Annotated in this window: 51 protein-coding genes (1 of these 51 only partly in view); 25 read left to right on the forward strand and 26 right to left on the reverse strand. The window is 74.0% G+C overall.

The genetic code is table 11. The features are described 5' to 3' along the window. The 3 genes from IF23_RS0104890 to IF23_RS0104900 all read right to left on the reverse strand — a co-directional run. A protein-coding gene (locus tag IF23_RS0104890) for a DUF6056 family protein (protein WP_030280175.1) crosses the window boundary here: on the reverse strand, positions 1–1,242 show its 5' portion. Its footprint begins 258 nt before the window's first position; only the first 1,242 of its 1,500 coding nucleotides appear in the window; its start codon is at positions 1,240–1,242; its stop codon lies off the left edge, out of view. Positions 1,243–1,297: 55 nt separating this feature from the next. After that, a complete protein-coding gene (locus IF23_RS0104895) occupies positions 1,298–2,749 on the reverse strand; it encodes a glycosyltransferase (protein ID WP_030280176.1) in 1,452 nt (483 codons plus the stop codon). Between the two features lie 338 nt (positions 2,750–3,087). Further along, positions 3,088–3,690 (reverse strand): TetR/AcrR family transcriptional regulator, encoded by a 603-nt coding sequence (locus IF23_RS0104900; protein ID WP_245654890.1) that lies wholly within the window; start codon positions 3,688–3,690, stop codon positions 3,088–3,090. Positions 3,691–3,738: 48 nt separating this feature from the next. Between IF23_RS0104900 and IF23_RS0104905 the strand changes: the two genes are divergently transcribed. Beyond that, positions 3,739–4,749: a hypothetical protein gene (locus IF23_RS0104905; RefSeq protein ID WP_051739230.1), complete on the forward strand. Its 1,011-nt coding sequence runs from the start codon at positions 3,739–3,741 to the stop codon at positions 4,747–4,749. 7 nt (positions 4,750–4,756) lie between these two features. Here IF23_RS0104905 and IF23_RS0104910 read toward each other — a convergent pair whose 3' ends face one another. Further along, positions 4,757–5,596, reverse strand: a complete 840-nt coding sequence (locus IF23_RS0104910; RefSeq protein ID WP_030280182.1) for a (2Fe-2S)-binding protein — start codon at positions 5,594–5,596, stop codon at positions 4,757–4,759. Positions 5,597–5,722: 126 nt separating this feature from the next. Here IF23_RS0104910 and IF23_RS0104915 point away from each other — a divergent pair, with 126 nt between their 5' ends. Then, positions 5,723–6,538 (forward strand): GntR family transcriptional regulator, encoded by an 816-nt coding sequence (locus IF23_RS0104915; RefSeq protein WP_030280184.1) that lies wholly within the window; start codon positions 5,723–5,725, stop codon positions 6,536–6,538. 45 nt (positions 6,539–6,583) lie between these two features. On the opposite strand, the gene IF23_RS0104920 is transcribed toward IF23_RS0104915, so the two are convergent. The 3 genes from IF23_RS0104920 to IF23_RS0104930 form a co-directional block, all read right to left on the reverse strand. Continuing rightward, on the reverse strand, positions 6,584–7,450 hold the full coding sequence (locus IF23_RS0104920) for a hypothetical protein (RefSeq protein ID WP_030280186.1): 867 nt from the start codon (positions 7,448–7,450) through the stop codon (positions 6,584–6,586). A 315-nt stretch (positions 7,451–7,765) separates the two neighbouring features. Then, a complete protein-coding gene (locus IF23_RS0104925; RefSeq protein ID WP_425423800.1) occupies positions 7,766–8,689 on the reverse strand; it encodes a hypothetical protein in 924 nt (307 codons plus the stop codon). A gap of 404 nt (positions 8,690–9,093) precedes the next feature. Continuing rightward, positions 9,094–10,746: a PucR family transcriptional regulator gene (locus tag IF23_RS0104930; RefSeq protein ID WP_030280190.1), complete on the reverse strand. Its 1,653-nt coding sequence runs from the start codon at positions 10,744–10,746 to the stop codon at positions 9,094–9,096. A 293-nt stretch (positions 10,747–11,039) separates the two neighbouring features. Here IF23_RS0104930 and IF23_RS0104935 point away from each other — a divergent pair, with 293 nt between their 5' ends. The 5 genes from IF23_RS0104935 (at position 11,040) to IF23_RS0104955 (ending at position 17,724) form a co-directional block, all read left to right on the forward strand. Continuing rightward, positions 11,040–11,927, forward strand: coding sequence for an FAD binding domain-containing protein (locus tag IF23_RS0104935; protein ID WP_030280192.1), 888 nt, complete (start codon positions 11,040–11,042; stop codon positions 11,925–11,927). Beyond that, positions 11,918–12,514, forward strand: coding sequence for a (2Fe-2S)-binding protein (locus IF23_RS0104940; RefSeq protein WP_030280194.1), 597 nt, complete (start codon positions 11,918–11,920; stop codon positions 12,512–12,514). Before IF23_RS0104935 ends, IF23_RS0104940 begins: the two co-directional genes overlap by 10 nt. Before the next feature lie 2 nt (positions 12,515–12,516). After that, the gene (locus tag IF23_RS0104945; RefSeq protein WP_030280195.1) at positions 12,517–14,901 is read left to right on the forward strand and encodes a xanthine dehydrogenase family protein molybdopterin-binding subunit; all 2,385 of its coding nucleotides are present in this window, start codon (positions 12,517–12,519) and stop codon (positions 14,899–14,901) included. Positions 14,902–15,064: 163 nt separating this feature from the next. Next, on the forward strand, positions 15,065–16,522 hold the full coding sequence (locus tag IF23_RS0104950; protein ID WP_030280197.1) for an NCS2 family permease: 1,458 nt from the start codon (positions 15,065–15,067) through the stop codon (positions 16,520–16,522). A gap of 32 nt (positions 16,523–16,554) precedes the next feature. Beyond that, a complete protein-coding gene (locus IF23_RS0104955) occupies positions 16,555–17,724 on the forward strand; it encodes an XdhC family protein (RefSeq protein WP_030280199.1) in 1,170 nt (389 codons plus the stop codon). A 39-nt stretch (positions 17,725–17,763) separates the two neighbouring features. Here IF23_RS0104955 and IF23_RS0104960 read toward each other — a convergent pair whose 3' ends face one another. Next, positions 17,764–18,345, reverse strand: coding sequence for a GNAT family N-acetyltransferase (locus IF23_RS0104960; protein ID WP_030280201.1), 582 nt, complete (start codon positions 18,343–18,345; stop codon positions 17,764–17,766). A 98-nt stretch (positions 18,346–18,443) separates the two neighbouring features. Next, complete coding sequence (locus IF23_RS0104965) at positions 18,444–19,277, reverse strand: LuxR C-terminal-related transcriptional regulator (protein WP_030280203.1); 834 nt, start codon at positions 19,275–19,277, stop codon at positions 18,444–18,446. 128 nt (positions 19,278–19,405) lie between these two features. Between IF23_RS0104965 and IF23_RS0104970 the strand changes: the two genes are divergently transcribed. From IF23_RS0104970 to IF23_RS0104980, 3 genes are all read left to right on the forward strand, one after another. Then, positions 19,406–21,109 carry an AMP-binding protein gene (locus IF23_RS0104970; protein ID WP_051739232.1) on the forward strand — a complete coding sequence of 568 codons (1,704 nt, stop codon included), beginning with the start codon at positions 19,406–19,408 and terminating at the stop codon, positions 21,107–21,109. Continuing rightward, the gene (locus tag IF23_RS0104975) at positions 21,106–22,773 is read left to right on the forward strand and encodes an AMP-binding protein (protein WP_051739234.1); all 1,668 of its coding nucleotides are present in this window, start codon (positions 21,106–21,108) and stop codon (positions 22,771–22,773) included. Before IF23_RS0104970 ends, IF23_RS0104975 begins: the two co-directional genes overlap by 4 nt. A 123-nt stretch (positions 22,774–22,896) precedes the next feature. Then, positions 22,897–23,538 (forward strand): class I SAM-dependent methyltransferase, encoded by a 642-nt coding sequence (locus tag IF23_RS0104980; protein WP_030280209.1) that lies wholly within the window; start codon positions 22,897–22,899, stop codon positions 23,536–23,538. 56 nt (positions 23,539–23,594) lie between these two features. On the opposite strand, the gene IF23_RS0104985 is transcribed toward IF23_RS0104980, so the two are convergent. The 7 genes from IF23_RS0104985 to IF23_RS0105015 all read right to left on the reverse strand — a co-directional run bounded on the left by IF23_RS0104985 (position 23,595) and on the right by IF23_RS0105015 (position 30,483). After that, positions 23,595–23,975 (reverse strand): MmcQ/YjbR family DNA-binding protein, encoded by a 381-nt coding sequence (locus tag IF23_RS0104985; RefSeq protein WP_030280211.1) that lies wholly within the window; start codon positions 23,973–23,975, stop codon positions 23,595–23,597. An 83-nt stretch (positions 23,976–24,058) separates the two neighbouring features. Then, positions 24,059–24,571, reverse strand: coding sequence for a GNAT family N-acetyltransferase (locus IF23_RS0104990; protein ID WP_030280213.1), 513 nt, complete (start codon positions 24,569–24,571; stop codon positions 24,059–24,061). An 80-nt stretch (positions 24,572–24,651) separates the two neighbouring features. Further along, positions 24,652–25,377, reverse strand: a complete 726-nt coding sequence (locus tag IF23_RS0104995) for a hypothetical protein (RefSeq protein ID WP_030280215.1) — start codon at positions 25,375–25,377, stop codon at positions 24,652–24,654. A 514-nt stretch (positions 25,378–25,891) separates the two neighbouring features. Next, positions 25,892–27,364, reverse strand: a complete 1,473-nt coding sequence (locus IF23_RS0105000) for a catalase (RefSeq protein ID WP_030280217.1) — start codon at positions 27,362–27,364, stop codon at positions 25,892–25,894. Positions 27,365–27,569: 205 nt separating this feature from the next. Then, complete coding sequence (locus IF23_RS0105005) at positions 27,570–28,709, reverse strand: thiamine pyrophosphate-binding protein (protein ID WP_051739236.1); 1,140 nt, start codon at positions 28,707–28,709, stop codon at positions 27,570–27,572. Further along, complete coding sequence (locus tag IF23_RS0105010) at positions 28,709–29,605, reverse strand: 2-hydroxy-3-oxopropionate reductase (protein ID WP_030280222.1); 897 nt, start codon at positions 29,603–29,605, stop codon at positions 28,709–28,711. Before IF23_RS0105010 ends, IF23_RS0105005 begins: the two co-directional genes overlap by 1 nt. A 41-nt stretch (positions 29,606–29,646) precedes the next feature. Beyond that, positions 29,647–30,483, reverse strand: coding sequence for a TIM barrel protein (locus IF23_RS0105015; RefSeq protein WP_030280229.1), 837 nt, complete (start codon positions 30,481–30,483; stop codon positions 29,647–29,649). Between the two features lie 190 nt (positions 30,484–30,673). Here IF23_RS0105015 and IF23_RS0105020 point away from each other — a divergent pair, with 190 nt between their 5' ends. The 8 genes from IF23_RS0105020 to IF23_RS0105055 all read left to right on the forward strand — a co-directional run bounded on the left by IF23_RS0105020 (position 30,674) and on the right by IF23_RS0105055 (position 38,184). Beyond that, entirely contained in the window at positions 30,674–30,928 is a 255-nt protein-coding gene (locus tag IF23_RS0105020) for a YkoF family thiamine-binding protein (RefSeq protein WP_030280231.1), read from the forward strand. Next, on the forward strand, positions 30,925–31,305 hold the full coding sequence (locus IF23_RS0105025; RefSeq protein ID WP_030280233.1) for a helix-turn-helix domain-containing protein: 381 nt from the start codon (positions 30,925–30,927) through the stop codon (positions 31,303–31,305). Before IF23_RS0105020 ends, IF23_RS0105025 begins: the two co-directional genes overlap by 4 nt. Before the next feature lie 171 nt (positions 31,306–31,476). Next, positions 31,477–31,998: a 2-oxo-4-hydroxy-4-carboxy-5-ureidoimidazoline decarboxylase gene (gene uraD, locus IF23_RS0105030; RefSeq protein WP_030280235.1), complete on the forward strand. Its 522-nt coding sequence runs from the start codon at positions 31,477–31,479 to the stop codon at positions 31,996–31,998. Continuing rightward, complete coding sequence (gene uraH, locus IF23_RS0105035; RefSeq protein WP_030280237.1) at positions 31,995–32,399, forward strand: hydroxyisourate hydrolase; 405 nt, start codon at positions 31,995–31,997, stop codon at positions 32,397–32,399. The genes uraD and uraH overlap by 4 nt, the downstream gene beginning before the upstream one ends. Positions 32,400–32,406: 7 nt before the next feature. Continuing rightward, entirely contained in the window at positions 32,407–33,366 is a 960-nt protein-coding gene (pucL, locus tag IF23_RS0105040; protein ID WP_051739238.1) for a factor-independent urate hydroxylase, read from the forward strand. Between the two features lie 81 nt (positions 33,367–33,447). Continuing rightward, positions 33,448–34,851 carry a nucleobase:cation symporter-2 family protein gene (locus tag IF23_RS0105045; RefSeq protein WP_051739239.1) on the forward strand — a complete coding sequence of 468 codons (1,404 nt, stop codon included), beginning with the start codon at positions 33,448–33,450 and terminating at the stop codon, positions 34,849–34,851. A 42-nt stretch (positions 34,852–34,893) separates the two neighbouring features. Continuing rightward, positions 34,894–36,303, forward strand: a complete 1,410-nt coding sequence (locus tag IF23_RS0105050; protein ID WP_051739240.1) for an 8-oxoguanine deaminase — start codon at positions 34,894–34,896, stop codon at positions 36,301–36,303. 378 nt (positions 36,304–36,681) lie between these two features. Continuing rightward, positions 36,682–38,184 carry a nucleobase:cation symporter-2 family protein gene (locus tag IF23_RS0105055; protein ID WP_245654893.1) on the forward strand — a complete coding sequence of 501 codons (1,503 nt, stop codon included), beginning with the start codon at positions 36,682–36,684 and terminating at the stop codon, positions 38,182–38,184. Positions 38,185–38,299: 115 nt separating this feature from the next. On the opposite strand, the gene IF23_RS0105060 is transcribed toward IF23_RS0105055, so the two are convergent. Continuing rightward, a complete protein-coding gene (locus tag IF23_RS0105060; protein WP_030280247.1) occupies positions 38,300–39,169 on the reverse strand; it encodes a chitosanase in 870 nt (289 codons plus the stop codon). Between the two features lie 290 nt (positions 39,170–39,459). Here IF23_RS0105060 and IF23_RS0105065 point away from each other — a divergent pair, with 290 nt between their 5' ends. The 3 genes from IF23_RS0105065 to IF23_RS0105075 all read left to right on the forward strand — a co-directional run bounded on the left by IF23_RS0105065 (position 39,460) and on the right by IF23_RS0105075 (position 43,825). Then, complete coding sequence (locus IF23_RS0105065) at positions 39,460–41,595, forward strand: tetratricopeptide repeat protein (RefSeq protein WP_078653789.1); 2,136 nt, start codon at positions 39,460–39,462, stop codon at positions 41,593–41,595. A 200-nt stretch (positions 41,596–41,795) separates the two neighbouring features. Continuing rightward, positions 41,796–42,275 carry a hypothetical protein gene (locus IF23_RS0105070; protein WP_030280250.1) on the forward strand — a complete coding sequence of 160 codons (480 nt, stop codon included), beginning with the start codon at positions 41,796–41,798 and terminating at the stop codon, positions 42,273–42,275. Continuing rightward, on the forward strand, positions 42,272–43,825 hold the full coding sequence (locus IF23_RS0105075; protein WP_030280252.1) for a WXG100-like domain-containing protein: 1,554 nt from the start codon (positions 42,272–42,274) through the stop codon (positions 43,823–43,825). The genes IF23_RS0105070 and IF23_RS0105075 overlap by 4 nt, the downstream gene beginning before the upstream one ends. Before the next feature lie 443 nt (positions 43,826–44,268). Here IF23_RS0105075 and IF23_RS0105080 read toward each other — a convergent pair whose 3' ends face one another. The 4 genes from IF23_RS0105080 to IF23_RS0105095 all read right to left on the reverse strand — a co-directional run bounded on the left by IF23_RS0105080 (position 44,269) and on the right by IF23_RS0105095 (position 49,335). After that, the gene (locus IF23_RS0105080) at positions 44,269–46,026 is read right to left on the reverse strand and encodes a translation initiation factor 2 (protein WP_245654894.1); all 1,758 of its coding nucleotides are present in this window, start codon (positions 46,024–46,026) and stop codon (positions 44,269–44,271) included. 124 nt (positions 46,027–46,150) lie between these two features. Next, complete coding sequence (gene aceB / locus IF23_RS0105085) at positions 46,151–47,794, reverse strand: malate synthase A (protein ID WP_030280255.1); 1,644 nt, start codon at positions 47,792–47,794, stop codon at positions 46,151–46,153. A 412-nt stretch (positions 47,795–48,206) separates the two neighbouring features. After that, complete coding sequence (locus IF23_RS0105090) at positions 48,207–48,785, reverse strand: nucleotidyltransferase family protein (RefSeq protein ID WP_030280257.1); 579 nt, start codon at positions 48,783–48,785, stop codon at positions 48,207–48,209. 295 nt (positions 48,786–49,080) lie between these two features. After that, positions 49,081–49,335, reverse strand: coding sequence for a hypothetical protein (locus IF23_RS0105095; protein WP_030280259.1), 255 nt, complete (start codon positions 49,333–49,335; stop codon positions 49,081–49,083). A gap of 419 nt (positions 49,336–49,754) precedes the next feature. On the opposite strand from IF23_RS0105095, the gene IF23_RS0105100 reads away from it, so the two are divergent. Beyond that, a complete protein-coding gene (locus IF23_RS0105100; RefSeq protein ID WP_030280261.1) occupies positions 49,755–50,039 on the forward strand; it encodes a DUF5955 family protein in 285 nt (94 codons plus the stop codon). A gap of 115 nt (positions 50,040–50,154) precedes the next feature. Here the strand turns inward: IF23_RS0105100 and IF23_RS0105105 are convergent, their stop codons facing one another. After that, a complete protein-coding gene (locus tag IF23_RS0105105; protein ID WP_030280263.1) occupies positions 50,155–50,958 on the reverse strand; it encodes an IclR family transcriptional regulator in 804 nt (267 codons plus the stop codon). 491 nt (positions 50,959–51,449) lie between these two features. Between IF23_RS0105105 and allB the strand changes: the two genes are divergently transcribed. Continuing rightward, positions 51,450–52,793 (forward strand): allantoinase AllB, encoded by a 1,344-nt coding sequence (allB, locus tag IF23_RS0105110; protein WP_030280265.1) that lies wholly within the window; start codon positions 51,450–51,452, stop codon positions 52,791–52,793. A 39-nt stretch (positions 52,794–52,832) separates the two neighbouring features. Here the strand turns inward: allB and IF23_RS0105115 are convergent, their stop codons facing one another. From IF23_RS0105115 to IF23_RS0105125, 3 genes are all read right to left on the reverse strand, one after another. Next, entirely contained in the window at positions 52,833–53,513 is a 681-nt protein-coding gene (locus IF23_RS0105115; protein ID WP_030280267.1) for a thiaminase II/PqqC family protein, read from the reverse strand. A 175-nt stretch (positions 53,514–53,688) separates the two neighbouring features. Further along, positions 53,689–53,889 carry a DUF6126 family protein gene (locus IF23_RS0105120; RefSeq protein ID WP_030280269.1) on the reverse strand — a complete coding sequence of 67 codons (201 nt, stop codon included), beginning with the start codon at positions 53,887–53,889 and terminating at the stop codon, positions 53,689–53,691. 71 nt (positions 53,890–53,960) lie between these two features. Continuing rightward, positions 53,961–54,584, reverse strand: coding sequence for a helix-turn-helix domain-containing protein (locus tag IF23_RS0105125; RefSeq protein ID WP_030280271.1), 624 nt, complete (start codon positions 54,582–54,584; stop codon positions 53,961–53,963). Positions 54,585–55,051: 467 nt separating this feature from the next. Here IF23_RS0105125 and IF23_RS0105130 point away from each other — a divergent pair, with 467 nt between their 5' ends. Both IF23_RS0105130 and IF23_RS0105135 read left to right on the forward strand, forming a co-directional pair. Then, positions 55,052–55,483 carry a ribonuclease gene (locus tag IF23_RS0105130; protein ID WP_030280273.1) on the forward strand — a complete coding sequence of 144 codons (432 nt, stop codon included), beginning with the start codon at positions 55,052–55,054 and terminating at the stop codon, positions 55,481–55,483. A 445-nt stretch (positions 55,484–55,928) separates the two neighbouring features. Then, the gene (locus tag IF23_RS0105135; protein WP_030280275.1) at positions 55,929–56,597 is read left to right on the forward strand and encodes a bifunctional 4-hydroxy-2-oxoglutarate aldolase/2-dehydro-3-deoxy-phosphogluconate aldolase; all 669 of its coding nucleotides are present in this window, start codon (positions 55,929–55,931) and stop codon (positions 56,595–56,597) included. On the opposite strand, the gene IF23_RS30945 is transcribed toward IF23_RS0105135, so the two are convergent. Continuing rightward, positions 56,585–57,046 (reverse strand): ribonuclease FAU-1 family protein, encoded by a 462-nt coding sequence (locus IF23_RS30945; RefSeq protein WP_245654895.1) that lies wholly within the window; start codon positions 57,044–57,046, stop codon positions 56,585–56,587. The two genes, IF23_RS0105135 and IF23_RS30945, sit on opposite strands and share 13 nt — an antisense overlap. Positions 57,047–57,112: the final 66 nt, after the last annotated feature.

The following is a 57,112-nucleotide window of genomic DNA, read 5'->3' on the forward strand; positions in this document are numbered from 1 at the left end:
CGCACAGACCGCCGCGGCGGCCACCAGCGGCGGGCCGGTCCGCCGCACCCGCCGCCGTACCGCCCGGCCCAGCAGCACGCCCGCGCCGACCAGCAGCACCAGGTAGAGGAAGAGGAAGTCGTTCCAGATACGGGTCGAGGACGTCACATGGCCGCCGAAGACCGGATACGCCAGCAGCGTGCACAGATAGCCGGAGAGCAGGAAGACCACGGCACCGGCGGCGGCGAGCGGGGCGGCGCCGCGCGGGGGGCGGGGCGGGGCGTCGCCGGTGGGCCGGGTGAGCAGGGCGAGCAGCACGCCGACGGCGACGGCGGCGAGGTAGGGCCAGTGCGTCAGCAGCATCCCGAGGATGCGGGCGAACCCCTCCAGGGCGCCGAGCAGCGAGTCGGGGGCGAAGAGCTGCGAGGTCGCCGCGTCGTGCCGCTCGCGGCGGATCCGCAGCCCCGGCGAGGTGTAGAGCAGCACCCCGCCGAGCAGCGCGCCCGCCAGGCCCGCCGCGCACCAGCGCCGCAGGAACGGCCGCATCCGCGCCCCGGCGATCCGCCCGGCGAGCAGCCAGGCGGCGGCGAGCACCAGCACCGCGACGACGGTGGTCTCCTCCGACAGCGTCGCCATCAGCGCGCCCGCGACGCCCACCGTGGCCACCGCGAGCCGCCGCCCGCTGCGCGTCCGGGCCCGCAGCAGCGGCAGCGCCGCCGCGCAGGCCAGCACCGGCGGCAGGGTGTGCGACACCGACGCGGCGGGCCAGAAGAACGTCTTGTACGTGTTCCGGGAGGCGAAGAGGAAGAGCACGGCGGTGACGGCGGCGACCAGCGGCGCGGTCCCGGCGGGCGCCGTGACGGCCGCCCGGCGCAGCGCCGCCGCCGTCACCGCCCACAGGATCCCCAGCATCAGGAAGCCGCTGAGCAGCGGGAACCACTGGTGGCCCGCCACGTCGAACCGCGCGTACGCGCCGACCAGCAGGGCGTTGACGACGCGCCCGTTGTCCTTGGCGTAGAAGGTGTCGACCAGCGCGGCGACGCCGCCGTCGCGGACCACCGGCAGGAAGCACCACTCGTCGCCGCTCGGCCGCACCCAGCGGCCCGACCACGACGCGACGGCGAGGAGCGTCAGCGGCGCCAGGGCGAGCAGCGCCACCCGGCGACCGCCGGGCCGGGCGGCGGGCTCCGGCGCGCCGGGCGCCCGCACCGGCTGCGGCGCCGGGCCCGGTTCGTGGGGGACGGTGGTGGCGCGGTCGGCCATGGCGGTACTGCCTTTCGACGTCGCCGCCCGCGCGGGCGGCCGGTCCGTGAGGTGGTCAGCCCGCTTCGGGCCGGTCGGCCGGTCGCCCGAGCGGTGCGGCCGTCCGGCGCGGGGGAGCGGACGCCGCGCCGCCGGAGGTGATGGCCCACCGGGCGAGCAGGAAGGTGACGGGGGTGACGAGGACCCCGGCGCCGAGCGCGGCGAGGTTCCGGTCCATCCCGAACCGGCTGACCGCGAGGTAGAGCAGCGCACCGGACGCCACCAGGTTGAAGACGCTCGACAGCGGATAGCGCACGAGCCCCCGCCAGGTGGGCCGGGTGCGGCAGGTGAACCGCGAGTTGAGCAGGAATGACCCGACCGTGCTGACCGCGTAGCCCAGGACGTGCGCGGCGAGATAGGGGACGGTGCGGTTGAGCGCGGCGTAGACGGCGAGGTAGACGGCGGTGTTGGCGAAGCCGATCAGCACGAAGACGGCGAGCTGCCGGGGGAGGCGCGGGAGCTGCCGGGCGGGGCGCGGCGCGGGCTCCGGACCGGTCGCCGCCGTCACCGGTACGGGCCCGGGCACCGGATCGGTCGCCGGTGCGGCGTCGGTCTCCCGGACGACGTACGGCGGTCGGCGTTTCGCCTCGTGGTAGATGCGGCCCACGTATTCGCCGATGACGCCGAGTGTGACGAGCTGAATTCCGCTCAGCGCCACGATGGCGGTCAGCAGCGTCGCATAGCCCGGGACGTTCGCACCGTTCAGCGCGACATTGGCGACGACCCACAGGGCGTAGGCGAGGGCGGAGAGGAAGACCCAGAGTCCGCCGTAGATCGCGAGGCGCAGTGGGCGGTTGTTGAAGGAGAGGAGGCCGTCGATGCCGTAATTCAGCAGTCGTCTGCTACCCCATTTCGAACATCCGGCGGCGCGTTCGGCATTGCGGTAGCGGAAGGTGACCGTCTCGAATCCGATCCAGGAGAAGATGCCTTTCGAGAAGCGGTTGTTCTCCGGCAGGGAGAGCACGGTGTCCACCGCGCGCCGTGACAGCAGCCGGAAATCCCCGGCGCCGTCCACGAGTTCCACGTCCATGAAGCGGCGTACCAGCGCGTAGTAGGTGCGGCTGAGCGCGGTGCGCGCCAGCGCGTCCCCGGCGCGGTCCCGCCGCGGGACGACCTGGTCGTAGCCGTGCCGCTGGAGGGCGACCATCCGCGGGATCAGCTCCGGCGGGTGCTGGAGGTCGGCGTCCATCAGCACCACCGCCCGCCCGCGGGACATCCGCAGCCCCGCGAGCATGGCCGCCTCCTTGCCGAAGTTCCGGCTGAAGAAGGTGTAGCGGACGCGGGGATCGGCGGCGGCGAGGGCGCGCAGCAGCGCTCCGGTGCCGTCGGCGCTGCCGTCGTCGACGTAGCAGATCTCGAAGGGCTCCCCGGTGTGGCCGAGGGTGGTGACGAGCGCCGTGTGGAAGGTCTCGATGACGGCTGCCTCGTTGAAGCACGGCACCACAACCGAGATCTGAAGGGTGGTCACCTTGCTCTCCTCGCATCGGTACGGATGATTTCCGTACCGGATCGGGGCGTGTGCCGCGGCGGAACGGGCGGGTGCCGGAGCCCGGTACGCCGTTCCGGAATTCGGGTGATGCCCCCTGCGTTCCTCCGAACGGCACGGGCGGCCCGGCTCCCCTTCACACCCCACGGCCGCATCTCATCACAGAACGCGCCCCACGCATTCGCCACACGCCCTCGGGTGCCGGGCTGACCCGAACGGCCCAATCCCCGCCCTTTCCCGGCGGGAACGGGAAAAGGCGGGGGCAATGCATTACGCGGCGGTAATGCCGAGGCGCGTGCGGTGAGTTGACCGCGGGGGATTCACGGGGATTCCCCCGGAGGCATTTCCCGGCGGCCCGTCAACCACGACAGGATCAGCCGGAGTTCGGCGGTGGTGATGTCGCGCTCCGCGGCGTCGGCGGTGAGATGGGCGGCGTCGATGAGGTTGCGGATCCAGCGGGCGGCGGACGGCGCGGGCAGCGGCAGGGTGCGCCCGGGGCGCTCCGCCAACCGCGCCAGCAGGGTCGTCAACGCCTCCTGGAGCTGTGCGTCGAGGGCGGTGAGCAGCCGGGCGAACTCCGGGTCGCGGTTGGCCTGGAGGAGCGCGGCGGAGGCGAGTCCGGGCGCCAGCGGATCGGTGAGTTCGTCGATGAGATGGCCGGTGAGCAGGTCGAGCCCGGTGTCCGGGTCGGGTGCGGCCAGCGCCTCGGCGCAGCGCCGGGCGGTGCGCGGCAGATCGTCGGCGAAGACCGCGTGGAACAGCTCCCGTTTGGTGGCGAAGTAGTGGAAGAGGGTGCCGGAGCCGATACCGGCCCGGCGGCAGACCGCCGCGGTGCTGGTGCCGTCGACGCCGTGGGTGGCGAATTCGGCGGCCGCCGCCTCGACGATCGCGGCGCGGCGGCGGGCATGGACTTCGGGGTTCACGGTACGCACCCTTGAATAATAGAGTGGCTGCTCTGTTAATGTGCCGGGGTGTCCTCAGAGTCCGCTGTCCTCGCCCCGTCCGTCCGGCGCCCGTGGTGGCGCCGGGCCGCACCGGTCGCCGGTCTGCTCCTGCTGTCGCCCTACTGCGCCGAGTACCTGGTCGGCTACCAGGGCGTGCTCACCAGCCCCGTCGATCTGCTGGCCGCCGTGGTGTTCGTACTGCCGATCTACGGCGCGCCCGCGGTGCTGATCCGCGACCTCACCCGGCGCACCGGCCGCGGTTGGCCGACCCTGCTGCTGCTCGCCACGGCGGTGGGGCTGATCCAGGCGGGCTGGATCGACCAATCGCTCTTCAACCACCGGGACTTCGCCGACGGCCCGCTGCCCACCCTGCTGCCCGGGCTCGACGTCGACGCCAGCCAGCTGCTGACCTTCCTCGTCGGCCATGTGATCTGGAGCTTCGGCGCGCCCGTCGCCGTGATCGAGTCCTGCGTACCGGAGCGCGCCGGACGCCCCTGGCTGGGGTGGAAGGGCACGGCGGTGCTCGCCGTGGTCTATGTCGCCGGGGCGGTCTTCTTCACCTACCAACTGGTCGTCGTGCCGGGCTTCCACGCCCGGCCCGGGCAGCTCGTCGCCGTCGGGGTGGCGGTGGCGGCGGCCGTCGGCGCCGCCTTCGCGCTGCCGCGGCGCACCGCACGGACGACCGGCACCGTCCCGCCGCCGTGGGGCGTCGGCCTCGTCGCGCTGGCGCTGCTCGCCGCGTTCGTCACCCTCAACGACCAGTGGGCCTGGCGCGGTGTGGCCGTCGCGCTGGCCGCGCTGACGCTCCTCGGGGTGCTGCTCGTGCGCTGGTCGCGGCGGTCGGGCTGGGGCCGCCGCCACCGGCTGGCCGTCGCCGCCGCCGCGCTGCTGCTCTACGCGGGCCTCGCCTTCGCCGTGAACCCGCAGCACACCCCGCAGCCGGTGCTGTACGCCTCACGCGGCGCGGCGCTGCTGGGCGTGGTGGTGTTGCTGTACGTCGCGGCGCGCCGCACCGTACGGGCCCGGCCGGCCGGTTGAAACGGGCTCAGCCGGTGGCGGTCAGCCGGGCGACCCGGTCGGCGTCGCAGGTGCGGGGGCAGGTGACGCAGGTGTCCTCGGGGCGCAGCGTGTAGAACATGCAGCAACTGGCGCGGTCCCGGGTCGGCAGCGCCGCACCGTCCGGCCCGGTCAGCTCGCGGAACGCGGCGGAGCCGACGTACGGGGCGGTGGCGCCGGGCAGCAGCCGCTCCAGTTCGGCGACGGCGCGCCGCTCCTCGCCCAGCAGGTGCCCGAGGTACCACAGCCCCTCGACGATCTCGTCGGACGCCATGCCCCACAGGGCGCGTGGTCCGCGCCGCATCCGGCCGCGGAAGCCGTCCAGCACCGGCCCCAGATGCTCGGCCACCGCCTCGCGCACCGCACCGCGCAGCGCCTCCTCGTCGGGGACCACCCGCGCCCCGGGCAGCTCCGCCGCCGGGTCGTCGGGAAGACAGGCGAACGAGCTAACGCGTACCGCCATCCGGCCCTCCTCGCGGTGGAAGGCGACATCGGCGGCGGGCAGCGACGGCACCCGACGGTGCAGGAACCACGGCACGGTGATCAGCAGACAGGCGGGCCAGCCGTAGCGGTGCAGTGCGAAGGAGGCCACGACGTCCGGGCGGCCGCGGGTGCCGTAGTCCCGCTGGATCTGTGCATCGTCCCAGGTCAGAAAGGATTCCAGGGCCTCGCCGCCGGCCGCCAGGGCGGCGGCGGTCACCCAGCCGTCGCCCTCCGGCAGTGCGGCGTCCGCCTCGGTGACCCGCAGCGCGGGGAAGACCTCGGTCAGCCGCGCGTAGGCGCCGGAGAGCGGGGAGGTGCGGGCGGACGTGGCGAGGGCAGAGGGCATGCGAGACCACCGAATCGCGATCGTTGGCAGGTAAGGCTTACCTTAGCGGATGCCTACCCGTGGGGCGCGAGCTGGGAACCTTCGCCCTCGGCGCCTACAGTTCGGGGGATGTCAGGAGGCGCCCCCATGGAACAGGCCACAGCGGACCACGGACCGGCGGCCCGTCCCCGGGTGCCCGCCCAGGCCGGTCCCGTCGCGGACCGGAGCGGACCCACGGCGGAGCGGACCGCTCCCGGCACGGACCGGGAGGAGCGTGCCGCCCCCGGGACGGCCGCCGCCGGGCCCCGCCCGGAGGCCGTGCCGCCCGTCGTCCGGCCGCAGCGTCACTCCGTCCGCGCGCAGATCCTCGCGGCGCTGCGGCAGTCGCTGCTCGCCGGGGACCTGACGCCGGGCGAGGTCTACTCCGCGCCCGCGCTCGCCGGGCGGTACGGCGTCTCGGCGACCCCGGTCCGGGAGGCGATGCAGCAGCTCGCGGGCGAGGGCGCGGTCGAGGTGGTGCCCAACCGCGGCTTCCGGGTCGCCGAGCACAGCATCCGCGACCTCACCGAGGTGGCGGAGGTCCGGGCGATGCTGGAGGTCCCGGCGGTGGTCCGGCTGGCGGGCGCGGTGCTCGGCCCGGAGCGCTGGGAGGGGCTGCGGACGCTGGCCGCCGACGGGGTCGCCGCCGCGGCGTGCGGCGACCGCCCCGGGTACGCCGAGGCGGACCGCGCCTTCCACCACGCCCTGATGTCCCTCACCGGCAACCGGCGGCTGGCCGCGGTCGTCGACGACCTGCTCCGCCGGGCCCGCCGCCCGGCCGGTGGCCCCCGCCCGCGCCCGGCGGACCTCCAGGCGGACGCCGCCCAGCATGTGGCGCTGGTGGACGCGCTGGCCGCCGGTGAGGTGGCCCGTGCCGAGCGCCTCGCCCGCGACCATCTCTCGCTCGCCCGGCACCGGTCCTGAGCCGCCCGGCCGGTGGTCCGGCCGGGCGGCTCGTACGGTGTGCGGTCAGTCCGTCACCAGCTTCTCCAGCGGGAGCGCCGCGACATCGGCGGCGGGCCGGGAGAGGTGGAGATCGGCGTGGTAGAAGCCGTCCGCCTCCTTGCCGTCGGTCGGCAGGGCGTGCGCGGCCAGCGCCGTGAAGGCCGCCCGCCGCTCGCCGTCGTCCGCGAACCGGCGCTGACGAAACGTTCGGGCGGGCAGCTTCTCCGTCACCAGCCCGGCGCGCGCCAGCAGATCGGCCACCGGGCCGTACGAGACGGTGCGCAGCACGAACGCGGCGATCCACGGCGGCGCGGTCACCGCGTCGAGGAGATGCCCGAACGTGCGGGCCGTGATGTAGCCGACGCCGCCGGTGACGGTGATCAGATCGGTCCCGGCGAGCGCGGCGCGCAGCGCGGGGGTGGGCGGCGCGGTCTCCAGGTTCTCCGCGAAGCCCGCGTCCAGCAGCCCGGCCTCGCGCCCGTAGCGCACGGCCCGGTCCGCCGCGTCGATGCCGGTGAGATGGACCGCGTCGTCCCGGCGCCGGGTGGCGAAGTACGCGCGGTCGGCCGCCACCCCCGCCGCGCCGTCCGGACCGGGGGCGGTGTAGCGGTCGTAGAGGTCGGCGAGGGTCAGCCGGTGGTTGAGGAGCGCGGCGTTGATCCCGTACGAGCAGCACAGATCGACGACGCGCAACGGCGGACGGTCCGTGCGGCGGCGGTGCAGGGCGTCGACGGCGGCGCGGAACACCGCCTGGCCGTGGTGGGGTATCTGGTAGTCGAGCGGCTGGAGCGTCGTGAAGTAGCGGCGTGGATCCGGGCAGTTGTAGATCGCCTCGAAATCAGCCTTGCCCCAGTCGGACGAGGTGGTGGGGCGGTGCGCTTCAGTTGCCACGGATGCCTCCTGAAAGCTCTGCCGGACGGTGGGGGGACCGGACCAGCATCCAGCCCGGACCCCGGGGCGGCACCGTCACTTGCGGCCATTTTCGGCGCTCCGGCCCGGGCCCGGGGCGCCCGCGACGGCCGTCGGGCGCGGCCGGGACGCCCTGGCTGCGCGGGTACGGCGGCCCGCCGCGGCGGCCGTTCCGGCCCCGCCGCCGTAGGTTTTCGGCCGATGACGCCGCGGGCGGGCATGGCCGACGCCAAGGGGTTGACGGGGCTCCCGCGGCGGCACGGGGCCCGGGGTCCGGGGCGGCGGGGCGCCCCGCCGTCAGGTGGGCTCGGCGCCCGGTCCGTCCGTGGTGTCGTGCTCGTCCAGCAGGGCGCGGGGGAAGCGTCCGGTGAGCCAGGTGGGGAGGCCGCCCATGAGGCGGAAGAGGCGGGCCGCCTCGGCGAGCAGATGGTCGGCGTCGTCCTCCGGCGCCGCGTCCGCCAGGGCGACCAGCGCGGGCGCCGTGCCGACCAGGAACCCCAACTCCTCCCGGATCCGCAGCGATTCGGCGAATCCGTGCCGCGCCTCGGCCACCTCGCCGTCCCGCAGGGCGAGTCCGGCGAGATGGCGCCAGGTGGCGGAGAGCAGCAGGGCGTCCCCGGCGGCGGTCGCCCCGGCGTGCGCCCGGCGGTAGGCGGCGCGGGCGGACTGCGGGCTGTCCGCGACATGTTCGGACATCAGCCCGCGCCGGAAGTCCAGCAGCGGCCGCCCGGGCGCACCGGGCGCGAGGAGCGCGGCGGCCCGGCCGAGCGCGGAGCGGGCCTCGTCGGCGCGGTCGCGGACGCCCAACACCGTGGCGGTGTAGGCGAGATGGCCGCGTTCGCAGGCCGCGCCGCCGCGCTCCGCGTCGTCGGCGGCGAGCGCCTCCGCGGCGCGCAGCGCGTCCTCCGCCGCCGCCCAGCCCGCGGCGGTGTACATACAGCGCTCCACCAGGAGGGCGGCGCGGTGCAGGGCGACGGGTGCGCTGCGGGCGGCGTGCGGCTCCAGCAGCGCCGCGGCATCGTCCCAGCAGCCGCGGGAGCGCAGCCGCCACACGGCGCGGTCGAGCGGGTCGTCGCCGGGTGTACGGGCCGCGGGGACCGGGGGCGGGGCGGGGGCCCGGCGGGCCGCTGCCGAAGTCGTGGATCGCGGGGACACAGGGGACGCGGTGGCGTCCGGGGATCCCTCGGGTTTCGCGGATTTCGGCATAGCGGGATCCGCCACCTTGCCCTCCCGAGCGCGCCATTGAGCTGGAAACTGAGCTGGAAATGGAAGCCGTGGCCGAAGCCGTGGGCGCATCTCAGCACGGATTCCGTGGCGCGGCCAAGGGCTCGGGTGAAAGTTTTCACAATCGCCCCGGAACCGCTCCGCTCCCCGGGAACGGCCGGTGAGCACCGGGCCGCCGGGCCGGGCGCACACCCGGCGCACCCGGCGCACACCGCCCCGGCATCGCCCGATCGTGGTACCCCGAACGGGCCCGGGAGCGGGGCGGATACGGCCGGTCCCGGCGCGGCGTCACGGCCCCCGCGCGGCCCGCTCCCGTACGGCGTCGGCGGTGTCCCCGGCCGCCTGCCCCGGCGTGCGCCCCGCCCGGGGGCGCCACGGATCCGGTGGCGGGCCGTCCGGACTCAGCTCATCCGCAGGGCGAGGAAGAAGTCGAGCTTGTCCTCCAGCCGGGAGAGGTCACGGCCCGTCAGCTGCTCGATCCGGCCCACGCGGTAGCGCAGGGTGTTGACGTGCAGATGCAGGCGTCCGGCGCAGCGGGTCCACGACCCGTCGCAGTCCAGGAACGCCTCCAGGGTGGGGATGAGTTCGGCGCGGTGGCGGCGGTCGTAGTCGCGCAGCGGGTCCAGCAGCCGCGCGGTGAAGGCGCGGCGTACGTCGTCGGGGACGAACGGCAGCAGCAGGACGTGCGAGGCCAGCTCCTCGTGCCCGGCGGTGCAGACCCGGCCGGGGCGGGCGGCGGCGACCCGGCGGGCGTGCCGGGCCTCCTCCAGGGCGCCGCGGAGTCCGTCGGCGGAGTGCACGGGCGCGCTGACGCCGATCGTCAGCCGGCCGTCGTCGGCCAGTCCGCTGCCGAGCGGCTCCTCGACGGCGGAGAGCAGCGCGGTGGCGTGCAGCCCCTCGCCCTCGCCGTCGGCGGTGGCGGGCAGCGGCACCAGCGCCACCGCCTCGTCGCCGGTGTCGGCCACCGCGATCCGGTCGGACGCCTCCGGCCCGGAGGCGCCGGGGGCCACCAGGACCTCCTCCAGCAGGGCCTGCGCCACCGGGCCGCCGGGGCCCTCGTCGCCGTCCCACTCGACGCGGGCCACCACGATCTGCCAGTGCGGCGCACCGCCCGGGCCGGGCAGCAGCACCGGGGCGGCCAGCCGCAGCCGGGCCGCGATCTCGGTGGAGGCGGCGCCCGTCTGGACCAGCTCCAGCACCTCCTGGGCGAGCCGCCGCCGCACCGTGCGCGCGGCGTCGCGCCGCTCGCGTTCGACGGCGATCAGCTGGGTGACGCCCTGGAGCAGGTCGAGCCGTTCGGCGGGCCACTCCGCGATGTCCGCCTCGACCGCCAGCAGCCACTCCGACAGCAGCGTCTCGCGCCCCTCCCGACCGTCCTGGCGCACCGGGAAGAGGGCGTACGCGGTGTCGTCGAGGGTGACGCGGCAGGGGCCGCGGCGGCCCTCGCGGGCGGCGGCGAGATGGGCCCCGGCCAGCCGGGCGCCCCGGTTCTCGGGCAGCTCGGGGCCCTGGTCGGTCAGGGTCGAACCGGCGATCTGCCGTCCGGTGGGGGAGAGGACCCAGGCGCGCAGGTCGAGGTCGGAGCCGAGGAGGTCCAGGACGACGTCCGGGCCGCCGCCCGCCGGGCCGGAGGTCATCATCCGGCGGTGGCGGTCGACGACGGCGGCGAGGTCACCGGCGCGTTCGGCGGAGACCTGGCGGACGACGTACTCGGTGATGGAGGCGAACGAGACGGCCTCGGCGACGGCGAAGAGCGGCAGCCGGTGGCGGGCGCAGGCCGCGATCAGGTCCTCGGGGACGGGGCCCAGCTCCGCGGTGCCCGCGCCGAGCCCGGCGACGCCCTCGGCGACCAGGATGCGGACGAACCGCTCGGCGTCGCCCGGCTCGCGGCGCCAGGCCAGCCCGGTCAGCACCAGCTCGCCGCCGGAGAGATAGCGGCTGGGGTCGCGGAGGTCGGTGGTCATGATGGAGCGGACCGAGCGCTCCAGCTCGTCCTCGCCCCCGAGCAGGGTCAGGCCCAGGGATGCCGTGTCCAGGAGTGCGCGGAGCCGCATGACCTCGCCGATCTGTGCTGTGTGGTGGTGCCGTGAATGCCGCGAGGTGTACCGACCCCGCCGTTCGTTCGAATCTACAAGACAGGCCGCGTGGCCAGCCAACCGCTTCATGGTTTCGGTGACTGCACCCCGGGGCGCGGGGCCGCGTTGACTGGCACCGACGGCATGAACAGGACATGAACTGCTCGCCGGCGGCGCGACCGGTGGAACTCCACCGTGGGTGGCGAGCGAGAGTCTTCTGTGAGATTCCCGTATTTTGCCCTACTTCGCCCTATTCCTGGAAGAGAGTCGTGATGGACTTCCTTCGCCCCGCCACCTGGGACGAGGCGCTCGCCGCGAAGGCCGAGCACCCCTCGGCGGTACCCCTCGCGGGCGGCACGGACGTGATGGTCGAGATCAACTTCGACCACCGCCGCCCCGCGTACCTGCTCGACCTGGGCCGCATCCGCGACCTGGAGGAGTGGGAGACCGGGGAGCGGACCGTACGCCTGGGGGCGTCGGTGCCGTACACGAGGATCATGGAGAACCTCCGCGCCGAGCTGCCCGGGCTGGCGCTCGCCGCGCACACCGTGGCCTCCCCGCAGATCCGCAACCGCGGCGGCGTCGGCGGCAACCTCGGCACCGCCTCCCCGGCGGGCGACGCCCACCCCGCGCTGCTCGCCTCCGGCGCCGAGGTCGAGGCCGAATCGGTGCGCGGTCGCCGGATGATCCCGATCGACGACTTCTACCGCGGCGTCAAACGCAACGCCCTGGAGCCGGACGAGCTGATCCGCGCCGTCCACATCCCCAAGGCCACCGGACCCCAGCAGTTCTCCAAGGTCGGCACCCGTAACGCCATGGTCATCGCGGTCTGCGCGTTCGGCCTGGCGCTCCACCCCGACACCCGCACCGTACGCACCGGCATCGGCTCCGCCGCCCCCACCCCCGTACGCGCCACCGCCGCCGAGGAGTTCCTCACCGCGGCGCTGGACGAGGCCGGGCTGTGGGAGTCGGGCGGACCGCTCCCGCCGTCCCTCGCCCGGGAGTTCGGGCAGCTCGCGGCCGGTGCCTGCAACCCCATCGACGACGTCCGCGGCAGCGCCGCCTACCGCCGCCACGCCGTCGGCGTGATGGCCCGCCGCACCCTCGGCTGGACCTGGGAGTCCTACCGCGGACAGGAGAGGAGCGCACAGTGCGCGTGAACATCACCGTCAACGGCCGCCCGCAGCAGGCCGACGACGTCTGGGAGGGCGAGAGCCTGCTCTACGTGCTCCGTGAGCGACTGGGCCTGCCCGGCTCCAAGAACGCCTGCGAGCAGGGCGAATGCGGTTCCTGCACGGTCCGTCTGGACGGGGTGCCGGTCTGCTCCTGCCTGGTCGCCGCCGGACAGGCCGAGGGCCGCGAGGTCGTCACCGTCGAGGGGCTCGCGGACTTCGCCGAGGAGCGCGCCGGTCGCGGCTGCGCTGCCGGGGCCCCCGGCGCCTGCGGCACCGACCCCGACACCGCCCGCCGCTGGCAGGCCCGGCCCGCCCCCGGCAGCGACGCCCAACTAGCCCCCGTCCAGCAGGCGTTCATCGACGCCGGTGCCGTCCAGTGCGGCTTCTGCACCCCGGGCCTGCTGGTCGCCGCCGACGAACTCCTGGAGCGCACCGCCGAGCCCTCCGACGCCGACATCCGCGAGGCGCTCTCCGGCAACCTCTGCCGCTGCACCGGCTACGAGAAGATCCTCGACGCGGTCCGCCTCGCGGCCGCCCGCGCCGCCGCCCCGACCGCAGAGCAGGGGGCCTGACCATGGCCGGAGTCACCCGCACCCCCACCGGCCTCACCCAGGGCTCCACCGCCCCGGCCGGGATCGGCGCCTCCACGCTCCGCCCGGACGGCACCCTCAAGGTCACCGGCGAGTTCGCGTACGCCTCCGACATGTGGCACGAGGACATGCTCTGGGGCCACACCCTGCGCTCCACCGTCGCCCATGCCGAGATCGTCACCCTCGACACCTCCGAGGCGCTGGCGACCCCCGGCGTGTACGCGGTCCTCACCTACGACGACCTGCCCACCGAGGTCAAGCACTACGGTCTGGAGGTCCAGGACACCCCGGTCCTCGCCGACGGCCGGGTGCGCCACCACGGCGAGCCGGTCGCGCTGGTCGCCGCCGACCACCCGGAGACCGCCCGCCGCGCCGCCGCCAAGATCAAGGTCGAGTACGCGGAGCTGCCGGTCGTCACCGACGAGGCGTCCGCCACCGCCGAGGGCGCCCCGCTCGTCCACGACCGCCGCACCGACCACCACGCGGCGCACGTCCCGCACCCGAACATCGTCCACCGCCAGCCGATCGTCCGCGGCGACGCGGACGCCGCCGCCGGGCGCGCCGATGTCGTCGTCACCGGCGACTACGTCTTCGGCATGCAGGACCAGGCGTTCCTCGGCCCGGAGTCGGGGCTCGCGGTGCCCGCCGAGGACGGCGGCGTCGACCTCTACGTCGCCACCCAGTGGCTCCACGCCGACCTGCGGCAGATCGCCCCCGTCCTCGGACTGCCCGAGGAGAAGGTCCGGATGACGCTCTCCGGCGTCGGCGGCGCCTTCGGCGGCCGCGAGGACCTGTCGATGCAGATCCACGGCTGTCTGCTGGCGCTCCGCACCGGCAAACCCGTCAAGATCGTCTACAACCGCTTCGAGTCCTTCTTCGGCCACGTCCACCGCCACCCCGCAAGGCTCCACTACGAGCACGGCGCCACCAAGGACGGCAGGCTCACCCACGTCAGATGCCGCATCGTCCTGGACGGCGGCGCCTACGCCTCCTCCTCCCCGGCGGTCGTCGGCAACGCCGCCTCCCTCGCCGTCGGCCCGTACGTCGTCGACGACGTGGCGATCGAGGCGCTCGCCCTCTACTCCAACAACCCGCCCTGCGGCGCGATGCGCGGCTTCGGCGCCGTCCAGGCGTGCTTCGCCTACGAGGCGCAGATGGACAAGGTCGCAGCAGAGCTCGGCATGGACCCGGTCGAGTTCCGCCGGATCAACGCCATGGAGCAGGGCACGGTCATGCCGACCGGGCAGCCCGTCGACTCCCCGGCGCCCGTCGCCGAACTGCTCCGCCGCGTCAAGGCGATGCCGCTGCCGCCGGAGCAGCAGTGGGTGACCACCGAGGGCGCCGACATCCGGGCGCTGCCCGGCGGGCTCTCCAACACCACCCACGGCGAGGACGTGGTGCGCGGCGTCGGCTACGCCGTCGGCATCAAGAACGTCGGCTTCTCCGAGGGGTTCGACGACTACTCGACCGCCCGGGTGCGGCTGGAGGCGGTCGGCGGCGAGCCGGTCGTCACCGTGCACACCGCGATGGCCGAGGTCGGCCAGGGCGGCGTCACCGTCCACGCCCAGATCGCCCGCACCGAGCTGGGCGTCCAACAGGTCACCATCCACCCGGCCGACACCCAGGTCGGCTCGGCGGGCTCCACCTCCGCCTCCCGGCAGACGTACATGACCGGCGGCGCGGTGAAGAACACCTGCGAGGCGGTACGGGAGAAGGTGCTCCAGCGGGGCCGGGAGCGGTTCGGCGCCTACCACCCGGCGTGGGCGACCGCCGAACTCCTGCTGGAGGGCGGCAAGGTCGTCACCGACGGCGGCGAGGTGCTGGCAGATCTCGCGGACGTCCTGGGGGAGGAGGCCGTCGATCTGGAGCTGGAGTTCCGGCACCGGCCCACCGAACCGTTCGACCTGCGTACCGGCCAGGGCCGCGGTCACGTCCAGTACTCCTTCGCCGCGCACCGCGCCGTCGTGGAGGTGGACACCGCCCTCGGCCTGGTCAAGGTCGTCGAACTGGCCTGTGCGCAGGACGTCGGCAAGGCGCTCAACCCGCTGTCGGTGGTCGGCCAGATCCAGGGCGGCACCACCCAGGGCCTGGGCGTCGCGGTGATGGAGGAGATCCTCGTCGACCCGGCGACCGCCAAGGTCCGCAACCCCTCCTTCACCGACTACCTCATCCCCACCATCCTGGACACCCCGACCATCCCGGTCGACGTCCTCGAACTCGCCGACGAGGCCGCGCCGTACGGGCTGCGCGGCATCGGCGAGGCCCCGACCCTCTCGTCCACCCCGGCCGTCCTCGCGGCCATCCGCGACGCGACGGGCCTGGAGCTGAACCGGACGCCGGTGCGTCCCGAACACCTCACCGGAAACTGAGCCACCGGGCCGGGGCGCGTGCGCCGCACCCCGGCCCGGTCGCCGTCCGCGCAGTGCCGGACGGCCCCCTCCGTCTCGGGCCGTCCCCCGGGTCGTGCAGCCGATGTTCCGTCCCGGAGCCCGCCCGGCGCGGGCTCCCTCCGCACCCTGGGAGCCAGGCACCATGACCCCACAGTCCACCCGGCCACCGACGACGGCGGACGACGCGGGCCGCGGCACGCGTCAGCCCGCCGGACGCGCGTGGCTCGACCGGTACTTCCACATATCCGACCGCGGCTCGACACCCGCCCGTGAAATACGCGGCGGCGTCACGACGTTCATGGCGATGTGTTACATCCTGCTGCTGAACCCGCTGATCCTCGGCACCCCCGACGTCACCGGCCACGCACCGCCGCACGCCGCGGTGGTCACCGCGACGGCGCTCGGCGCGGCGCTGTGCACCCTGCTGATGGGGTTCGTCGGCAAGGTGCCGCTGGCGCTCGCCGCCGGGCTCAACGTCTCGGCGGCGCTGACCACCCAGGTCGTCCCGCATCTGACGTGGCCGCAGGCGATGGGCATGTGCGTGCTCTACGGCACGGTGATCATGCTGCTGGTGGTCACCGGCCTCCGCGAGATGATCATGAACGCGATCCCGCAGGCCCTCAAGCACGCCATCACCATGGGCATCGGGATGTTCGTCGCCCTCCTCGGGCTGGTCAAGGCCGGATTCGTCGGCAAGGGCGAGGGCGGCCCGCTCACCCTCGGGCTCACCGGCAACCTCTCCGGCTGGCCGGTGCTCTTCTTCTGCCTCACCCTGCTGCTGATCTTCATGCTCCAGGCCCGTGAGGTCCCCGGCGCCATCCTCATCGGCATCGTCGCCGGGAGCGTGGTGTCCGTCGCCGTCACCAAGCTCGCCGGGCTGACCGACAAGGACTGGCAGGGCGCCGCCCCCGCGCTGCACGGCGGCGCCGTCGCCGCCCCCGACTTCGGGCTCTTCGGCCACGTCGAGTTCGGCGGCTGGCAGTCCCTGGGCGGCCTCGGCGTCGGCATGATCGTCTTCACGCTGGTGCTCGCCGGGTTCTTCGACGCGATGGCCACCATCATCGGCGTCGGCACCGAGGCACGCCTCGCCGACGACCAGGGACGGATGCCGGGCCTGTCCCGCGCGCTGTTCGTGGACGGCGCGGGCGGCGCCATCGGCGGGGTGACCGGCGGCTCCGGGCAGACCGTCTTCATCGAGTCGGCGAGCGGCGTCGGCGAGGGTGCCCGGACCGGCCTGTCGGCGGTGGTCACCGGCCTCCTCTTCGCCGCCTGCCTGTTCTTCACCCCGCTCACCCAACTGGTCCCGGCGCAGGTCGCGTCGGCCGCCCTCGTCGTCATCGGCGCGATGATGATGAGCGCGGCCGCCCACGTCGACTGGAGCGACCGGGCCACCTCGATCCCGGTCTTCCTGACCGTCGCCCTGATGCCGTTCACTTATCAGATCACCGCGGGCGTCGGCGCCGGTGTCATCTCCTACACCGCCATCCGGGCGGCACAGGGCAGATGGCGTGAGGTGGGGGGCTTCATGTGGGCGCTGACCCTGGTCTTCGTCGTCTACTTCGCCCTGCACCCGATAGAAAGCTGGCTCGGCGTCGGATAGCCCGCCCGCCCCCTTCCCTGAGGAGATTCGAGATGCTGGACATCGCCGACGCACTGCACCGGTGGGTCGAGCAGCGGCGCGACTTCGCGGTGGCCACCGTCGTGGCCACCCACGGCAGCGCACCGCGCCACCCGGGTGCCGCGCTCGCCGTGGACGCCGACGGCACGGCCGTCGGCTCGGTCTCCGGCGGGTGTGTGGAGGGCGCGGTCTACGAGCTGTGCCAGGAAGCCCTGGCGAGCGGCGAGGTGGTCCGCGAGAGCTTCGGCTTCAGCGACGAGGACGCCTTCGCCGTGGGCCTGACCTGCGGCGGAACCATCGACATCCTCGTCACCCCGGTCCGCGCCGCGGATACCGCGGACGCCGGGGACGGTGCGCGGACGGCGGACGCCGCCACGCTCGCCGGGGCGCTGGCCGCCGCCGCCCGCGGGGCGGCGGCGGCCCTCACCCGTGTGGTGCAGGGCCCGCCCGCCCTCCTGGGCCGCGCCCTGCTGGTACGCCCCGACGCCACCGTCACCGGCACCCTCGGCGGCCACCGCGACCTGGACCGCACCGCCGTCGCCGAGACCCGGGCGCTGCTGGAGGCGGGGCGGACCGCCACCGTCGAGATCGGCGCGGACGGGTCGCGGTGCGGGGAGCCGGTGACGCTGCTGGTGGAGAGTTCGGTGCCGCCGCCGCGGATGCTGGTCTTCGGCGCGATCGACTTCGCCGCCGCGCTGGCGGGGGTGGGGAAGTTCCTCGGCTACCACGTCACGGTCTGCGACGCCCGGCCGGTCTTCGCCACCACGGGCCGCTTCCCCGACGCCGACGAGATCGTCGTCGACTGGCCGCACCGCTACCTCGACTCCCAGGAGCTGGACGCCCGCGCGGTGCTCTGCGTCCTCACCCACGACGCCAAGTTCGACGTCCCGCTGCTGGAGCGGGCGCTGCGGCTCCCGGTGGCGTACATCGGCGCGATGGGCTCCCGCCGCACCCACCTCGACCGTCTGGAGCGGCTGCGCGAGGCCGGGCTGACGGAGCTGGAGCTGCACCGGCTGCGCTCCCCGATCGGCCTCGACCTCGGCGCCCGCACCCCGGAGGAGACCGCGCTCTCCATCGCCGCCGAGATCGTCGCCAACCGCCGCGGCGGCACCGGCGTCCCGCTCACCGGCGCCCACACACCCATCCACCGGGACCCGCCGCCGCGGATAGGCTCGGTCGCCTGACACGGACCGCTCGCGTACGGGGGCGGGCGGCGCCGCGGCTCAGCCGGTGGCGTCCGCCCGCCCGGCGCCGTCCGTCCACTCCGTCCGCAGCGCCGCCATCACCAGGACGTCGTGCCAGGCACCGTCCCAGCGCAGCGCCTGCCGCATCCGGCCCTCCAGGGTGAATCCGCAGCGCTCGTAGGCGCGTCGGGCGCGGTGGTTGAAGTCCCAGACCTCCAGCTGGACGCGGTGCAGCTGGACGCGGTCGAAGGCGTGGCCGAGCAGCAGCCGGACGGCCTCGCTGCCCAGCCCGCGGTCGGTGGCCCCGGCGACCAGCATGATCCGCAGGGTGGCGTGGGCGTTGTCCGGATCGACGTCCAGCAGCGCGATGTCCCCGAGGAAGCGGCCGCTCTCCCGGTCCTCGACGGCGAGATCGAGCCGCCCGGTCCGGGTGACGGCCCCCGCGCACCAGGCCCCGATCTCCGCCGGGGTGAACTCCCGGTGACTGCCCGTCAGCCGCCGGATCTCCGGGTCCTCCGTCGCGGCGTGGTAGGCCGCGGCGTGCCGTACGCCCAACGGCACCAGCCGGATCCGTTCCCCGGTCAGCACGGGCTTCTCGTCAAGCGCGGAGGCATCGATCATGCCGGGATGATGTCGGCCGGGAAGGGGGCGCGGCAACGGCGTTTCCGGACCGGGCCCCGCCTCCCGCCCGCACCGCCGCCCCGGCCCGCCCGGTCGCCCTACGGCAGCAACCCCGCCCGCCGTGCCGCGATCACCGCCTGCATCCGCGAATGGGTGCCCAACTTCCGCATCGCCGAGCGCAGATAGCTCTTGACGGTCTCCGGGCGCAGGCCGAGCCGTTCCGCCGCCTCGGCGTTGGCGGCGCCCGCCGCGACGCACACCAGGACGTCCACCTCGCGCGGCGCCAGCGTCGGCGTCTCGCGCGGACCGGGCAGCGCGGGCGCCTCGCCGGACGGCGCCGCGCGGTCCGGGGAGGCGGCGGCGAGCCGACCACAGGCCGTCAGCATCTCCTGGCGCAGCAGCGGATCGGCGATCCGGTGGGCCAGCGTCCACAGTTCGCCGTGGGCCTCGCGGACCTCCTCCCACCGCGCCGGATCGGCGGCCGGTCGCCGCGCCGCCGCCAGCAGCCGCGCCGCCTCGTCCTGGAGCAGCAGCGCCTCCTCCAGCTCCCGCGCCGCGTCCATCGCCGCCGACAGCGGCGCGTCCCCGAGCCGCACCGGTGTCCGCAGCGCGCCGTACAGCACCCCGCGCACCCGCCGCCGTACGACCACCGGCACCGCCATCACCGACCGCAGCCCCTCGGTGGCGACCACCGCGTCGTACTCGTGGCTGATCACCACGGAGGAGTGGTAGTCGGTCACCGTGAACGGGCGGCGCAGCGCCACCGCCTTGCCGCCGACGCCGTTGCCGTGATGGATGTCGAGACCGCGCAGCGCGGCGGTCGCCGTACCGGCCAGGGAACTGAGCCGGTAGCGGCCGTTCCCGCCGTGCAGTCCGCCGAACGCCACCGGCAGTCCGCTGCCGCGGCGCAACCGCGCCAGAGCCGCCCCCAGGTCTGCGGACGTGTCCGTCCCCGGCTCGCCGTACACCCGTAACCTCCGCTTCCCCCCGTACGGGGGTGGTGAGACATGCGTCACTGATTACACGATGTCCACCAGGCGTGGGGCAATGAGGAGGACACATGTCGGACAGGGACGGGACCCAGCAGGGCCGCTCGCCGGACGCGACCGAGGAGTTCCGGGCCGCCCGGGACCTCCTGGTGCGCCTCCGCGACGACTACGACGGCGCCCGCACACACTTCCGCTGGCCCCGGCCGGCCCACTTCAACTGGGCGCTGGACTGGTTCGACGTCATCGCCCGCGACAACGACCGCACCGCCCTCCACATCGTCGAGGAGGACGGCACCGAGACCCGCATCAGCTTCGACGCGATGCGCCGCCGCTCGGACCGCACCGCCTCCTGGCTCGCCTCGCACGGCGTCCGCCCCGGTGACCGCATCGTGGTGATGCTCGGCAACCAGGCCGAACTGTGGGAGACCGCGCTCGCCGCGATGAAGCTGCGCGCCGTGGTGATCCCCGCGACGCCGCTGCTCGGCCCCGTCGACCTCACCGACCGCATCGCCCGCGGCAAGGCCCGCTTCGTCGTCGTCCGCGCCGAGGACACCGCCAAGTTCGACCGGGTCCCCGGCGACTACACCCGGATCGCGGTCGGCGGCGCCCCCGAGGGCTGGCTGGCGTACGAGGAGGCGGCGGAGGCGTCCGAGGCGTTCGAGCCGACCGGCCCGACCCACGCCGACGACTCGCTGATGCTCTACTTCACCTCCGGCACCACCGCCCGCCCCAAGCTCGTCGAGCACACCCACACCTCGTACCCGGTCGGGCATCTGGCGACGATGTACTGGATCGGGCTGCGCCCCGGCGACGTACATCTCAACATCTCCTCACCCGGCTGGGCCAAGCACGCCTGGTCCAATCTCTTCGCCCCGTGGAACGCCGAGGCGACCGTCTTCATCCACCACTACACCCGCTTCGACGCGGGCCGGCTGATGGCCGAGATGGACCGCGCCGGGGTGACCAGCTTCTGCGCCCCGCCGACGGTCTGGCGGATGCTCATCCAGGCCGATCTGTCGGCGCTCACACGCCCGCCGCGGGAGATCGTCGCGGCCGGTGAACCGCTCAACCCGGAGATCATCGAGCAGGTCCGCGCCGCCTGGGGCGTGACCATCCGGGACGGCTTCGGGCAGACCGAGACCGCCGTCCAGGTCGCCAACACCCCTGGTCAGCCCCTCAAGCCCGGTTCGATGGGCCGCCCCACGCCCGGCTACGACGTCGTCCTCCTCGACCCGCTCACCGGCGCTCCGGGCGACGAGGGCGAGATCGCGCTGCGCCTCTCCTCGTCCCCGGTCGGCCTGATGGCCTGCTACCACGGCGACCCGGAGCGGACCGCCGAGGTGATGGCGGACGGCTACTACCGCACCGGCGACATCGGCGCCCGCGACGCCGACGGCTGGATCACCTACGTGGGCCGCGCCGACGACGTGTTCAAGGCGTCCGACTACAAGATCTCCCCGTTCGAGCTGGAGAGCGCGCTCCTGGAGCACGAGGCGGTCGCCGAGGCGGCGGTCGTCCCGGCGCCCGACCCGCTGCGGCTCGCCGTCCCCAAGGCGTACGTCGTGCTGGCCGAGGGGTGGGAGCCGGGGCCGGAGACCGCCAAGGCGCTCTTCGCCCACTCCCGCGACGTGCTCGCCCCGTACAAGCGCATCCGGCGCCTGGAATTCGCCGAGTTGCCCAAGACCGTCTCCGGCAAGATCCGCCGGATCGAGCTGCGCGAACGCACCGCGCAGGGCGACGGCGGCGCCGAATACCGGGAGGAGAACCACCGATGACCCCACCCGCCACGGAGACCGCGGCCGCACCGTCCCCGGACGGCACGGCATCCGCCTACGCCCGCGGGGACACCGCCCAGCCGCTGATCCACCGCACCATCGGCGCCGACCTGGCCCGCACCGCCGAGCGGTTCGGCGACCGCGAGGCGCTGGTCGACGTCCCCTCCGGGCGCCGCTGGACCTACGCGGAGCTGGACCACGACGTCGACGAGGTCGCGCTCGGGCTGCTCGCCCAGGGCATCGGCAACGGCGACCGGGTCGGCATCTGGTCGCCCAACTGCCCCGAGTGGCTGCTCCTCCAGTACGCCACCGCCCGCATCGGCGCCGTCCTCGTCAACGTCAACCCCGCCTACCGCACCCACGAACTCGGCTATGTGCTGCGGCAGTCCGGCACCCGGCTGCTGGTCGCCGCCACCGGGCACAAGAGCAGCGACTACCGGAAGATGGCCGCCGAGGTACGCGGCGACTGCCCCGAGCTGCGCAAGGTGGTGCACCTCGGCGAGGCGGGCTGGGGCGAGCTGCTGGCGTCCGGCGCCGCCGTGCCCCGGGAGCGGCTGGCGGACCGCGCCGCCGAGGTGTCGGCGGGTGACCCGGTCAACATCCAGTACACCTCCGGCACCACCGGCTTCCCCAAGGGCGCCACCCTCTCCCACCGCAACATCCTCAACAACGGCTTCTGGGTGGGCGAGACCGTCGGCTACACCGAGCACGACCGGATCTGTCTGCCGGTCCCCTTCTACCACTGCTTCGGCATGGTGATGGGCAACCTCGCGGCCACCTCGCACGGCGCCTGCACCGTCATCCCCGCACCCTCCTTCGAGGCGACCGCCACGCTCCGCGCCGTCCAGGACGAGCGCTGCACCTCGCTCTACGGCGTCCCCACGATGTTCATCGCCGAGCTGGAACACCCCGACTTCGCCGGGTACGACCTGTCGTCGCTGCGCACCGGCATCATGGCGGGCTCACCGTGCCCGGAGGAGATCATGAAGCGGGTGGTCGCCGAGATGCACATGGCGGAGGTGTCCATCTGCTACGGCATGACCGAGACCTCCCCGGTCTCCACCCAGACCCGCCGCGACGACGACCTGGAGCACCGCACCGCGACCGCGGGCCGGGTGCTGCCGCACATCGAGGTCAAGGTCGTCGACCCGGCGACCGGCGAGACCGTGCCGCGCGGCGCGACCGGCGAACTCTGCACCCGCGGCTACAGCGTGATGCTCGGCTACTGGGAGGAGCCGGAGCGCACCGCGGAGGTCATCGACGCGGAGCGCTGGATGCACACCGGCGATCTGGCGGTGATGAACGACGACGGCTACGTCCGCATCGTCGGCCGGATCAAGGACATGATCATCCGCGGCGGTGAGAACGTCTATCCGCGGGAGATCGAGGAGTTCCTCCACGGCCACCCGAAGATCTCCGACGTCCAGGTGGTCGGCGTCCCGGACGCGAAGTACGGCGAGACGATCGCCGCCTGCGTCATCCTCCGCGACGCCGCCGACCCGCTCACCCTCGACGAACTCACCGAGTACTGCCGCGCCCGGCTCGCCCACTTCAAGGTCCCCAGCCGGTTGGAGCTGGTCGAGGAGTTCCCGATGACGGTCAGCGGCAAGGTCCGCAAGATCGAGCTGCGGGAGCGGCTGGCGACGGAGGGCGAAGAGGCGTAGCCGACGGGCCGGGCGGGTCTTGCCGTTCCGGCAACCTTCCTTGGCGCCTCCCGCACCCGGCGCGATCCTGGCCGCCGGTGCGCCCGCCCGGCGCACCGGAGAGCCGAGCACCCGAGGAGCGCCATGCCCGCCACGCCCCCGACCACCGACCCGGCCCGCTTCTGGGAGGACCGCTACCGCGACAGCGACCGGATCTGGAGCGGCAACCCCAACCCGCTGCTCGTCCGCGAGGTCGAGACCCTGACGCCCGGCACCGCCCTGGAGCTGGGCTGCGGGGAGGGCGCCGACGCGGTCTGGCTCGCCGGGCGCGGCTGGCGGGTCACCGGCGTCGACATCTCCGCGACGGCGCTGGAGCGCGCGGGCGCCCACGCCGCGGCGGCGGGCGTCGCCGCGCGCACCGAATGGCAGCGCCACGAGTTGGGCGTCACCTTCCCGGAGGGGACGTACGACCTGGTCAGCGCCCAGTTCCTGCAGTCGCCGGTGGCGCTGGACCAAGGCCGTGTGCTGCGGCTGGCCGCCGAGGCGGTCGCCCCCGGCGGCACGCTGCTGCTGGTGCTGCACGGCGGCTGGCCGTCCTGGCAGGGCGAGCACGACCACCCCTTCGAGGCGGTCTTCCCGACGCTCGACGGCGTCCTGGAGCAGCTCGCGCTGCCGGAGAGCTGGCAGGTGGTGACGCGGGAGGCGGTGGAGCGCCCCGCACCGTCGCCCACCGGCGAGCCCGGGACCCGGGTGGACCTGGTGTGGCGGCTGCACCGTACGGCCTGACGGACGGGCGGCCCGGGAGCGGCCGGTTCCGGGACGGTGCCCGGCCCCGGTGGTGCTCAGCCCCGGCGGGGCCGGTCCCGGTCGAGGCGTAGCCGTTCGGCGCGCGGCAGACCCGCGACGACCAGGTCGTAGGAGTCCTCGATCATCTCCCGCACCAGTCGGTCGGGGAGCGCACCGGTCAGGGCGACGGTGTTCCAGTGCCGCTTGTTGAGGTGGTAGCCGGGGACGATCTCCGGATGGGCGGCGCGGAGTTGGGGTGCCAGCTCGGGGTCGCACTTGAGGCTGACGGAGAGCGCATCGGCCGTCAGATCGGCCAGCGCGAAGATCTTGCCGCAGACCTTGAAGACGGAGAGATCCGGGCTGCGCGGGAACGGGAACTCCTCGCCCGCGCCGTTCTGTTCCAGGCAGACGGCGCGCAGCGCCGGGGCGTCGATCATGGCGGCAATTATGCCGGGCGGCCGCCGGGGGAGCGGTCGGCCGGGCCGCCGCCCGGCCCCCGCCCGCGGCCGTCAGCCGTGGCTCACCCGGCCGCCTCCCGCCGCATGCACAGCCGGGGCCACCGGTCCAGGCCCAGCTCCGCCTCGTGCGCCCGGATCGCGCGCAGCCCGGGTGTCAGCTCCGCGTCGGTGAGCGGGCGGAAGCCGAGACGGGCGTAGTAGGGCGCGTTCCACGGCACCTCGCGGAAGGTCGTCAGGGTCAGCGGGCGGTCGCCGCCGTCGGCTCCGGCCCGGTCGATGAGCGCCTGCCCGATCCGGCGGTGGGCGTACGCGGGGGCCACCGACACCTGCTCGATGTGGGTGGCGCCGTCGACCGGCTCCCACATCAGATATCCGGCGAGACCGCCGTCCGGCCCGCCCTCCTCGTACGCCACGAGCAGCCGACCGGCGCGCAGGCTCGCGGCGAGGACGGGGAGGGCGGGCGGTTCGTCCTCCGCGACGGAGGCCATGCCCACGTCGTGGAAGGGGGCGCCCGCGGCGGTCTCCAGGGTGCGCAGGGCGGGCAGTTCGGTGGCGAGGGCCGGGCGGATGATCATCCGCGGAGTCTGCGCCGACCGGGCGCGTCCCCGCAACCGGATTCCGGACGGGTGACGCGCCGGAGCGGACGGCCGCCGCGTCACCCGCCCGCCTGCGCCCCGTTCCGGATCAGCTCGTCGGCGGCGTCGTTGACCGGCTGCGGGGTGCCCGTCAGATCCATGACGAAGAGCGGGATGTGCAGGTCGTCGGCGCGGCAGCGGGCGTCGTGGGCGTAACCGGCGAGGGAGAAGAAGACGGCGATGGCCGAGTCGTGGAGGCCGTTGAGCCAGACGCACTCGATCTCGCGCAGCGCCGTGGACCGCGTCGTCGGATCGACCTGCGCCACCACCCCCGAGCCCCGCAGATCCACCCCGGACGCGGTGCGCTCCTGGGTGCGGCGGACGTCGGTGAAGCCCAGCCACTTCAGATACTGCGCGGCGGCCGTGACGCAGTCCCGGGCGGTGCGGATGGTGACCGGCCGGAACGCCGGGCGCAGCACCTGGGGCGGGGCGGCCGGGGCGGTACCGCGGGTGCCGGGGGCGGTGGTGTGCGGCGGGGCGGGCGGGACCGGGACCACCGGGATGCGGACGACCGTGCCGCAGACACAGCCGGACTCCGGTGCGGGCCACTCGTCCCGGCGGCCGCAGAGTTCGCAGCGCACCGCCACCCAGGAACCCTGCCAGGTGCGGTGCACGATCTCGACGGGGACGCCGCCGCGCAGCACCGGCACGGTCAGCGGCGCCCCGCACGCGCAGGGGAAGGTCGGCGGGGTGAAGGCGTTCTCGCGGCGGCACGTGGGGCACCGCACCGGCACGCTGTCGGCCATGGTCGCTCCTGGCGTTCGATCGGTGGGCGGCGGTCTTCCGGCGCCGCACGCCCGCTGATTTCTGCCATCGTGCCCCCGAACAGGCCGACCGGGGGCGGAATCGCGCCGATCGCCGCCGGTCGGCCGGGGACACCGGGGGAGCGTACGGCCTCCGCGGGGCCCTGGCCCGGGCGCAGGGGGCGCGTACGCGGGCGCGCATCGGCTCCGTCGCGCGCCGCCGTGGACGCACGGACGGCCCGGATCCGTGACCGGCGGATCCGGGCCGTACGCGGGTGGTTCCCGTCCGGCGACGCGCGTTTCGGGCGCGACAGGACAGCGCGGCGCCGGACGGAGCTTGGTGGTGCAAAGGGTGGGAGCGGCGGGCTCCGCGGTGGGGGAGGGCGCGCCTGCCGGGCGCGCGCTGCCGCCGCACCGGTCTCCCCGGGTGCCGCGGAGCACCGCGCTTCCCTTCCGTACCGGCCGGCCACCCCTCAGCGGACCGGCCGGTACGGATGCGCGGGGAGCCGACCTCCCGTCAGTCCTCGCGCAGTTCGCGGACCTTCGCCTCGACGCGGCTGCCGTACTCGGGGTCGGCGGCGTGGAAGTGGGCGAGGTTCTTCTCGATGACGTCCTCCCGGCCGACCTGCGAGAGGCCCCCGGCGATGTTGGCGATCAGCCGCTCCTTCTCGTCCTCGGACATCAGCCGGTACAACTCACCCGCCTGGAAGAAGTCGTCGTCCTTGGAGTGGGCGGGCGCCGCGTGGGTGCCGACGTGGCCGTCCACGGCGAGCGGCGCGGCGAGCGGCCGGTCGCTCTGCACGGGCCCGCCGTAGGAGTTGGGCTCGTAGTTCTTCGCGTGGCGGTCGTAGCCGTTGGTGGCCATCAGACCGTCGCGCCCGTAGTTGTTCGCGGTGGTCGCCCGGGGCGCGTTCACCGGCAGCTGGGTGTGGTTGACGCCCAGGCGGTAGCGGTGCGCGTCGGCGTAGGCGAAGAGGCGGCCCTGGAGCATCTTGTCGGGCGACGGGCCGATGCCGGGGACGAAGTTGTTCGGCGAGAAGGCGGACTGCTCGACCTCGGCGAAGACGTTGTCGGGGTTGCGGTCCAGCACCATGCGGCCGACCCGCCGGAGCGGGTAGTCCTTGTGCGGCCAGACCTTGGTGAGGTCGAAGGGGTTGAAGCGGTAGTCCGCCGCCTCCGCCTCCGGCATGAGCTGCACGTACAGCGTCCACGACGGGTACACACCGCGCTCGATGGACTGGAGCAGGTCGGTCTGGTGGCTGTTGGGGTCGGTGCCGGACAGCTCGGCGCCCTGCTCGGCGCTGAGGCAGCGGATGCCCTGGTTCGTCTTGAAGTGGTACTTGACGAAGAAGGACGCGCCCTCGGCGTTGGTCCACCGGTAGGTGTGCGAGCCGTAGCCGTTCATGTGGCGGTACGACGCGGGGATGCCGCGGTCGCCCATCAGCCAGGTGACCTGGTGGGTGGCCTCGGGGGCGTGGGCCCAGAAGTCCCAGACGTTGTCCGGCTCCTGCTTGCCGGTGAACGGGTCGCGCTTCTGCGAATGGATGAAGTCCGGGAACTTCAGCGGGTCCTTGATGAAGAAGACCGGGGTGTTGTTGCCGACGAGGTCGTAGTTGCCCTCCTCGGTGTAGAACTTCACGGCGAAGCCGCGGGGGTCGCGCGCCGCGTCCGGCCCGCCGAGGTTGTCGGCGACGGTCGAGAAGCGGATGAACAGCTCGGTGCGCTTTCCGACGGCGCTCAGGAAGTCGGCGCCGGTGAAGCCGGTGACGTCGTCGGTCACCTCGAAGTGGCCGTAGGCGCCGGAGCCCCGGGCGTGCACGACGCGCTCCGGGATGCGCTCGCGGTTGAACCGCGCGAGCTTCTCCAGCAGATGCTGGTCCTGGAGGACGATCGGGCCGCCGACGCCGGCGGTGGAGGAGTTCTGGTTGTCGGCGACGGGGGCGCCGGACTCCGTGGTGAGAACGCGCGCGGTCGGCGTGGGCTTCGTCATGATGACCTTCCGTACGAGAGCGCGGAAGTTGGCTTCCGCATGTCGGGAGCGTAGGAACCGCCCCGACCAAACGTCAACAGTTTGTTGAAACAAGTGCGGGCAAAGAACCGCGGGGAGAGAACGGGGTGTTCCGGACGGCGGCCGCGCCTGGGCGCGACAGGACAGGTGTCGGCGCGGACGCCGTCCGGAAGTCTCGGTGCCCGGGTCACTCCCGGGCGGTGTGCGGCGGCCCGCCGGACGCGGGCGCCGTGGCGTACCGGGCCCGGACCAGGACCGGCCGCCGGGTGGAGACCGCCTCCTTACGGGCCCAGGCCAGCGCGGAGCGCAGCTCCCCGGGCCCGTCCGCGGTGCGGCCGGTGCAGCCGTACGCCGCGACGAGCTGCACCGGATCGGTGAAGGACGCGTCCTGCGCGCACCCGCCCGGACCGTGCCCCGGCGGGAGCCCGGCGCGGCCCGGCGGCATCAGCAGCACCAGCGGGGCGCCGCGGTGTGCCGCGAGGGCCAACTCCCCGGCGAGCGCCGGGAAGCCGTGCGGATCGTCGAGGAGGGCGACCACGTCCCTGCCGTCCGCGCCGGTCGGCTCCGCCGCGTCCAGCGCCGTCCGGACGCCGAGCGCGGTGGGGATCTCCCAGCCCGGGGGACCGGCGGCGGTGGCCACCGCCCGCAACCGCCCGCCCCCGACCGCCGCGTACGCCGCGGCGTCCGACCCCACCAGGTAGGTCTCCGCCCCCTCCGCCAGCCATCCGGCGATCTCCGGGTGCGCGGGCGGCGGCGGTTGTGCGGGCGGCGCCGGTGGCCGGGGCGGGCCCGGCGGTGCGGGGTGCCGGTCGCCGGGCCCGTCCGCCGGGACCGTGGCGGAGGCGACCGCCAGCGGCAGTTCGATCAGCACCGGGCCCGCGCTCCCCTCCCGAGCGGTCCACAGCGCCTCCCGGAACGCCCAGGCCAGCCGGGCGGGTTGCTCGACCCGGACCGCCCACTTCACCAGCGGACGGGCCAGCCGCACCAGATCCGGGGCGCCGCCCGGGGCGCCGGTGCCGACGACACAGACCAGCGGTACCGCGTCCGCCAGCGCCACGCCCAGGGCCGGGAGCACCCGGGCGGCGCCGGTGTCGGCCGGTACCGCCGCGAGTGCCGCCCGGCCCCGGACGCGGGACCAGCCGATCGCCATGTGCGGCGCGCTCTCCGCGTGCCGGACCGCGAGGTGCGCGATGCCGGGTCCGTCGAGCGCCGCGTACAGCGGGGCGAGCGAGGCGCCGGGGCAGCCGAAGACGGTGTCGCAGCCCGCCCGGCGCAGGGCGCGGACCACGCCGCGCAGCGCGGGGACGCGCCGCGGCGGGCCGCCCATCAGGCGCCGGCGCCGTGCCCGGACAGCCGCTCCACACCGCGCAGCAGGGCGGAGTGGTCGAGTCCGCCGTCGCCCTGGGCGCGCAGCGAGGCGACGAGGTTCGCGACGACCGCGCCGACCGGCAGCGCCGCCCCGACGTTCCGCGCCGCGTCGGTGACGATCCCCATGTCCTTGTGGTGCAGATCGATCCGGAAGCCGGGCGCGAAGTCGCGGCTGAGGAAGTTCTCCTTCTTCCGCGCCAGCACCGTGGACCCGGCCAGCCCGCCGCCGAGGACGTCGAGGGCCGCGCCGAGGTCGACGCCGGACTTCTCCAGGAAGACCACGGCCTCCGCGCACGCCTGGATGTTGACGGCGACGATCAGCTGGTTGGCGGCCTTGACCGTCTGCCCCGAACCGTGCGGCCCGCAGCGCACGATCGTTCTGCCGAGCGCCTCGAAGAGAGGCTTGGCGGTGTCGAAGTCGGACTGCTCGCCGCCGACCATGATCGACAGCACCGCCTCGACGGCCCCGGCCTCACCGCCGGAGACCGGGGCGTCCAGCACCCGGATGCCCTTGGCGGCGGCGTTCGCGGCCAGATCGATGCTGGTCTGCGGGGTGATCGAGGACATGTCGATCAGCAGCGCGCCGTGCCGGGCGTTCTCCAGGATGCCGTCCGGGCCGTACGCGATGGCCTCGACCTGCGGGGAGGCCGGGACCATCGTGATCACCACGTCCGCCGCGCGGACCGCGTCGGCGATCGACGCCGCGGCGGTGCCACCGGCCGCGGCCAGCCGGTCGAGCTTGTCGGCCTCCAGGGTGTAGCCGGTCACCTCGTAACCGGCCTTGATCAGGTTCTCGGCCATGGGCGAGCCCATGATGCCGAGGCCGATCCACGCGATCTTGGGAAGGTTGCTCATCGTGAAGCCTCTTTCGCAGTCGGCGGGGGCGGGGCGGCGGGTCAGTGCGCGGCGCGCAGCGGCGCGGGCAGCCAGCCGAACGCGCCCGCGGAGGGGCCGTCGCCGGGCTTGTACTCCAGGCCGACGTAGCCGTCGTAGCCGTTCTTCCGCAGCCGGGCGAGGAGACCGGCGAAGTCCAGATCGCCGGTGCCGGGCGCGCCGCGGCCGGGGTTGTCGGCGATCTGTACGTGCCCGGTGCGGCCGGTGTACCGGTCGATGACCTCGTCGAGGTCCTCGCCGTTCATGGACAGGTGGTAGAGGTCCATCAGGAAGCGGGCGTTGTCCAGGCCGGTCGCGGCGTTCACCGCGTCGACGACCTCGACCGCCTTCGGTGCGGAGACGATCGGGCAGCGCGGCGACTCGGGGGCGTTCAGCGCCTCGATCAGCAAGGTGCCGTCCGCGCCGACCTCCCGCGCCGCGAACGCGAGGTTCTCCAGCGCCAGCGCGTCCTGCGCGGCCGGGTCGACGCCCTCGACGCGGTTGCCGTAGAGCGCGTTGAAGGTGGTGCAGCCGAGCGAGCGGCCGAACTCCACCGCCACCGGGACGTTCGCCCGGAACCGCTCGGACTCCTCACCGGGGATCGACAGCGCGCCGCGGTCCGGACCGGGCAGCTGTCCCGCGTAGAAGTTCAGGCCGGTCAGGGCGGTGCCCGCGTCGCGCAGCGCGTGGCGCAGGGCGTCCAGCTCGGAGCGTTCGGGGACCGGGGCGTCGGTCCACGGCCACCACAGCTCCACCGCCGTGAACCCCGCGGCCCGCGCGGCCGCCGGGCGCTCCAGCAGCGGGAGTTCGGTGAACAGGATCGACAGGTTGACGTTGAAGCGTGTGTCCGTGAATCCCATGAGGCCCGGCGCTCCTTCCGAGGGAGAGGTCAGGGGGCGTGTCGCAGCCGGTGAATATTCTGCATGGTGGAATATTCTTTCTGCTTAACGGAACAGTGCCTGGCGGTCTCCGCGGCTGTCAAGAGGGGGCCGGGGCATTTTCTGGTGGTGGCGGCGGTGCCCGCGTAGGTTGAGCGGCGTGCGATTGAAGCTGGAGTTCACGACCGAACCGTTCGATCTCGACGAGGCGCCCGCCCATGCGGTGGTGGCGCGGGAGGTCGTCACGGGCGCCGGGCTGGACGCCGTCGACGTCGGCCCGTTCGGCAACACCGCCGAGGGCGACGCCGGACGGGTCCTCGACACGGTGACCGCCCTGCTGCGCGACGCCCTGGAGGCGGGCGCCACCCGCGTCTCCCTCCAGGTCAACGTGGTCGACGGCGCCGGTTCCGGGGAGGGCGCCCGGTGACGGACCCCGCGGACCACCCGTTCGTCCGGGCGGTCAAACCGCTGGTCGACGCGATGGGCGGGCAGATGGTCGCCCCCGGTCTCGCCCAGGGCGACGACGTCGTCCTCAGCTGGGAGGGGGCGGAGCGGGTCGCCGTGCGGCTGCCGCACCTGTCGGAATCGCTCGACCATCTGCTGGCCGAGTTGGAACGCCGCCACGGTGTGCCGTTGGCCGATCTCGACCGTAAGGCCAAGCAGTCCGTCGTCCGCATCCTGGAGACCCGCGGCGCCTTCTCCGTCCGCCACGGCGTGGAGACCGTCGCCGGGGCGCTGGGGGTCAGCCGCTTCACCGTCTACAACTACCTGAACAGGGAGAACGCCGCGAAGCAGGAGGACTGAGCCCCAACGGCCGCGCCACGGCGGCCGATCGGCCCGCGCCGCCGTCCGGAAAATCCGGGCGGCGGCTTTTGCGTTGCCGACTTTTCAACAAAGTGTTGACGTGATGTTGCCGGAGGTCTTAGCTGTTCCCCAGCCAGCAGAGCCATCAGCATCAGGCCACGGAGGCTTCCCGTGTCTTCGAGTACGACCCCGGGCCTCGCCCGGTTCAACGCGGCCGACGACGGTACGGCACTCGCCGCACTGCACGAGGTCTGCGCCAGCAGGGCCTGGGGGAGCGCACTCGCCGCCCGCCGCCCGTACGCCACCACCGACGCCCTGTACGCAGCGAGCGACGCCGCCACGGCGGAGCTGACCGCGGACGATCTGGCGGAGGCGATGGCGGGGCACCCGCCCATCGGACGGCCGAAACCCGGCGACCCCACCTCCTCCCGCGAGCAGAGCGGCATGGCTTCGGCCTCCGCCGCGCTCAAGGAGGAGATGCTCGACCTCAACCTCGCCTACCAGGAGAAGTTCGGGCATGTCTTCCTGATCTGCGCCTCCGGGCGCACCGGGGAGCAGATGAGGGACGCCGTCCGGGAACGCCTCGGCAACGCGCCGGAGCGGGAACGCGAGATCGTCCGGACGGAGCTGGGCAAGATCAACCGCATCCGTCTGCACCGTATGACGGAGACCGCCGAAGGAGACCCCGCATGAGCAGCGAGACGGCCGCACCGACGTCGGTGTCCACGCACATCCTGGACACCAGCGTGGGCCGCCCCGCGGAGGGCGTCGCCCTCACGCTCGCCGTGCGCGCGGGGCGCGACGGCGCCTGGCACGCCCACGGCGCCTCCGCGACCGACGCCGACGGACGCTGCAAGGACCTTCCGGCCCTGCCGGAGGGCACCACCCATGTACGCCTCGACTTCGCCGTCGAGGGGTATTTCGAGTCCCGCACCCGTCAGCAAGCCGAGGAACAGCAGGACGCCCCCCGCGTAAGGGACAGCGGTGCCTTCTTCCCGGAGGTGGCGATCACCTTCGCCGTCCAGCCGGGCGAGCACTACCACGTACCGCTGCTGCTCAACCCGTTCGGCTACTCCGTATACCGAGGGAGCTAGCACCGACATGACCGCCAACCGCCCTGCCACGCCCCGCCTTGTGATGCTCGGCCAGAACCAGTACGGCAAAGCGGAGAACCGCGTCGTCAAGATCGTCCGGGACGGCGACACCCACCACATCAAGGACCTCAACGTCTCCGTCGCCCTCTCCGGCGACCTCGAAGAGGTCCACCTCTCCGGCTCCAACGCCAACTGCCTCCCCACCGACACCACCAAGAACACGGTGTTCGCCTTCGCCAAGGAACACGGCATCGAATCGGCGGAGCAGTTCGGCATCCACCTCGCCCGCCACTTCGTCACCAGCCAGGAGCCGATCAAGCGGGCCCGTATCCGCATCGAGGAGTACTCCTGGGAGCGGATCGCCACCTCCGACGGCAACTCCCGCTTCATCGGCGCCGACGAGGTCAAGCACTCCTTCGTCCGCAAGGGCCAGGAGACCCGCCTGACGGAGATCACCTACGACGGTGAGCGCTGGCAGATCATCTCCGGTCTGAAGGACCTCGTCGTCATGAACTCCACCCACTCGGAGTTCTGGGGCTACATCAAGGACAAGTACACGACGCTCAAGGAGGACTACGACCGCATCCTCGCCACCGAGGTCTCCAGCCGCTGGCGGTTCAACTGGACCGACGACGACCAGCGGATGCCGAACTGGGAGCGCTCCTACGCCCAGGTCAAGAAGCACATGCTGGAGGCGTTCGCGGAGACCTACAGCCTCTCGCTCCAGCAGACCCTGTACCAGATGGGGTCCCGCGTCATCAACAACCGTTCCGAGATCGACGAGATCCGCTTCTCGCTCCCGAACAAGCACCACTTCAAGGTGGACCTGGAGCCGTTCGGTCTCAAGAACGAAGCCGCCGACGGCGCCGTCTACCACGCCGCGGACCGCCCGTACGGCCTGATCGAAGCCACTGTTCTGCGCGACGGTGTCGAAGCCCTGATCCCCCAGGATCTGACCAACCTCTGACGGCTTGGACGCAGCGCCGTGCCTCGCGCCCCTCCCCACGCCCAGGGGGGAGGGGCCGCGAATCCTTGAGGGGAACCACCCATGGCACAGCTCCCGCACGACCGGCACCACCCCGCCCCACCGGTCCACCCCGTGGACGAGAAGCCGGGGCCCAAGCGGCTGATTCCCGCCGCACTCCAGCACATCGCCGCGATGTACGCCGGCGTCGTCACCCCGCCGCTCATCATCGGCCAGGCCGTCGGGCTGGACGCCGCCGGCCGCACCCGCCTCATCGCCGCCGGTCTCCTGATCGCCGGTTGCGCCACCCTCCTGCAGACCCTCGGCATCCGTAACGCCGTCGGCAACCGGCTGCCGTTCGTCAACGCGGCCAGCTCCGCCGGGATCACCCCGATGCTCGCCATCGCGGAGACCACCGCCAAAGGGCACCAACTCCCCGCGATCTACGGGGCGGTGATGGTCGCCGGAGTCTTCTGTCTCGCCGTCGGACCGTTCTTCGGCAGACTGCTCCGCTTCTTCCCGCCACTGGTCACCGGCGTGGTCATCACCCTCATCGGCGTCACCCTCATGCCGGTACCGGTCGGCTGGGCCCAGGGCGGCGACAAGGGCGCCCCCGGGTTCGGCGACATGAAGAACCTCGCCCTCGCCGCCTTCACCCTCCTGGTGATCCTGCTCATCCAGCGCTTCGCCAAGGGCTTCGGCAAACAGGTCGCCCTCCTGCTCGGCCTGGTCATCGGCACCCTCGCGGCCATCCCCTTCGGCATGGCGAGCTTCGACGGACTCCGCTCGGCGCCCGTCGCCGCCCTGCCCACGCCCTTCGCCTTCGGCCCGCCGGAGTTCCAGCCCGCCGCGATCCTCTCGCTCTGCATCGTGATGCTCGTCCTGATGACGGAGTCCGCCGCCGGAATGCTCGCGCTCGGCGAGATCTGCGACCGCCGCTGCGACGGCGCCACCCTCACCCGCGGGCTGCGCACCGACGGCCTCGCCACCCTGCTGGGACCGCTCTTCGGCGGCTTCGCCACCAGCGCCTTCGCCCAGAACGTCGGCGTCGTCTCGCTCACCCGCGTCCGCAGCCGCTACGTGGTCGCCGCCGCGGGCGGCACCCTCCTGGTCCTCGGCGCGTTCCCCGTCCTCGGCGCGGTCGTCTCGCTCGTCCCGATGCCCGTCCTCGGCGGCGCCGGGATCGTCCTCTTCGGCTCGATCGCCGTCAGCGGCATCCGCACCCTCGCCGAAGCCGGGCTCGACGACAGCTCCAACATCATCCTGGTGGCCGTCTCGCTCGGCGCCGGCATCATCCCGCTCGCCGCGCCCACCTTCTACGCCGACTTCCCCGCCTGGGCACAGACCGTCCTCGGCTCCGGCATCAGCGCCGGTGCCCTGGTCGCCGTCCTGCTCAACCTCTTCTTCCACCATCTCGGCACCCGGAGCACCTCACGGACAGCGGTACTGTCAGCCGCCCCGTCCGGCTCCGGCACTCAAATCCCGTAGGGCCCTGCCGTGCCCGACCGCCGAAGCGAAAGCAGGAAGTCCATGACAGCACCGGCAGCACCGGCATCCCCTGACAGCGCGACCGAGCGGTTCGTCATCGAGAACTGCGCCGTCGCGACCGTCGACGCCCACGACACCGTCCACCCCACCGGACACGTCGTGATCGCCGGCTCCACCATCGAGGCGGTGGGCGCGGGCCCGGCGCCCGAGGGCCTCGCGCACGTCACCCGCCGCATCGACGGCACCGGCCACCTGGTCACCCCCGGGCTGGTCAACACCCACCACCACTTCTACCAGTGGATCACCCGCGGTCTGGCCACCGACCACAACCTCTTCGACTGGCTGGTCGCGCTCTACCCGACCTGGGCCCGGATCGACGCGCCGATGCTGGCCGCCGCCACCCAGGGCTCCCTCGGCATGATGGTCCGCGGCGGCGTCACCACCGCCTGCGACCACCACTACGTCTTCCCCCACGACGCCGGGGACCTCGTCGCCGCGGAGCTGGAGGCCGCCGCCGCGATCGGCGCCCGGCTCACCCTCGCCCGCGGCTCGATGGACCGCAGCGAGAAGGACGGCGGACTGCCGCCGGACTTCGCCGTCGAGACCACCGAGGGCGCGCTGCTCGCCACCGAGGCGGCGATCGACACCCACCACGACGCCTCCTTCGACTCCCTGGTCCACCTCGCCGCCGCCCCCTGCTCCCCCTTCTCCGTCTCCACCGAACTCCTGCGGCAGAGCGCCGAGTTGGCGCGCCGTAAGGGCGTCCGGATGCACACCCACGGCTCGGAGACGGTGGAGGAGGAGAAGTTCTGCCACGAGCTGTTCGGCATGGGCCCGACGGCCTACCTCGAAACCACCGGCTGGCTCGGCGAGGACGTGTGGATGGCCCACTGCGTCCACATGAACGACGCCGACATCGACGCCTTCGCCCGCAGCGGCACCGGCGTCGCCCACTGCCCGTCGTCCAACGCCCGCCTCGCCGCCGGGATCGCCCGCGTCCCCGACATGCTCGCCGCCGGTGTCCCGGTCGGCCTCGGCGTGGACGGCACCGCCTCCAACGAGTCCGGCGAACTCCACACCGAACTGCGCAACGCCCTGCTCATCAACCGCCTCGGCGCCCACAAGGAGGCCGCGCTCACCGCCCGCAAGGCGCTGCGGCTCGGCACCCACGGCGGCGCCCGGGTCCTGGGCCGCGCCACCGAACTCGGCTCCCTGGAGCCCGGCAAACTCGCCGACCTGGTCCTCTGGAAGCTGGACGGACTCGCCCACTCCTCCATCGCCGACCCGGTCACCGCGCTGGTCTTCGGCGCGGCGGCACCGGTGACCCTCTCCCTCGTGGGCGGTCGCCCGGTCGTCGAGGACGGTCACCTCACCCGCGTCGACGAGGACACCGTCGCCCGCGCCGCCCGTGACGAGGCGCGGCGCCTGACCCGGATCGCCGCCGGGGACTGACCCGGCGCCGCTCCCGTGGCGCCGCCGGACACGACGGTGCCACCCCCGAACCCGACCGGGAGGGACGGCTCCCGGCCGGGCTCGCGGAACCCCAGCGGCTCCGCGAGCGCCCGACCCCGGGGACGCGGGGCGCACCCCGCGTCCCCGGGCCACCGCACCACCGTCCCGCCGCGGCGGCGCCCGCCACCAGCACCGCACCGCCGCGCCCGCACCCCGCCCACCGGCGTCCCGTGCCACCCCGCCCACCCGCGCGGTCGCTTCCGTACACCCCCCACCGCGCCGGCACCCCGCAGCGCGCGCACCACCCGCACCACTCCCTCCGTGACAGCAAAGCGCGGCTCCCCGCAGGAGCGCGCGGAAATCGACAGGAGGCCCGCAGTGGCCGCAACGCCGGGGTCGGACCGGAGCACACATCCGGTCGACGAACTCCTCCCGCCCCTCAAGATGTTCACCAGCGGACTGCAACATGTGGCCGCCATGTACGCGGGGGTGGTCGCCCCGCCGATGATCGTGGGGCCGGCCTGCGGGCTGAGCCCCACCGAGACGGCGTTCCTGGTGGGCGCCAGCCTCTTCACCGCGGGCATCGCCACCCTCCTGCAGACCCTCGGCTTCTGGAAGGTCGGCGCCCGGCTGCCCTTCGTCAACGGGGTGTCGTTCGCCGGGGTCACCCCGATGGTCGCCATCGGCAAGGCCCAGGGCCCGGGGCACGCGCTGCCGGTGATCTTCGGCGCGATCATCGTCGCCGGGGTGCTGGGCTTCCTGCTGGCCCCCTACTTCTCCAAGCTGGTCCGCTTCTTCCCGCCGGTGGTCACCGGCACCGTCATCACCCTCATCGGCGTCTCTCTGCTGCCGGTCGCCTTCAACTGGTCACAGGGCGGCGACGCGTCCGCCGCCGACCACGGATCGCCGACCAACGTCGCGATGGCGGCGGTGACGTTCGTGATCGTGCTGGTGCTGCGGCGGGTGCTGCGCGGCTTCCTGCGGCAGATCTCCATCCTGCTCGGACTGATCGCCGGGACCCTGCTGGCGATCCCCGTCGGGCTCACCGACTTCTCCGCGCTCACCGGCGCCGCCCCGGTCGGCTTCCCGACGCCGTTCCACTTCGGCGCCCCGCAGTTCAACGCCGCCGCCGTCGTGTCGATGTGCATCGTGATGCTGGTCTGTATGACCGAGTCGACCGCCGACATGCTCGCCCTCGGCCGGATCGTCGGCCGCCCCGCCGACGAGCGGACCATCGAGGGCGGACTGCGCGCCGACACCCTCGGCACCGCCCTCAGCCCGCTCTTCAACGGTTTCGCCACCAGCGCCTTCGCCCAGAACATCGGGCTGGTCGCGATGACGAAGGTCCGCAGCCGCTTCGTGGTGGCGACCAGCGGCGCGATCCTGCTGCTCCTCGGGCTCTGTCCGATGGCCGCCTCGGTGATCTCCCTGGTGCCGCTGCCGGTGCTGGGCGGCGCGGGCATCGTGCTGTTCGGCTCGGTCGCCGCCAGCGGCATCCAGACGCTCGCCTCGGCGGCGCTGGAGAAGGGGGAGAACGCGCTGATCGTCGCCGCCGCCGTGGGCATCGGTCTGATCCCCATCGCCGCGCCGGACTTCTACCACGCCTTCCCCAAGGACCTGCTGGTCGTCCTGGACTCCGGTATCAGCACCGGCGCCCTGGTCGCCATCGTCCTCAACCTCGCCTTCAACCACCTCGGCGGCCGGTCGGCGGCCACCGGGGACCCGGCGGACGAGGGCGGGGACGAGGACGCCGGAGCGCCGCCGCCGACTCCGGCGGACGCCGCTCCCGCACCCGTGGCGCCCGCCGCGCCGACCGTCCCGCCGCAGTCCGCCCGCCGCACCGCCGACGACACGGCCCGGCTCCCCGGTCACAGCCGCTGACCGCACCGGCGGCCCTCGGCGGAACACACCGGCGGCCCGCGACGGACCGGCCGTGACCGGATCCGCCGCGGGCCGCCACCCGCTTCCCCTCGGGGTTTCCCCCTCCCGCACCGGCTCAGCCGATGTGGAAGTCCTCGCCGTAGACCTTCCACTTCAACGGCGTGTGCAGATCGAGGTTGCCGTCCTTGAGGAAGACCCGCTGCGCGGTGTCGACGCGGCTGGTGTCGCTGTGCGCCTCCTCCTGCTGCATCGCCCAGACCCGGGCGTCCATGAACGCGTTGAGGTACTTCTTCTCGTCGCCGCCCTGCGACGGCGGCTTCGCCTTCTTCAGGGCCCGTTCGCGGATGCTGGAGAAGCTGGTGTCCTCGTCGCCGTCGCCGTGCATGACGATCGCGTCGTAGTACGCGAACTGCCCCAGCACACCGATCTTGTCGGCCTTGCCCTGCTTGACCGCCGGGTTGAAGTACACCCGGTCCCGCTCGTCGTTCTGCGCCTTCTGGAAGTCGGGGTCCTTCGCCGCCGTCTTCCAGTCCTTCACGTACGCGTTGCCGAGCCCCTCGTGGGAGTCGGACCCGTCGACCTTGCGCAGCGCCGGGAGGTACTTCGCGAGGATGTTGTCCGGCTTGCGCTTGGCGTACAGCTCGACGAGTTCGAGCATGTCGTGGGTGCCGGAGCAGAAGCCGATGATGCCGGCGGTGTAGCCCCGTCCGTCGCCGATGTCTTCGATGTACTTGTACTGGTCCTTCCAGTTCAGCGAGGAGTTCTCCGCGCTGGAGACCAGCTTCATCGCGATCTCCTTCTTCGCCGGGTCGTCGAGCCCCGACGCGGCGCGGGAGGAGTGCGGGGAGTGTGTGGCGGAATCCGACTTGCCGCCCGGGATGGCCGTTGCCGCGACTGCGGTCGCGGGAACGGCGAGCAGTGCCACGCCGAGGATGACGCGGGTGGATATTTTGGTCACACGTGACCCTATCGACCGAGAGCGCATACGATCCTCCGATTCCGGAGTGGGCTGTGGGGGGTTCCCCAATCGTTAGGAAGCTTTCCTACCAGACTTGAGGGGGCGCGTACAGGAGTCGCGCACAACCCCGAGCGCGCCGATTCCCTTACAGATCAAGGGAGTTGCGGGGGAGCGGTCCCGGTACGGGAGCGGCCGACCGCGCCGCGCGCACCCGTGACCGGCGCAGCTCTCCGCCCGGGACCCCGGGACGGCTGCGCGCCCGCGCCCGCCCCGCCAAGTGCCGCACGCCGCGATGCCGCACCACATACAGTTGACGCATGGCCGAGGAGACGCGGAACAGCGTGGGCGGTCAGGCCCATGTCAACAGCCTGGTCCAGGCCGGTTCGGTCCAGGAGCTGCACGTGCACCAGTCGCACGCGCCCCGGCCGCCCTGTCAGTTACCGCCGGAAGTGCCCCACTTCACCGACCGCGACGACGAACAGGCCCTCGTCCTGCGGACCGTACGCGACTGGGAACGCGAGCGCCCCGAGGTCCAGCGCCCGCTGATCGTCACGCTCCGCGGACTGCGCGGCGTCGGCAAGACCACCCTCGGCTTCCGGCTCGCCCGGACCCTGCGCGAGGGGTACCCGGACGGCGTCCTCTACGTCGACCTCGACGGCATGCGGCACGACGGCGGCGTCTCCCTCAGCGATGTGCTCGCCCGGCTGCTGCGCGATCTGGGCGTGACACCGGAGTGGGTGGAGCCGACGTTCGCCGGGCGCGCCGCGCAGTACTGGGACCGCACCCAACACCGTCGGCTGGTCGTCGTCATCGACAACGTCCGCTACGCCTCGGAGGCCGAACCGCTCCTCCCGGCGTCCGCGGGCAGCGTGGTCATCCTCGCCGGATCGCGGCGCCTGGACGACCTGGAGCACGCCGCCGCCGTGGAGCTCTCCCTCGAACCGCTGCGGGAGCCCGACGCCGTACGGCTGCTGCTGCGGATCGTCAACGACCCCGAACTGTCCGCCGCGCCGCGCACCGCCGCGGAGCTGGCCCGGCTCTGCGCCGGATCGCCCGCGGCGCTGCGGGTCGCCGGACGCTGGGTGCGCCGCCACCGGCACCGCGGCTGGCCGCGGCTGCTCGCCGGACTCACCACCGAACTGCGGGAGAAGGGCGTGCCGGACATCGAACCCGTATGGGACGCCGCCTACCGCGACCTCGGCCCGCGGGCCCGGCAGCTCTACCGGCTGCTCGCCGCGGAGGCGGGCGAGGTCCTCTCCGAGGCGGCCGTGGCGGCGCTGCTGGGCGCCGGTCGGGACGCCGCCGAGGACGCGCTGGCGGAACTGGCCGACACCGGACTGGTCGACGTGGTCTGCGACCCCGCCGAGGAGGGCGCGGCCGGACCGCCCGTCCGCCGCCCGCGGATGCACCCGCTGGTCCGCGCCCATGCGCTGCGCCGCGCCCGCGACGAGGGCGGCCCACAGGAGACCGCCGACGGGCTGCGCCGCGTCGTCGCCTGGTATCTGCGCCAGGCCCAGCGCGCCGACGCGGGCGCCGCCGGAATGCGCCTGACCCTCGCCCCGGCCGCCCCGCCGGTGCCCGGCGCGGACGATGTGGACCTCACCGCGCCGGAGCCGGAGCGGAAGGCCGTCGCCCACCGCTGGCTGACGGCCGAGCGGCGCGCCTTGCACACCTGCGTCCGCATCGCCCACGACGCGGGCTGGTACGACCTGGCCTGGGCGCTGTGCGAACCGCTCTGGACACATCTGCTCGACCATCCGCACAGCGCCGAGTCCGCCGTGACCTTCGCCCTCGGACGGGACGCCGCACAGCGCGCCGAGCACCTGCGGGCCACGATCCGGATGCGCTGCCAACTGGCCCGCCCGCTGTGGGAACAGCGCCGGTTCGCCGACGCCGGGCGGGAGCTGACCGCGGCGGTGCACGGCGCCGAACTGCTGGGGCGGGAGCCGGAGGACCGCAAGCTCTACGCCTCCGCGCTGGAGTTCCGCGGCCGCCTCGGGGCGGAGAGCGGTCGCTGGGCCGACGCCGTCCCCGACTATCTGCGCTCCCGCACCATCCACCGCGAGATCGGCAACGCCTACGGCGCCATGCTGCTCACCTACCAGCTGGGCCTGGCCCGCGAAGCCCTCGGCGAACTCGATCTGGCCGAGGCGGAGTTGACCGCGGCGTACGCGGCCGCGCAGGAGCTGGGTCGCGACCGGATGACCGCCCGTACGGTCTTCGCCCTGGGCCGGGTGGAGCAGCGTCAGGGCCGTGCCGACGCCGCGCGGGACCGCTTCGGGGCCGCGCTCGCCGCCGCCCGGCGGCGCGGCTCGACCTTCGAGGAGGCGCGGGTCCTCGACGCCCTCGCCGCACTGGAGGAGGAGGCCGGACGCACGGAGGCGGCGGCCGGGCACCGGGAGCGGGCCGCGGCGATCCGCACACGGGAAGGCGGGGCGGCCCCGGCGTCGTAACGTGACGTCAGAGGCGTACGGCTCCGCTTTCGGGGGCGGTCTCCGGATGGGCGTCAACGGTGCGCCAAGGGCGGGCCGGTGCGCGTTCGGAGGCCGTCAAGGGGCGCGGCGGCGCGCGGGCGCGGTGGTGGACTGCGGGAGACCGAGGGCCGGTGCCGTGATCCGACGGCGACGGCCGCCGCCCGCCACGAAGGACGCGTATGCCGCCGGAGCACGAGAACGCGCCGCACCCCACGGTTCCGGGCCCCGTCGGCGGCTACCGCAACGCCCCGGTCGCGGCCCCGGCCCCGGATCTGACGCCGCCAGTGCCACCTGACCCGCCGGACGGCGCGGGTCTGCTGGCCGTCGACTTCACCGCACTGCTCGCCGCGGTCAAGGCCGCCGAATCCGCCGCCGGGGAGGCGCAGCGGGCCGCGGCCCTGGCGGACGACGCCACCGCCCGGTCCGGGCCCGCCCCCTGGGGCGACGACCCGGGGCTGGGCGAGGCGTTCGGCGACGCCTTCGCCGGACCCCGCGCCGACCTCGTCCGGACGGCCCACCAACTCCACCTCGTGCTGGTCCGGTTGGCGGACGACCTGGCGGCGACCCGCGGCACGTTCGCCCGCGCCGAGGACACCGCGCTGGAGAGCGTCACGGCCTGGCGGGCGCACCTCGACGACGCGGGCGGCGCGGCCTCGTGATCGACGCCCACCACGTACCGCCGGAGCTGCAGAACCTCCTTCTGGTGGTCGTCGGCAACAAATGGCCCACCGGCGACGAGACCGCGCTCCGTGCGGAGGCCGCCGACTGGCGTCAGGTGGCCGAGGTGCTCCGGGTGTGCGCCCAGGACGTGACCGCGGCACGGCGCGCCGTGGACGCCGGGCTGGCGGGCGCGGCCCGCGCGGGCATCGACGCGTTCCTCGCCACGCTGGTCGGACGGCCGGGCGCGGAGGACGATGCGGTGCTGCCGAAGGCGGTCCGCTGCTGCGAGGGCGCGGCCGAGGCGCTGGACGCGCTGGCGAACGAGATCGAGACGCTGCGCATCGAGATCCTCGGCGCGCTGATCGTCCTCGCGATCCAGCTGATGGTGGACGCGGCGGCGTACCTCTTCGGCGGCGCCGAGGCGGCCGCCGTCGAGATCGCCGCCGCCCGGGTGCTCTGCCTGGCCTTCCTGCGCCGGGCGGCCGTACGGGTGCTGACCCGGGTCGCCGAATCGGTGCTGGCGCAGGAGGGGTTCGCGCTGCTGGCCCAGGTTGTCGAGGTGGCGCAGGGGCACCGCGGCACACTGGACGGGCGGCAGCTCACGGCCGCCGCGGTCAACGGCGCGATCGGCGGCGCGGTGGGTTTCGGCGCGGGCCTGGCCGGGGGCGCCCTCGGCCACGGGCTGGGCAAGGGCCTGGCCGCGGCCGGGGCGGGGTCCGCGGTGCGCGGCGCCGCCGATGTGGCCTGGCAGGGCGGGTTCGGCGCGGTGGCCGGGATGGCGGAGGGCGCCGCGCAGGACGCCGCGTCCGGCCTCTCCGGCGACTGGGTCTCCGGCGCGGCCAACGGCGCCTTCAACGGTGCCTGGGGCGCCCGGCACACCGCGATGAACCCGAAGAACCTCGGCTCCCTCTCACCCGCCGACCACCTGGAGGGCGCGGTGGACGGACTGCTACGGGCGCCGCGGTCGGCGGGGGCGGCGGAAGCGGGCGGGGCGGCGTCGGCCGACGGGACGGCGGAGGTGACGTACGGGCCGAGCTTCGCTCCGACGCCCGAGCCGAGCCCCGTTCGGAGCCCCGCTCCAACGCCCGTTCGGAGCCCCGCCCCGACGCCCGTGCCGACGTCCTCGTCCGGGACGTCGTCCCCTTCCCGCTCCAGCTCCGATTCCGGCTCCGATACGGATTCCGGCATCGGCTCCGATCCCGTTTCCGACGTCGGCTCCGACTCAGGTTCCGATTCCGGTTCCGGCGTGACGCCTCCGCCCGGGGCCTCGCCGTCCACCCCGCCGTCGACCTCCGGGCCTTGGCTAGGCACCCAACCCGAGCCGTACGCTGACGAGTTCACCGGTCCGGGCCAGCTCCAGGGCGGGCCCACCGGGCGGGAAGGGCACGAGGTCTGGCAGGACGGTGCCGGGTGGCGGGCCGACGGGCCCGGAGCGCCCCGTGGGGAAGGCGCCGGACCGTTCGCCTCGTTCGGGCCGGAGCCGAACCCCTGGGCCGGGCTGTCCTCGGGCGGGCAGGGCGGCGGCAGCGCTTCCGGCGCTTCGGGCTGAGTCGGCCGGTGGTGCGTGGAGCTGCCGCGATCCGATATGATCATGATGCAACTTCGCCTCCGGGAACGGCGGGTGGAGCGTGCGTCTGTGGTCCAAGGAAAGACGCCCACCAACCGGTGGGAAATGTAGGTGCAAGGCCTGCCGGGCGCTCTGGAACAGGGTCCCTTCCTCATCCGAGGAGGGGACCTTTTCCGTTGACCGGCGCCGGACGACCCGTCAGGACGGCTCAGCCGAAGGGCATCCGCGGGTGCGCCGCCCGACGAGCGTCCGCCGGGAACCGGTGTCCACACCGGCGCCTCGGGCCCGGCCGTCCGGAGCGCGGCGGGCTCAGGTCCGCCATGCGCTCACGGTAGGACCAGCCACTGACAACGCCCCGTCCCCGCGCCCGGACCGGTGCGTTCCGGGCCCGGGCTCCCGCGGCGAACAGGCCCGGGGCGCCCGGCTCACAGCTCCCGGCGGGCCTGTTCCTCCGTCGCCTCCGCCACCTGGACCCGGTACGTCCGCTCCCCGACGGTGCAGGTCAGCGTCGTGGGCGCGGCGGCGTCCGGGGTGGCGGTGAGCCAGGCGTGCAGCGCGGACAGCACCGCCGCCTGGTCCGGGCGGACGATCCGGCCCGCCTCCTCGTACGGCTCGGTCCGCGCCGCCAGCAGGGGGCCGCCGCGGCGGCGCAGCACCGACAGGGACGGGGCGAGGACGGCGGCCACGGTGCGCCGTCCCGGGTACGCGGCGAACGCCTCGTCGATCCAACCGGCCGCGGTCCAGGCGGCGTCGTCCGGACCGCCCCGGGCGCGGCGGAACAACAGCGCCGCGCCCTGGGCCAGATGCGCCCCGGCGGCGTCCTCCTCCACGGCGAGATGACCGGCCGGGGCGTCGGGACCGTCGTCACCGGGGTGGTCCTCGGGATCGTCGGCCGCGGGGTGGCGGACCACGGAGACCGCCGTGCCGTGCACCCGGGTGCGGACCGCGCACGCCGTCGGGAGCGGTGCGGCGGCGCGCGGTACGGGCAGCAGCCGGGGCGCGAGGGGCGTGCCGGGCGGTGTCAGGTCCAGGCAGGCGTAGAGCCGGGCGCGCAGCCGGGGCAGGGCGTTGCCCTGTTCGGCGAAGGCCGCGGCGGCGGCTTCGGTGACCCGCTCGGCGCGGTGCCCGCGGATGGCGTCGGCGATGTCGTGGGGCTTGTCGAAGACGGGCACCGCCGCCAGGAGCCGGTCCATCGGGGTGCCGGGGATCAGCTCCGCGCCGCCGTCGCACACCGACAGCAGCGGGCGGCCCAGCGCCGCCGCGTACAGCGCCGTCGAGCCGTGGTCGCACAGCACGGCGTCGGCCGCCACCAGGACCGATGCCCACTCCTCGTACGGCGAGGCCATCGTCAGACCGGCGGCGAGGGCGGGTGCGAGCCGTTCGGTGAGTTCGTGGTGGCCCGCGTCGCTGTGGGCGTTGGGGTGGATCAGCAGCGCCAACCGGTACTCGTCCAGCGGCAGTTCCCGGGCGAGGCGGGCGGGCAGCCCCGGATGCCGGGCGAGCAGCGAGCGCGGGCCCCAGGTCGAGGTGAGGGCGATCAGTCGGCGGCCACCGGTGCCGAGCGCGGCGCGGTAGCGGTCGCGCAGGCCCCGGGAGGCGAGCAGTCGGTCCAGGGTGGGATCGCCGACGACCGTGGCGCGGGCGGCGGCCGCCGGGCTCCGGGCGGCGAGCCGGTCGATCTGCCCCGGGTGGGCGAGGGCGTGCAGTGCGGCCAGCGGGGTGCCGCCGCGCACCAGATAGGCGGCGTCGAGCCCGGACGCCGCACGGGGCGAACCGTCGGACGGCAGCGACTTGTTGAACCCGGCGCCGTGCGGCAGCAGCGCGAGCGGCCCGCGCAGCCGGTGCAGATCGCCCTTGGGGCTGGCCGCGAGCGTCAGGTCGTAGGGGGTGCCGAGGGCCTCGCTCCAGGGGACGGTGCGGGCCCCGGCGGCCTCCAGCGCCGCGAGCGCGTCGGTGGAGAAGTCCGAGCCGGGGACGAGGGAGAAGACCCGGGTGATGCGGTGGTCACCGGCGAAGACCGGGAGGGTGTCGAGGAGACGGTGCAGCGCCACCGCGGAACGCGCCGCGAAGAGCACGGTCCGCGCGGTGTCCGCCGTCCGCCGTCCCCCGGCTAAGGCGTGGCCCGCCGGCCGGGGTGCGTCGCCGCCGCCGTGGCGGACGGGCTCGGGCGGAGGCGACGGCATGCGGAAGAGCGTACTCGGCGCCCGCCGCGACCGCCGCCGCCCCGCCGCCCGGTGCGGGCCGACGGGGGCGGCGGCGGAGGGCGTGCCCCGGTGGCGACGCCCTCCGCCGGTTCGCGTGCCGGGCTCAGCCCTCCAGCACCGCGTACGCCGGAAGGGTCAGGAAGTCGGCGTAGTCGGCGTCGAGGGCGACCTGGAGGAGCAGGTCGTGCGCCTGCTGCCAGCGGCCCGTGGTGAACGCCTCCTCGCCGACCTCGGCCCGGATGTCGGCCAGCGCGGTGGCGGCGACGGAGCGCACCAGCTCGGCGGTGACCTTCTCGCCCGCGTGGCCGTCCTCCTCGAAGACGACGCCCGCGTCGACCCACTGCCAGATCTGCGAACGGGAGATCTCGGCGGTGGCCGCGTCCTCCATCAGGCCGAAGATCGCGACGGCGCCCAGGCCCCGCAGCCATGCCTCGATGTAGCGGGTGCCGACCTGCACGGCGTCGACCAGACCCTGGTAGGTCGGCTTCGCCTCCAGGGAGTCGACGGCGATCAGGTCCGCCGCCTTGACGTCGACGTCCTCGCGCAGCCGCTCCTTCTGGTTCGGCCTGTCGCCGAGGACCGCGTCGAACGAGGCGCGGGCGATCGGCACCAGGTCGGGGTGGGCGACCCAGGAACCGTCGAAGCCGTCCCCGGCCTCGCGGTCCTTGTCGTTCGCCACCTTCGCCAGCGCCTTCTCGTTGGCCTCCGGGTCGCGGCGGTTGGGGATGAACGCGGCCATCCCGCCGATGGCGTGCGCACCGCGCTTGTGGCAGGTGCGGACGAGGAGTTCGGTGTACGCGCGCATGAACGGCGCGGTCATCGTCACCGCGTTGCGGTCCGGCAGCACGAACTTGGCGCCGCCGTCGCGGAAGTTCTTGACGATGGAGAAGAGGTAGTCCCAGCGCCCGGCGTTCAGCCCGGAGGCGTGGTCGCGCAGCTCGTAGAGGATCTCGTCCATCTCGTACGCGGCGGTGATGGTCTCGATGAGGACCGTGGCGCGGATGGTGCCCTGGGGGATGCCGAGGTGGTCCTGGGCGAAGACGAAGACGTCGTTCCAGAGGCGGGCCTCCAGGTACGACTCGGTCTTGGGCAGGTAGAAGTACGGGCCCTTGCCGAGGTCCAGGAGCCGCTGGGCGTTGCGGAAGAAGTACAGGCCGAAGTCGACCAGTGCACCGGGGACGGGCTTGCCGTCGACCGTCAGATGCCGCTCGTCGAGGTGCCAGCCGCGCGGCCGCATGACGACGGTCGCCAGCTCCGCGGCGTCCTTGAGGGCGTACGACTTGCCCGAGCGCGGGTCGGTGAAGTCGATGCGGCGCTCATAGGCGTCGGTGAGGTTGAGCTGGCCGCCGATGACGTTCTCCCAGGTGGGAGCGGAGGCGTCCTCGAAGTCGGCGAGCCAGACCTTGGCGCCGGAGTTCAGCGCGTTGATGGTCATCTTGCGGTCGGTGGGACCGGTGATCTCCACCCGGCGGTCGTTGAGCGCGGCGGGCGGCTCGGCGACCCGCCAGCTGTCGTCCGCGCGGATGTGCGCGGTCTCTGGCAGGAAGTCGAGGGTGCTGGTCCGGGCGATCTCGGCGCGGCGCTCGGCGCGCCGGGCGAGCAGTTCGTCGCGGCGCGGGGTGAACCGGTGGTGCAGCTCGGCCAGGAAGGCGAGCGCGGCGTCGGTGAGGACCTCGTCCTGGCGCGCGGGGGCGTGCGCGGGGTCGACGTCGGCGAGGGCCAGCGGGGACGGCGCTGGTGCGGACATGAGCTGTCACTCCATTCAGCGGCGGTGCCGAGCGGCCGCCGGGAGGCCGTGCGGCACGGGGTGCCGCGGGGCCGGACGTACGGTCGCGGGCGCCGTTCGGGTTCAGGGCGCTTCTGACCAGTGGAGACTAGTTTCCTTATCGCGGAAGTTCAATCGTTTGTTGATGTCGAGATTCTCCGGGTCGACAGAAGTGGCCCCGTGGTGACTCCGAGTGCCATGCCGTGAGCGGGGCGACGGGGCGTACGGGAGGCGGGGGAACGGCTTGTTTCAGGGAGGGTTCCTGAAGATTCCGGGGCGGCAGCGGGTTCGCTTTCCGGAAGGGTCCCTGAAGGTTTCCCGGGCGGCGCCCTCCCCTCGGGCGTGGCCGAGATCACCCCGCGCCCGCCCCAACTCGCCGCCCGCCGGTAGCCGTTCACCGGAGCAGGTGCAGATCCTCCGGGGTGTCGATGTCGTCCGCCGCCGCGATGTTCGCGCACTCGACGAGGGTGAGTTCGGCGCCGTGGTCGCGCAGGTAGGCGCGGGCACCGCGGTCGCCTTCGGCGGTCGCGGCGATCTCCGCCCACCGGTCCGCGCCGAAGAGCACCGGATGCCCGCGCCGCCCCTCGTACGCGGCTGCCGCCAGCGCATTGGGACCGGTGTACGCCGCGGCCACCCGCGCCACCGCCTCCGGGCCGATGCCCGGCTGGTCGACCAGCATGACGAGCGCCGCCCCGCACCCCGAACCGGCGAGCGCGGTCAGGCCCGTCCGCAGGGAGGAGCCCATCCCGGACGCCCAGTCGGGGTTGGTGTGCACGGTGTGGCCGGAGAGGTCGGCGCGGGCCCGCACCTCGGCCGCCGCGGCGCCCAGGACGAGGTGGACGGGGCCGCAGCCGCCCTCCCGCAGCACCCGCGCCGCATGCTCCACCAGCGGCCGACCGCGGAACTCCAGCAGCGCCTTCGGCCGCCCGCCCAGCCGCCGCCCGCCCCCGGCGGCGAGCAGCAGCCCCGCCACCTCTCCCGGGCGGGGCGGGCGCCCCGGGGTCGGCGCCGGGGTGGACGGATGCGGTGTCGATGTCATGGGGGAGTGCATACCCCATGGGGTCGTCCTGCGGCTGCGCGCCCCGGGGACCGGGGGTTCGGGGTCGCGCTCCGGAGACCGGGCCGCGCCCCGCGCCCCCATGGGGCCGGGCGCCGCCCGCCGGTGCCGCACCGACTCGCGACGCCCGGGCCCTCCCGCGCCCCGGGCCCTCCCGCGCCCCGGGCCCTCCCGCCCCCGGCCCCTCCCGGGTTCGGCCGGTTCGTCGACGTCAGCTCGCGTCGCCCGCCGTACGCGGACGGGGGATCCACGGGCGCAGGGTGCCGCGGATACCGTGCGTACGCTGCTCCGCGAGGCGGCGCTCGGTGACGTACCGGTGCATGTGCTCGACGGTGATCTCCGAGGCGTCCGCGAGTCCGTAGGCGCGGCAGATCAGTTGGACCACGCTGGTGTGGTGCCGGTCGGGGGCCGCGTCGTGGCCGTGCTCCGGCTCGGGGTCGCTGTACGGGTCGCGTTGAGAGTCCATCGCGTTCTCCGATTCTGGGATATACCGGATATGCCCGGAAGGATGCTGCTCCGTCCCGGCACTCCGTACGCCTGTCCCGGTGGACGCTCACGCGGAAGGCGGGGCGGGGGAGCAGATGTGCGGGGGAATGGCCCGGTCACCGCGGGGAAGCCTGGAGGGTTCTCCGGGGCGCACTGCGCAGGCCGCGCGCCGTGCGCGACGGCGCGTGGCGCACGGCGCCCCCGCGCTCCGCCGAACGGGCCCGGGGCCCGCGGTCGCGCTCCCGCCCGCCCGGGGTGACGGACCCGCACGGATCGCGTCCCGCGTATGGCGTATCCGGTGCGTGGTGGCGTTAACTGTCCGGCATTGTCGAACGCTCAACTTCCTTGGAGGGCGCCGTCGTCGTGGAGCAGAGGCAAAGGGGGCGCGGAGGTCCCGGCGTGGCCGGGGTCGATCCGCGGAGGTACGAACTGCGCACCGCGGTGGCCCGGCTCCGCCGCGAACTGGCCCTGTTGTCCTACGAGTTACCGGACCGAGCGGTGGCCGACGATGAACTGGCCGCCCTGGACGCGATGGTCCGCGAAGGGCTGCCGGAGGTGCCCCGGCTGCGCCGCTCGCTGCTGCTGATCGCCGGTGCCGTCGGATCCGTCAGCGCACTGTCGCCCGCGCTGGCCGACGTCCGCGCGGGCGTCGAACGGTTCGGCGGTCCACCCGGGCGCCGCTGAGCACCCGTCCGGGGCGCGCGCCCCGGCAGCCGACCGGCCCCGGGGCACGCACCCCGGGGCCGGTCGGATTCTGCCGTCACGGGGCGAACCGGCCCCGTGGCACATACGGAGACGCTCAGGCCGGAGTCTGGTTGGCCAGGGCCACCGACAGCTGGGCGGCGACCTCCTGGAGGACCGGTACGACCTTCTCCGTCGACGCCTCGGTGACCCGGCCGGTCGGCCCGGAGATGGAGATCGCCGCGGAGGTCGGGGAGTCGGGGACCGGGACCGCGAAGCAGCGGACGCCGATCTCCTGCTCGTTGTCGTCGACCGCGTAGCCCAGCCGCCGGACGTCGGCGAGCGCGTCGAGGAAGGCGTCCGGGTCGGTGATCGTCTTCTCCGTCGCCGCGGGCATGCCGGTCCGCCCGAGCAGCGCCCGGACCTCCTCCGGCGGGTGCCCGGCGAGCAGTGCCTTGCCGACGCCGGTGGAGTGCGGCAGGACCCGGCGGCCGACCTCGGTGAACATCCGCACGGCGTGCCGGGAGGGGACCTGGGCGACGTAGACGATCTCGTCGCCGTCGAGCAGCGCCATGTTGGCGGTCTCGCCGGTCTCCTCGACCAGCCGGGCCAGGAACGGCCGCGCCCAGGTGCCGAGCAGCCGCGAGGCGCTCTCGCCGAGGCGGATCAGACGGGGGCCCAGCGCATAGCGGCGGTTGGGCTGCTGGCGGACGTAACCGCAGGCCACCAGGGTGCGCATCAGGCGGTGGATGGTGGGCAGCGGGAGGCCGCTGCTGGCGGACAGCTCGCTGAGGCCGACCTCGCCCCCGGCGTCGGCCATCCGCTCCAGCAGATCGAAGGCGCGCTCGAGGGACTGGACGCCGCCGCTCGCGCCCGCGGGCTTGGCATCGGCGGCGGAGGTGCTGGCGCTGGACGGCGGCACGTCGCTTTCCTTTCGGGGCGGAGGGGTCGGTCTCGGCTGGTACGGGCGCCGGGCCCGACCGGTGCAGCCTACCGGTCCCGATTCCCGGACACACGGCGTATCGCACAGTCGTTCGCGCCGGTCAGCGCCTCGGTCACGGAACTCCGGCCGGGTCGGTGATCTCGCTCTCCAAGATCCCTTGACCTGACCGGTGGCCCTGGCTACGTTCTGCTTCTCGAAACTTATTATCCATTTCGCGGAATCTTCTAGTCGTGTGCAGAGGATTTCCGCTCTCCCGCCGCGGGCGTCGGCCGCCTGGCCCCCGGGGCGGTGTCCGCGGGGCCCGGAGGGGTCCCGGCGGGTCCCGGAAGGGTCTTGACGGGTCCCGGCCCTGCGGTGAAACTCCTTCAACAGTCTGTTGAAGACCTGGTGAGCGCCACGGCGCGGCCCGGCCGACCGGCCCCGCGGCCGGTCGCCGACGACATGGAGCACGAGAACGAGGAGGGGACCGGGTGTCCGAAGTAGAGCTGGTGCTGCGCAGCAGGCGGGTCATCACCCCGGAGGGGACGCGCGCCGCGTCCGTCGCCGTCAGCGGCGGGACGATCACGGCGGTCCTGCCGCACGACGCCGCGGTGCCGGACGGCGCCCGGGTCGAGGACTTCGGTGACGACGTCCTGCTGCCCGGCCTGGTGGACACCCACGTACACGTCAACGACCCCGGGCGCACCGAGTGGGAGGGCTTCTGGACCGCCACCCGCGCGGCCGCCGCGGGCGGCATCACCACGCTCGTGGACATGCCCCTCAACAGCCTCCCGCCGACCACCACCACCGCCCACCTCGACACCAAGCGCGAGGTCGCCGCCGCCAAGGCCCATATCGACGTGGGCTTCTGGGGCGGCGCGATCCCCGGCAACGTCAAGGACCTGCGCCCGCTCCACGACGCCGGAGTCTTCGGCTTCAAGTGTTTCCTGTCGCCCTCCGGCGTGGACGAGTTCCCCGAGCTGGACCAGGAACAGCTGGCCCTCGCGCTGGAGGAGATCGCCGGATTCGGCGGTCTGCTGATCGTGCACGCCGAGGACCCGCACCACCTGGACGCGGCGCCCGTGCCCCGCGGCCCCCGGTACGCCGACTTCCTCGCCTCGCGCCCGCGCGTCTGCGAGGACGACGCCATCGCCGGGCTGATCGCGCTGGCCCGGCGGCTGGACGCCCGGGTGCATGTGCTGCACCTCTCGTCCGCCGACGCGCTGCCGCTGATCGCCGCCGCCAGGGCCGAGGGCGTCCGGATCACCGTCGAGTCCTGCCCGCACTTCCTGACCCTGACCGCCGAGGAGATCCCCGACGGCGCCACGGAGTTCAAGTGCTGCCCGCCGATCCGCGAGGGCGCCAACCAGGACGCGCTGTGGCAGGGCCTGGCGGACGGCACCATCGACTGCATCGTCTCCGACCACTCGCCGTCCACCGCCGACCTCAAGACCGCCGACTTCGGCGCCGCGTGGGGCGGCATCTCCTCCCTCCAGCTCGGGCTGCCCGCCATCTGGACGGCGGCCCGCGCCCGCGGCCACTCCCTGGAGGACGTGGTCCGGTGGATGGCCACCGCCCCCGCCGCACTGGTCGGCCTCGGGCGGAAGGGCGCCATCGAGGCGGGCCGGGACGCCGACTTCGCGGTGCTCGCGCCCGACGAGACGTTCACCGTCGACCCGGCCGCCCTCCAGCACCGCAACAAGATCACCGCGTACGCCGGGAAGACCCTGCACGGCGTGGTGCGCTCCACCTGGCTGCGTGGCCGCAAGATCAACGACGGCGCCACCCTCGCCGCGCCCACCGGCACGCTCCTCACCCGTCCCGAGCACGGCTGACCCACCGCCCGGCTGCCCGCACCGGCGGCCGGGCACCGCTCAACCCTCCAGCGCGTCCCAGAACATCAGCTCGTACGCCTGGAGGAGCCGCCCGTGCCGGTGCGCCTCCAGCGGCCGGGCCTGGCCGGTCTCCAGCCCGTGCGCGACGGCCGCCAGGGCCCGCCGGTCCAGCTCCGGCGACGGCGCGGCGAAGAGGTCGAAGAACCCGCACGCCGCGTCCGGCAGACCGTAGTGCTCCCGCGCCGCCCGGCCCACCCGCGCGCAGTACGCGCCCCATGCGGCGAAGTTCGCGGTCAGCGCGATCACCACGTCGACCGGCGCCACCCCGAGCGCCAGCCGCGCCACGTACGAGGGGTACGCCTGGCAGCCGGGGCGCGGCTCGTGGCCGTCGACGGTGGACGGGGCGATCCCCAGCGCCCCGGTCAGCTCCGCCAGCCGCTCCAGGGCGACCGTCTCGCCGTCCGCGAGCAGTTCGAAGAAGGCGGCGACCGGCGGATCGGCGTCGGTCCGGTGCGTCAGATGGCGGAAGCTGAGCCGGTCCGAGGCGATCACCCGGTGCTGCTCCAGGGCGAGCGCCGTGAACACCGTGCGCGGCGCCTGCCCGGCCGCGATCCGCTCGACCGTCCGGTTCACACCGGAGTCCGGGGCGAGGGCGCGTACGGCGGCGTCGAGCACGGCGTCCGGGGACGGCCGGGGCGCGGTGTCGGCGGGTCGGACCATGGCGGGATCTCCTCCGGTACGGGCGGCCGCCCACGGCGCCGCACCGTGTGCGGCACCCGGCCCGGCGGCCGAGGGGTGTGCCCCCAGCGTGCGGGCCCGGCACCGGGCGGCCCGCCGACGCGCCGGAAGGGCCCCGGGAGCACCGCCCGCACGGCGCTCCCGGGGCCCGGTGGCGTCAGCGCGTCTTGGCGGCGAAGACCAGCACGCTCATGAACGCCAGCAGCACATGGGTGGCCACGACGTAGATGAACACCCGTACATAGAGCCCGCGCGGTGGCTTGTTCTCGACGTACTTCCGTTCGCTCGCGGGCGGCGGCGCGACGGCGTCGGAGCCGCCGGTGGTCCCGGGGACGGCAGGGGTGGAGTGGTCGGGCACGGCGTTCGTCCTTCCCTCACGAAGCGGTGCGGTGCGCGGCGGCTCCGCGGCACCGAAGGCGGTGGGCGGTCTCACAGGCCGCGGCGCGGGGTGTCGTCCCCCAGGCACAGCTCGGCGGCGCCGCTCTGCAGCAGGGTGTGGACGAAGAGCATCTCGGCGCCCGCCCGGGTGGTCGCGGCGATGCGGTGCGGGGTCAGCGAGTCGAAGTGGGCCGCGTCACCCGGACCGAGCAGGTGCACCGCCTCGCCGAGCGTCAGCCGCAGCTGCCCGGTGAGGACGTACAGCCACTCCTCGCCGGGGTGCACCCGCACCAGATCGCCCTGCGCCCGCTGCGGTACGTGCACCCGGAGCGCCTGCATGGCCCGCCCGGCGCCGCCGACCGTCCAGTACGTCCAGCCCCCGGCCTCCGACGGTTCGGTCCGGCCGGCCCGCATGATCGGGTCCCGCTCCGGAGCGGTCTCGCCCAGCAGGTCGGATACCGTGGTGCCGTACATGCGTGCCAGCGCGAGCAGCATCGGCAGCGAGGGCTGACGGCGATTGGTCTCCAGCCGGGACAGATGCGCGGGCGACAGTCCGACCCGGCGGGCGGCCGTCTCCAGCGTCAGCCCGCTGCGGCGCCGCAGATCGCGCAGCCGGGGCGCGACGGTGGGCAGCTCCGCCGCCTCTGCGGGGGCGTCCTGCGGGGTCTCGGTCATGTACCCGGTATAGCCAGTTTTGACCTCAGAGGCAAAAATTTTACCTGAGAGGCAAAGCCTCGTCGGTACTCCCCTCGCCCCCTCCTCGCGGCCGTCCCGGCGTTCTGTACGGGTTCCCGGCCGCCTTCCGGGACGGTCCCGTACGGGGCACCTCCGCCGCGGGACCGGATTCGTACGGAGTGACGGCCCGGCAGCCGGACGGGTGAGGTGCGACGGGGAGTCGTGCGAGGTGGGGGCGCCCGGGGCGATGGGGGTGCAGGGGGATCGAGCGGTCGGTGCGGAGTCCCCAACAGCCCTCCGGTATACGGGAGTCGGGCGGAATTGACGGCTCCTCGGGGGCGCAGGGAACCGCAAGGGGGCGTGGGCGTGGCCGTGTTGCGCCGATCGGGGGATCCTTGTGAACGGCCGGGAAACTTCCGCTCCTTGGCATTGACAGGGCCATGTCTACGCGCGTCATGCTTGGGCCCATGAGAATCCCCCCACGGATCACCCGGATCGGCGCCGCGGGCGCCCTCGCCTCGGCCCTTCTCCTCGGCGGCACCGCCGTCGCGGCCACCCCGAGCACCGCCACGGCGCACCCGGCGGTCTCCGCGCAGCACGTACGGGTGGCGAGCGTCGGCAAGATCTGCCAGTCCAAGCTGCCGTCCCAGGCCCACGACACCCTTGACCTGATCGCCAAGGGCGGCCCCTACCCGTACCCGAAGGACGGCACGGTCTTCTCGAACCGCGAGGGGATCCTGCCGAAGCAGAGCTCCGGCTACTACCACGAGTTCACCGTCGTCACCCCGGGCTCCCCGGACCGCGGCGCGCGCCGCATCGTGACCGGTGAGAAGAAGCAGGAGGACTACTACACCTCCGACCACTACGCGACCTTCAACCTCGTCGACTTCGGCTGCTGAGCCGACGCCCGGTACCCACCGGGCACCGACGGCGGTCGGGATGCTGCGGGCATCCCGGCCGCCGTTCGCGTTTTCCGAGTCCCGCGGCCGGTCCGGGGCGGCCCCGTTTCCCCTGCCGTCCCGCCGCTCTCTGTCCCCGTCCTGTAACCGTTCGGGGCGGCTGCGCGCGGGGTGACGGCCGACGCCCGAGGTCAGGGCGGTCGCGGTGAGTTGCCGCGCGGGTAACCCTGAAAGATCCCTGGGATGTCGTCGCTTCAGGGACGTACGGTGGCCCCCCGCGGGAGAATTGTCAGTGGCTGCCGGTAGCGTTCCGGTCGAATCAAGAAATGACCGGGCATCGACGGTAATACTCCGACTCGCGGGTCGCCCGCGCGCGGAGGCCGCCGCACCGGCCGCGGCCGGGCGGGCACGGTCGTTCACGGACAAGGAAGGGCGGCGAACTGCCGTGTATCGCTGGGAGATCACCCGGGCCGCGCTGGCGCAGCGGGTCTTCGCCATCGTGCGCAGCACGACGTACGACGAGGCGAGCGCCACCGCCGACACCCTGCTGTCGGCGGGCGTCACCACCTTGGAGATATCCCTGACCACACCGTTCGCACTGGAGGCCGTCACCACCCTCACCCGTGAGCTGGGCGAGGACGCGGTCATCGGCGCCGGGACGGTCCTTGACGCGGTGTCGGCCCGGATGGCGGTCGACGCCGGGGCCCGCTTCCTGTCCTCGCCGAGCCTGGACGAGGAGGTGATCCGTACGGGCCACCGCTACGGCATCCCCGTCTTCCCCGGCGTCGCCACCCCGACCGAGATGGTCCGCGCGCTGGAGCTGGGCGCCGATGCGCTCAAGGTGTTCCCCGCGGCGGAGCGCCGACCGTCCTGGCTCGGCGAGATCCGCGCCGCCCTGCCGCAGGCGCCGCTGCTCCCGGCGGGCGGGGTGAGCGTGGAGAGCGCCCCCGAGTGGATCGCGGCGGGCGCGGCGGCCGTCGGCCTGGGCTCCGCCCTCTCCGACGGCGACCGCGACACCGTCACCAAGCGCGCCTCCGCCCTGCTCTCCCGCCTCGCGGAAGCCGCCTCGGACTCCCCGGTCCCGGAGAGCGCGATGGAGTTCTACGAGTACTGAGTAGTACGGGGAGGATGCGCCGCGCGTACGGGGTTGGAGGTAGGCCGGATGCTCGTCGTCCCGGGGCCCTGATCGGCCCGGGACGGCGGGCGCCGGGGCGCCGCCGGGGCCCGGGTGGGGAGGTCGCTCGCGGTGGGCTCGTTCTCGTCGAGGCGGAGTATCCGGGAGTCGTCCGCCGATACCCGCAGGGCGGGGGCGAGGTCCTCCGCCGTCAGCTCCGTCGGGACTGTCTCCCTGTCGCGGAGCACCGCGGGGCGGGTGATGTCGCAGTGCCGGTCCTTGAGCGTTCCCCGGCCGTCGCGTAGCTCCTTGACGGTGTACCAGCGGTCGCGCCGGTAGTGCTTGGTGAACAGGTCGCCGGGCTCGAAGTGGAGGAAGCCGAAGTCGCGGTCCCTGGGCGCCGCCCACGAGGCCAGGACCGGGAGGTGGGAGCCTTCGTCGGTCGGCACGGTGGCCGGGTAGCGCGGATCTTGGTCCGTCCGGCGCTGGTCAGCATCACGTCCAGTTGCTGCGGC

The organism is Streptomyces catenulae, assembly GCF_000718015.1.
GTDB lineage: Bacteria > Actinomycetota > Actinomycetes > Streptomycetales > Streptomycetaceae > Streptomyces > Streptomyces catenulae.

Bases quoted from the DNA above. Each gene is read 5' to 3' on its own strand.
- IF23_RS0104910 (WP_030280182.1), bottom strand. From the start codon at position 5,596: ATGCCCTCTGCCCTCGCCACGTCCGCCCGCACCTCCCCGCTCTCCGGC.
- IF23_RS0104915 (WP_030280184.1), top strand. From the start codon at position 5,723: ATGGAACAGGCCACAGCGGACCACGGACCGGCGGCCCGTCCCCGGGTG.
- IF23_RS0104930 (WP_030280190.1), bottom strand. From the start codon at position 10,746: ATGCGGCTCCGCGCACTCCTGGACACGGCATCCCTGGGCCTGACCCTG.
- IF23_RS0104935 (WP_030280192.1), top strand. From the start codon at position 11,040: ATGGACTTCCTTCGCCCCGCCACCTGGGACGAGGCGCTCGCCGCGAAG.
- IF23_RS0104945 (WP_030280195.1), top strand. From the start codon at position 12,517: ATGGCCGGAGTCACCCGCACCCCCACCGGCCTCACCCAGGGCTCCACC.
- IF23_RS0104950 (WP_030280197.1), top strand. From the start codon at position 15,065: ATGACCCCACAGTCCACCCGGCCACCGACGACGGCGGACGACGCGGGC.
- IF23_RS0104955 (WP_030280199.1), top strand. From the start codon at position 16,555: ATGCTGGACATCGCCGACGCACTGCACCGGTGGGTCGAGCAGCGGCGC.
- IF23_RS0104960 (WP_030280201.1), bottom strand. From the start codon at position 18,345: ATGATCGATGCCTCCGCGCTTGACGAGAAGCCCGTGCTGACCGGGGAA.
- IF23_RS0104970 (WP_051739232.1), top strand. From the start codon at position 19,406: ATGTCGGACAGGGACGGGACCCAGCAGGGCCGCTCGCCGGACGCGACC.
- IF23_RS0104975 (WP_051739234.1), top strand. From the start codon at position 21,106: ATGACCCCACCCGCCACGGAGACCGCGGCCGCACCGTCCCCGGACGGC.
- IF23_RS0104980 (WP_030280209.1), top strand. From the start codon at position 22,897: ATGCCCGCCACGCCCCCGACCACCGACCCGGCCCGCTTCTGGGAGGAC.
- IF23_RS0104985 (WP_030280211.1), bottom strand. From the start codon at position 23,975: ATGATCGACGCCCCGGCGCTGCGCGCCGTCTGCCTGGAACAGAACGGC.
- IF23_RS0104990 (WP_030280213.1), bottom strand. From the start codon at position 24,571: ATGATCATCCGCCCGGCCCTCGCCACCGAACTGCCCGCCCTGCGCACC.
- IF23_RS0104995 (WP_030280215.1), bottom strand. From the start codon at position 25,377: ATGGCCGACAGCGTGCCGGTGCGGTGCCCCACGTGCCGCCGCGAGAAC.
- IF23_RS0105000 (WP_030280217.1), bottom strand. From the start codon at position 27,364: ATGACGAAGCCCACGCCGACCGCGCGCGTTCTCACCACGGAGTCCGGC.
- IF23_RS0105005 (WP_051739236.1), bottom strand. From the start codon at position 28,709: ATGGGCGGCCCGCCGCGGCGCGTCCCCGCGCTGCGCGGCGTGGTCCGC.
- IF23_RS0105010 (WP_030280222.1), bottom strand. From the start codon at position 29,605: ATGAGCAACCTTCCCAAGATCGCGTGGATCGGCCTCGGCATCATGGGC.
- IF23_RS0105015 (WP_030280229.1), bottom strand. From the start codon at position 30,483: ATGGGATTCACGGACACACGCTTCAACGTCAACCTGTCGATCCTGTTC.
- uraH (WP_030280237.1), top strand. From the start codon at position 31,995: ATGAGCAGCGAGACGGCCGCACCGACGTCGGTGTCCACGCACATCCTG.
- pucL (WP_051739238.1), top strand. From the start codon at position 32,407: ATGACCGCCAACCGCCCTGCCACGCCCCGCCTTGTGATGCTCGGCCAG.
- IF23_RS0105045 (WP_051739239.1), top strand. From the start codon at position 33,448: ATGGCACAGCTCCCGCACGACCGGCACCACCCCGCCCCACCGGTCCAC.
- IF23_RS0105050 (WP_051739240.1), top strand. From the start codon at position 34,894: ATGACAGCACCGGCAGCACCGGCATCCCCTGACAGCGCGACCGAGCGG.
- IF23_RS0105060 (WP_030280247.1), bottom strand. From the start codon at position 39,169: ATGCGCTCTCGGTCGATAGGGTCACGTGTGACCAAAATATCCACCCGC.
- IF23_RS0105065 (WP_078653789.1), top strand. From the start codon at position 39,460: ATGGCCGAGGAGACGCGGAACAGCGTGGGCGGTCAGGCCCATGTCAAC.
- IF23_RS0105070 (WP_030280250.1), top strand. From the start codon at position 41,796: ATGCCGCCGGAGCACGAGAACGCGCCGCACCCCACGGTTCCGGGCCCC.
- IF23_RS0105080 (WP_245654894.1), bottom strand. From the start codon at position 46,026: ATGCCGTCGCCTCCGCCCGAGCCCGTCCGCCACGGCGGCGGCGACGCA.
- aceB (WP_030280255.1), bottom strand. From the start codon at position 47,794: ATGTCCGCACCAGCGCCGTCCCCGCTGGCCCTCGCCGACGTCGACCCC.
- IF23_RS0105095 (WP_030280259.1), bottom strand. From the start codon at position 49,335: ATGGACTCTCAACGCGACCCGTACAGCGACCCCGAGCCGGAGCACGGC.
- IF23_RS0105115 (WP_030280267.1), bottom strand. From the start codon at position 53,513: ATGGTCCGACCCGCCGACACCGCGCCCCGGCCGTCCCCGGACGCCGTG.
- IF23_RS0105125 (WP_030280271.1), bottom strand. From the start codon at position 54,584: ATGACCGAGACCCCGCAGGACGCCCCCGCAGAGGCGGCGGAGCTGCCC.
- IF23_RS0105130 (WP_030280273.1), top strand. From the start codon at position 55,052: ATGAGAATCCCCCCACGGATCACCCGGATCGGCGCCGCGGGCGCCCTC.